The 56,387-nt window shown below is 69.4% G+C and carries 53 protein-coding genes, 1 tRNA gene and 1 pseudogene (1 of these 55 running past the window's edge); 14 read left to right on the top strand and 41 right to left on the bottom strand.

The genetic code is table 11. The annotated features are described in order from the left end of the window. A protein-coding gene (locus V6S85_RS21820) for an SRPBCC family protein (RefSeq protein WP_334350227.1) crosses the window boundary here: on the bottom strand, positions 1-439 show its 5' portion. The gene continues 32 nt to the left of window position 1, outside the view; only the first 439 of its 471 coding nucleotides appear in the window; it begins with the start codon at positions 437-439; the stop codon falls past the left edge of the window. 158 nt (positions 440-597) lie between these two features. Between V6S85_RS21820 and V6S85_RS21815 the strand changes: the two genes are divergently transcribed. After that, the gene (locus V6S85_RS21815) at positions 598-1,362 is read left to right on the top strand and encodes an SDR family oxidoreductase (RefSeq protein ID WP_334350226.1); all 765 of its coding nucleotides are present in this window, start codon (positions 598-600) and stop codon (positions 1,360-1,362) included. 126 nt (positions 1,363-1,488) lie between these two features. Then, a complete protein-coding gene (locus V6S85_RS21810; RefSeq protein ID WP_334350225.1) occupies positions 1,489-4,065 on the top strand; it encodes a hybrid sensor histidine kinase/response regulator in 2,577 nt (858 codons plus the stop codon). A 49-nt stretch (positions 4,066-4,114) separates the two neighbouring features. Here the strand turns inward: V6S85_RS21810 and V6S85_RS21805 are convergent, their stop codons facing one another. Further along, on the bottom strand, positions 4,115-4,558 hold the full coding sequence (locus V6S85_RS21805) for a response regulator transcription factor (protein ID WP_334350224.1): 444 nt from the start codon (positions 4,556-4,558) through the stop codon (positions 4,115-4,117). A gap of 110 nt (positions 4,559-4,668) precedes the next feature. After that, positions 4,669-5,382, bottom strand: a complete 714-nt coding sequence (locus tag V6S85_RS21800; RefSeq protein WP_334350223.1) for an extensin-like domain-containing protein — start codon at positions 5,380-5,382, stop codon at positions 4,669-4,671. A 145-nt stretch (positions 5,383-5,527) separates the two neighbouring features. Here V6S85_RS21800 and V6S85_RS21795 point away from each other — a divergent pair, with 145 nt between their 5' ends. Then, positions 5,528-6,898, top strand: coding sequence for an MFS transporter (locus tag V6S85_RS21795; RefSeq protein ID WP_334350222.1), 1,371 nt, complete (start codon positions 5,528-5,530; stop codon positions 6,896-6,898). Between the two features lie 7 nt (positions 6,899-6,905). Here the strand turns inward: V6S85_RS21795 and V6S85_RS21790 are convergent, their stop codons facing one another. From V6S85_RS21790 to V6S85_RS21770, 5 genes are all read right to left on the bottom strand, one after another. Further along, the gene (locus V6S85_RS21790) at positions 6,906-7,751 is read right to left on the bottom strand and encodes a hypothetical protein (protein WP_334350220.1); all 846 of its coding nucleotides are present in this window, start codon (positions 7,749-7,751) and stop codon (positions 6,906-6,908) included. Positions 7,752-7,782: 31 nt separating this feature from the next. Then, positions 7,783-9,771 (bottom strand): protein meaA, encoded by a 1,989-nt coding sequence (locus V6S85_RS21785; RefSeq protein ID WP_334350219.1) that lies wholly within the window; start codon positions 9,769-9,771, stop codon positions 7,783-7,785. A gap of 258 nt (positions 9,772-10,029) precedes the next feature. Continuing rightward, complete coding sequence (locus tag V6S85_RS21780) at positions 10,030-10,575, bottom strand: VOC family protein (protein WP_334350218.1); 546 nt, start codon at positions 10,573-10,575, stop codon at positions 10,030-10,032. Positions 10,576-10,642: 67 nt separating this feature from the next. Then, positions 10,643-11,473, bottom strand: a complete 831-nt coding sequence (locus V6S85_RS21775; RefSeq protein ID WP_334350217.1) for an oxidoreductase — start codon at positions 11,471-11,473, stop codon at positions 10,643-10,645. Between the two features lie 152 nt (positions 11,474-11,625). Next, positions 11,626-12,486 (bottom strand): TauD/TfdA dioxygenase family protein, encoded by an 861-nt coding sequence (locus V6S85_RS21770; protein ID WP_334350216.1) that lies wholly within the window; start codon positions 12,484-12,486, stop codon positions 11,626-11,628. Between the two features lie 274 nt (positions 12,487-12,760). Between V6S85_RS21770 and V6S85_RS21765 the strand changes: the two genes are divergently transcribed. From V6S85_RS21765 to V6S85_RS21745, 6 genes and pseudogenes are all read left to right on the top strand, one after another. Further along, positions 12,761-13,966, top strand: coding sequence for an aromatic ring-hydroxylating oxygenase subunit alpha (locus tag V6S85_RS21765; protein ID WP_334350215.1), 1,206 nt, complete (start codon positions 12,761-12,763; stop codon positions 13,964-13,966). Between the two features lies 1 nt (position 13,967). After that, a complete protein-coding gene (ygiD, locus tag V6S85_RS21760) occupies positions 13,968-14,774 on the top strand; it encodes a 4,5-DOPA dioxygenase extradiol (protein ID WP_334350214.1) in 807 nt (268 codons plus the stop codon). Positions 14,775-14,788: 14 nt separating this feature from the next. After that, the gene (locus tag V6S85_RS21755; RefSeq protein ID WP_334350213.1) at positions 14,789-15,862 is read left to right on the top strand and encodes an acetamidase/formamidase family protein; all 1,074 of its coding nucleotides are present in this window, start codon (positions 14,789-14,791) and stop codon (positions 15,860-15,862) included. 4 nt (positions 15,863-15,866) lie between these two features. Then, positions 15,867-16,832: a helix-turn-helix domain-containing protein gene (locus tag V6S85_RS21750; RefSeq protein WP_334350212.1), complete on the top strand. Its 966-nt coding sequence runs from the start codon at positions 15,867-15,869 to the stop codon at positions 16,830-16,832. Positions 16,833-16,847: 15 nt separating this feature from the next. Continuing rightward, a pseudogene (locus V6S85_RS26680) lies at positions 16,848-16,986 on the top strand (hypothetical protein); the annotation flags it as partial. An 80-nt stretch (positions 16,987-17,066) separates the two neighbouring features. Further along, positions 17,067-17,855, top strand: a complete 789-nt coding sequence (locus V6S85_RS21745; protein WP_334350210.1) for a polysaccharide deacetylase family protein — start codon at positions 17,067-17,069, stop codon at positions 17,853-17,855. 93 nt (positions 17,856-17,948) lie between these two features. Here the strand turns inward: V6S85_RS21745 and V6S85_RS21740 are convergent, their stop codons facing one another. Next, on the bottom strand, positions 17,949-19,103 hold the full coding sequence (locus V6S85_RS21740; protein WP_334350264.1) for an aminotransferase: 1,155 nt from the start codon (positions 19,101-19,103) through the stop codon (positions 17,949-17,951). Between the two features lie 256 nt (positions 19,104-19,359). On the opposite strand from V6S85_RS21740, the gene V6S85_RS21735 reads away from it, so the two are divergent. The 3 genes from V6S85_RS21735 to V6S85_RS21725 all read left to right on the top strand — a co-directional run bounded on the left by V6S85_RS21735 (position 19,360) and on the right by V6S85_RS21725 (position 24,317). After that, a complete protein-coding gene (locus V6S85_RS21735; RefSeq protein ID WP_101717094.1) occupies positions 19,360-19,611 on the top strand; it encodes a GlsB/YeaQ/YmgE family stress response membrane protein in 252 nt (83 codons plus the stop codon). After that, positions 19,611-20,921 (top strand): PQQ-dependent sugar dehydrogenase, encoded by a 1,311-nt coding sequence (locus V6S85_RS21730; RefSeq protein ID WP_334350209.1) that lies wholly within the window; start codon positions 19,611-19,613, stop codon positions 20,919-20,921. Before V6S85_RS21735 ends, V6S85_RS21730 begins: the two co-directional genes overlap by 1 nt. 408 nt (positions 20,922-21,329) lie before the next feature. Then, a complete protein-coding gene (locus V6S85_RS21725) occupies positions 21,330-24,317 on the top strand; it encodes a TonB-dependent receptor plug domain-containing protein (RefSeq protein ID WP_334350207.1) in 2,988 nt (995 codons plus the stop codon). A gap of 79 nt (positions 24,318-24,396) precedes the next feature. Here the strand turns inward: V6S85_RS21725 and V6S85_RS21720 are convergent, their stop codons facing one another. The 3 genes from V6S85_RS21720 to V6S85_RS21710 form a co-directional block, all read right to left on the bottom strand. Continuing rightward, entirely contained in the window at positions 24,397-24,522 is a 126-nt protein-coding gene (locus V6S85_RS21720; RefSeq protein WP_334350263.1) for a hypothetical protein, read from the bottom strand. A gap of 64 nt (positions 24,523-24,586) precedes the next feature. After that, positions 24,587-26,422, bottom strand: coding sequence for a translational GTPase TypA (typA, locus tag V6S85_RS21715; protein ID WP_116488436.1), 1,836 nt, complete (start codon positions 26,420-26,422; stop codon positions 24,587-24,589). Positions 26,423-26,945: 523 nt separating this feature from the next. Then, complete coding sequence (locus V6S85_RS21710) at positions 26,946-27,881, bottom strand: N-formylglutamate amidohydrolase (RefSeq protein WP_334350206.1); 936 nt, start codon at positions 27,879-27,881, stop codon at positions 26,946-26,948. A 152-nt stretch (positions 27,882-28,033) separates the two neighbouring features. On the opposite strand from V6S85_RS21710, the gene cpdR reads away from it, so the two are divergent. After that, the gene (gene cpdR, locus V6S85_RS21705; RefSeq protein ID WP_116488438.1) at positions 28,034-28,390 is read left to right on the top strand and encodes a cell cycle two-component system response regulator CpdR; all 357 of its coding nucleotides are present in this window, start codon (positions 28,034-28,036) and stop codon (positions 28,388-28,390) included. Positions 28,391-28,522: 132 nt separating this feature from the next. Continuing rightward, a tRNA-Val gene (locus V6S85_RS21700) sits at positions 28,523-28,597 on the top strand. A gap of 169 nt (positions 28,598-28,766) precedes the next feature. Here the strand turns inward: V6S85_RS21700 and V6S85_RS21695 are convergent. The 29 genes from V6S85_RS21695 to V6S85_RS21555 form a co-directional block, all read right to left on the bottom strand. Further along, the gene (locus tag V6S85_RS21695) at positions 28,767-29,321 is read right to left on the bottom strand and encodes a tetratricopeptide repeat protein (RefSeq protein WP_334350205.1); all 555 of its coding nucleotides are present in this window, start codon (positions 29,319-29,321) and stop codon (positions 28,767-28,769) included. Between the two features lie 8 nt (positions 29,322-29,329). Next, positions 29,330-30,061, bottom strand: a complete 732-nt coding sequence (locus V6S85_RS21690; protein ID WP_207780737.1) for a sigma-70 family RNA polymerase sigma factor — start codon at positions 30,059-30,061, stop codon at positions 29,330-29,332. Positions 30,062-30,104: 43 nt separating this feature from the next. Beyond that, positions 30,105-30,902, bottom strand: a complete 798-nt coding sequence (fliP, locus tag V6S85_RS21685; RefSeq protein WP_334350204.1) for a flagellar type III secretion system pore protein FliP — start codon at positions 30,900-30,902, stop codon at positions 30,105-30,107. Then, entirely contained in the window at positions 30,899-31,306 is a 408-nt protein-coding gene (locus V6S85_RS21680; RefSeq protein WP_334350203.1) for a flagellar biosynthetic protein FliO, read from the bottom strand. Before V6S85_RS21680 ends, fliP begins: the two co-directional genes overlap by 4 nt. After that, positions 31,303-31,608 carry a FliM/FliN family flagellar motor switch protein gene (locus tag V6S85_RS21675; RefSeq protein WP_116567144.1) on the bottom strand — a complete coding sequence of 102 codons (306 nt, stop codon included), beginning with the start codon at positions 31,606-31,608 and terminating at the stop codon, positions 31,303-31,305. Before V6S85_RS21675 ends, V6S85_RS21680 begins: the two co-directional genes overlap by 4 nt. Positions 31,609-31,611: 3 nt before the next feature. Beyond that, on the bottom strand, positions 31,612-32,394 hold the full coding sequence (locus tag V6S85_RS21670) for a FliM/FliN family flagellar motor C-terminal domain-containing protein (RefSeq protein ID WP_334350202.1): 783 nt from the start codon (positions 32,392-32,394) through the stop codon (positions 31,612-31,614). After that, positions 32,391-33,581 carry a flagellar hook protein FlgE gene (locus V6S85_RS21665; RefSeq protein ID WP_116567148.1) on the bottom strand — a complete coding sequence of 397 codons (1,191 nt, stop codon included), beginning with the start codon at positions 33,579-33,581 and terminating at the stop codon, positions 32,391-32,393. Before V6S85_RS21665 ends, V6S85_RS21670 begins: the two co-directional genes overlap by 4 nt. 11 nt (positions 33,582-33,592) lie before the next feature. Next, positions 33,593-33,988: a flagellar hook assembly protein FlgD gene (locus V6S85_RS21660; RefSeq protein WP_116567150.1), complete on the bottom strand. Its 396-nt coding sequence runs from the start codon at positions 33,986-33,988 to the stop codon at positions 33,593-33,595. Further along, on the bottom strand, positions 33,969-34,691 hold the full coding sequence (locus V6S85_RS21655) for a hypothetical protein (protein ID WP_334350201.1): 723 nt from the start codon (positions 34,689-34,691) through the stop codon (positions 33,969-33,971). The genes V6S85_RS21660 and V6S85_RS21655 overlap by 20 nt, the downstream gene beginning before the upstream one ends. Then, the gene (locus V6S85_RS21650) at positions 34,688-35,137 is read right to left on the bottom strand and encodes a hypothetical protein (protein WP_334350200.1); all 450 of its coding nucleotides are present in this window, start codon (positions 35,135-35,137) and stop codon (positions 34,688-34,690) included. Before V6S85_RS21650 ends, V6S85_RS21655 begins: the two co-directional genes overlap by 4 nt. After that, complete coding sequence (locus V6S85_RS21645; protein WP_334350199.1) at positions 35,137-36,450, bottom strand: FliI/YscN family ATPase; 1,314 nt, start codon at positions 36,448-36,450, stop codon at positions 35,137-35,139. Before V6S85_RS21645 ends, V6S85_RS21650 begins: the two co-directional genes overlap by 1 nt. Then, the gene (locus V6S85_RS21640; RefSeq protein ID WP_334350198.1) at positions 36,447-37,145 is read right to left on the bottom strand and encodes a FliH/SctL family protein; all 699 of its coding nucleotides are present in this window, start codon (positions 37,143-37,145) and stop codon (positions 36,447-36,449) included. The genes V6S85_RS21645 and V6S85_RS21640 overlap by 4 nt, the downstream gene beginning before the upstream one ends. Further along, positions 37,142-37,540, bottom strand: a complete 399-nt coding sequence (locus V6S85_RS21635) for a hypothetical protein (protein ID WP_334350197.1) — start codon at positions 37,538-37,540, stop codon at positions 37,142-37,144. Before V6S85_RS21635 ends, V6S85_RS21640 begins: the two co-directional genes overlap by 4 nt. Continuing rightward, on the bottom strand, positions 37,521-38,741 hold the full coding sequence (fliF, locus tag V6S85_RS21630) for a flagellar basal-body MS-ring/collar protein FliF (RefSeq protein ID WP_334350196.1): 1,221 nt from the start codon (positions 38,739-38,741) through the stop codon (positions 37,521-37,523). The genes V6S85_RS21635 and fliF overlap by 20 nt, the downstream gene beginning before the upstream one ends. 49 nt (positions 38,742-38,790) lie before the next feature. Then, positions 38,791-39,117: a flagellar hook-basal body complex protein FliE gene (gene fliE, locus V6S85_RS21625; RefSeq protein WP_116567165.1), complete on the bottom strand. Its 327-nt coding sequence runs from the start codon at positions 39,115-39,117 to the stop codon at positions 38,791-38,793. Beyond that, positions 39,117-39,536, bottom strand: coding sequence for a flagellar basal body rod protein FlgC (gene flgC / locus V6S85_RS21620; RefSeq protein WP_334350195.1), 420 nt, complete (start codon positions 39,534-39,536; stop codon positions 39,117-39,119). The genes fliE and flgC overlap by 1 nt, the downstream gene beginning before the upstream one ends. Before the next feature lie 2 nt (positions 39,537-39,538). Continuing rightward, entirely contained in the window at positions 39,539-39,871 is a 333-nt protein-coding gene (locus V6S85_RS21615) for a flagellar basal body rod protein FlgB (protein ID WP_334350194.1), read from the bottom strand. Positions 39,872-39,879: 8 nt separating this feature from the next. Beyond that, the gene (locus V6S85_RS21610; RefSeq protein WP_334350193.1) at positions 39,880-41,016 is read right to left on the bottom strand and encodes a flagellar basal body P-ring protein FlgI; all 1,137 of its coding nucleotides are present in this window, start codon (positions 41,014-41,016) and stop codon (positions 39,880-39,882) included. Next, a complete protein-coding gene (locus V6S85_RS21605; RefSeq protein WP_334350192.1) occupies positions 41,016-41,612 on the bottom strand; it encodes a flagellar basal body L-ring protein FlgH in 597 nt (198 codons plus the stop codon). The genes V6S85_RS21610 and V6S85_RS21605 overlap by 1 nt, the downstream gene beginning before the upstream one ends. After that, entirely contained in the window at positions 41,609-42,298 is a 690-nt protein-coding gene (locus V6S85_RS21600) for a flagella basal body P-ring formation protein FlgA (RefSeq protein WP_334350190.1), read from the bottom strand. The genes V6S85_RS21605 and V6S85_RS21600 overlap by 4 nt, the downstream gene beginning before the upstream one ends. After that, a complete protein-coding gene (locus V6S85_RS21595) occupies positions 42,298-43,044 on the bottom strand; it encodes a flagellar hook-basal body protein (protein WP_334350189.1) in 747 nt (248 codons plus the stop codon). Before V6S85_RS21595 ends, V6S85_RS21600 begins: the two co-directional genes overlap by 1 nt. Positions 43,045-43,047: 3 nt before the next feature. After that, on the bottom strand, positions 43,048-43,737 hold the full coding sequence (locus tag V6S85_RS21590; protein ID WP_334350188.1) for a flagellar hook-basal body protein: 690 nt from the start codon (positions 43,735-43,737) through the stop codon (positions 43,048-43,050). 103 nt (positions 43,738-43,840) lie between these two features. Continuing rightward, complete coding sequence (locus tag V6S85_RS21585) at positions 43,841-45,874, bottom strand: flagellar biosynthesis protein FlhA (protein WP_334350187.1); 2,034 nt, start codon at positions 45,872-45,874, stop codon at positions 43,841-43,843. Positions 45,875-45,878: 4 nt separating this feature from the next. Beyond that, positions 45,879-46,955, bottom strand: a complete 1,077-nt coding sequence (locus tag V6S85_RS21580; protein ID WP_334350186.1) for an EscU/YscU/HrcU family type III secretion system export apparatus switch protein — start codon at positions 46,953-46,955, stop codon at positions 45,879-45,881. Between the two features lies 1 nt (position 46,956). Further along, positions 46,957-47,718, bottom strand: coding sequence for a flagellar biosynthetic protein FliR (locus tag V6S85_RS21575; protein ID WP_334350185.1), 762 nt, complete (start codon positions 47,716-47,718; stop codon positions 46,957-46,959). 4 nt (positions 47,719-47,722) lie between these two features. Beyond that, positions 47,723-47,989: a flagellar biosynthesis protein FliQ gene (fliQ, locus tag V6S85_RS21570; protein ID WP_116491088.1), complete on the bottom strand. Its 267-nt coding sequence runs from the start codon at positions 47,987-47,989 to the stop codon at positions 47,723-47,725. Between the two features lie 104 nt (positions 47,990-48,093). Continuing rightward, positions 48,094-48,441 (bottom strand): hypothetical protein, encoded by a 348-nt coding sequence (locus V6S85_RS21565; protein WP_116567186.1) that lies wholly within the window; start codon positions 48,439-48,441, stop codon positions 48,094-48,096. A gap of 279 nt (positions 48,442-48,720) precedes the next feature. Beyond that, entirely contained in the window at positions 48,721-49,125 is a 405-nt protein-coding gene (locus V6S85_RS21560) for a hypothetical protein (protein ID WP_334350184.1), read from the bottom strand. A gap of 1 nt (position 49,126) precedes the next feature. Continuing rightward, positions 49,127-56,387, bottom strand: a 7,261-nt coding sequence (locus tag V6S85_RS21555; protein ID WP_334350183.1) for a calcium-binding protein, incomplete at its 5' end; no start/stop codon positions are given.

Raw genomic sequence — 56,387 nt, 5'->3', positions numbered from 1 at the left:
CGGCGGCGATCCCCCAGCCTTCGTGGAAGCCCATCTGCTCGTGCATGGCCTTGTCCTCGGCGGTCCAGTGGCGGGCGATGGCGGTGTATCGGGTCTTGCCCCCGCCCAGGTCCTCGAAGCGGACGATGCCGACCATGAACGGCTTGTCGGAGGGGACCCAGGCGCTCGTGAAGGCGTCGGTGAAGACGATCAGCTGGTTCTCGACCACCTCCAGATAGACGCCGCGGTTGGGCATCTCCTCGCCGTTCGGACCGCTCATGACGATCAGGCTGTTTCCGCCGGTGCGCACGTCCATCTGCGCGTGGCTGACGCGCCAGGGCGGCGGGCAGAACCACTCGGGCAGCAGCTCGGGCGTGGTCCAGCACTTGAAGAGCTTCTCGGCCGGCTGGTCGATGATCCGGGTCAGGACCAGTTCGTGGGCGGCGGCGTCGAGAGCCATGGCGTTTCTCCGTATGGTTGGAAGCAGTGTTCGGCCCAAGGACGCGGGAGGTCGACCCGTCCCGACACCGCCCCGCGCATTTTTTCGAAGCCGGTTGACCCGCTTCCTCCCCGGGGCCACTGTGCCGGCAATTCAAACAAACGTTTAGGGAGCGCGCCGTGAGCCTCTTCGACCTTTCCGGCAAGGTGGCCATCATCACCGGTTCCTCGCGTGGCATCGGCAAGGCCATCGCCGAGCGCATGGCCGAGCACGGCGCCAAGGTGGTGATCTCGTCGCGCAAGGCCGGTCCCTGCGAGGAAGTGGCTGCGGCGCTCAACGACAGGCACGGCGCGGGAACCGCGATCGCCGTGCCGGCCAACATCGCCTCGAAGGAGGACCTGCAGCGCCTGGTCGACGAGACCCGCGCCGCCTTCGGGCGCGTCGACGTCTGCGTCTGCAACGCCGCCAGCAATCCCTATTACGGCCCCCTGGCCGGGATCAGCGACGACCAGTTCCGCAAGATCCTCGACAACAACATCATCAGCAATCATTGGCTGATCTCGATGGTCGCGCCGGAGATGCGCGAGCGCAAGGACGGCGCTATCGTCATCGTCAGCTCGATCGGCGGCCTGCGCGGCAACGCCATCATCGGGGCCTACAACATCTCCAAGGCCGCCGACTTCCAGCTGGCCCGCAACCTCGCTCACGAGTTCGGCCCCGACAACGTGCGGGTCAACTGCATCGCGCCGGGCCTGATCAAGACCGATTTCGCCAAGGCCCTGTGGGACGATCCCAAGACCCTCGAGCGGTCGACCGCCGGGGTGCCTCTGCGCCGGATTGGCGAGCCTGACGAGATCGCCGGGGCGGCGGTCTACCTCGCGTCAAGCGCGGGCAGTTTCATGACGGGGCAAGCATTGGTGGTGGACGGCGGGGCGACCATCTGAGGCGGGCTCCACCAGGGCGCGATAACGGCGGTTTTTGGTGCGGCCTAGGGACGCGCCCCGTCGGAAATTAACCGTCAGCATAAGAGGTTGCCGCTAGGAGATACGGGTCAATCGAGGACCCGCCGCTTGAAGCGCTTCCTGCCCCTGCTGCTCGCGCTCGTCGCCCTGGCCGGCGCGTCGCCGGCCCGCGCCGCGTCGCCGGACGTCGGCGGCCAGGCCAGCAAGCTGCAGACGCTCTATCGCGAGATCGGCGTCCAGCGGGCCGGACCCGCGCCGCGCGCCAACGAGGACGTCGAACGGGCGGGCCGCCGGGCCCTGCGCCAGCGCGGCGACACGCGCCTCTACGCCCTGTGGCGGGTGCTGTACGCCTACAAGAGCAACCACGTCGACCAGGCCTTCAAGGACTGGATCGCCACGGTGCGCGCCACGGCCCGCGCCGACGACGACGCCGAACTGACCACCCTGGCCGAGATGATGGAGGCCGCCTACGAACTGGAGACCCGCGGCCCGAGCGGTGTCGACGACGCCCGCTGGGCCCGGTTCCTCGAGGGCTCGGGGCGCGAGATCGGTCTGATGGCCGGCGTCGAGCGCATCCGCCTGCTGGCCCGCAGCGGCCGCTGGACCCAGGCCAGCCAGTTCGCCGGCGAGCTGTTCGAGGACCTGGAGGAGCGCGGCTCCATCGCCCGGCCGCTGCTGGCCGAGGCCCACCAGGTGCATTCCTACACGCTGTCGGAAATCGGCGACAAGGACGGCGCCCTGGACCACATGGCCGAGGCCGCGCGGCTGGACGAGCGCGACGCCTTCTACATGCGCAAGATCGAGCGGCTGTACGACATCGCCTACACCGCCGCCGAGCTGGGCGAGATCCAGGCCGCCGAGCGGTTCGCCGACATGCACCACCGCATGAGCGCGGCCACCGGCGACCAGGATCTGCTGACCTGGGACCAGAACCTGTGCGCGGTGATCGCCGACGCCCGCGACGATCCGCGCGCGGTGCTGCGCTGCCTGGTCGACGCGGGACCGGCCCTGGCCGCGCCACGCGACCGGGTGTCGGTGTCGATGCTGCGCCTGCGGGCCAAGGCCCTGGCCAGGACCGGCTATGCGGCCCGGGCGCGCGCGGATCTGGCCGTGCTCGACCAGGCGCCGCCGCGCGCCGCGCGTCCCGATCCCATCGGCCGCCTGCTGGTCGAGGCCTACATCGCCAACGCCGAGGGGCGCGGCAAGGACGCCTTCGCCCTGTTCGACCGCTGGCGCGCCACCCACGCCCGCGAGGCCAGCGCCACCCAGGCGGCCACCGCCGCCCAGATCTCGTCGGCTCTCGAGGCCGAGCTGCGCGCCAAGCGCAGCGAAAGCCGCCGCCTGACCGCCGAGGTCGAGCTGACCCGGCGCCTCGCCCAGGCCACCGGCGTCATCGCCGCCCTGATGGCCCTGCTGGTGGTCGGCGGGATCGCCTGGGCGCTCTACATGCGCCGGGCCCAGGCCAACCTGAAGGACGCCCGCGGCCGGGCCGAGGCCGCCAGCGACGCCAAGTCCTCGTTCCTGGCGGTGATGAGCCACGAGCTGCGCACGCCGCTGAACGGCATGCTGGGCATGGCCCAGGCCCTGCGCGCCGACGACCTGGGGTCCGGCCAGCGCGAGCAGGTCGACCTGCTGATCGATTCCGGCGAGACCCTGCTGGTGCTGCTGAACGACATCCTCGACCTATCCAAGATCGAGGCCGGCAAGCTCGAGATCGCCCCGACCGCCGGCGACCTGGTCCAGACGGTAAGCCGCCTCGTCAACGGCTTCCAGCCGACCGCGCGCGAGAAGGGCATCGTCCTGTCGTTCAACATCGACGGCGATCCGCCGCCGTGCCTGATGTTCGACGTGGTGCGGGTGCGCCAGTGCGTCGCCAACCTGGTGTCCAACGCCCTGAAGTTCACCAGCGAGGGCCGCGCCGAGGTGACCCTGGCCTGCGCTCTCGAGCCGAACAGCGGCCGCCAATCGGTACGGCTGACGGTCAGCGACACCGGCATCGGCATGAGTTCGGCCACGCTGGACAAGCTGTTCGGCGCATTCACCCAGGCCGACGCCTCCACCACCCGCAACTACGGCGGGTCGGGCCTGGGGCTTAACATCACCCGGCGGCTGGCCGAGCTGATGGGCGGTTCGGTCAATGTGCGCAGCCGCGAGGGCGAGGGCTCGCTGTTCACGCTGAGGTTCATGGCCGACGTGGCCGAGGCCCCGGCCATGGCGGTTCCGGCCGAGGCGCCGACGGCGGTGTTCGAGCTGGACGCCCTGACCTCGCTGGGCGGGCGGCGGGTGCTGGTGGTCGACGACCATCCGGTCAACCGCCGGGTCATCCGCCTGTTCCTCGAGCCGTTCGGCTGCGAGCTGGTCGAGGTCGAGAACGGCCAGGAGGCGCTGGCCGCCGTCGAGGCCGAGGCCTTCGACATCGTGCTGATGGACGTCAACATGCCGGTGATGGACGGCCTGGAGGCCACGCGCCGTCTGCGCGCCGATCCGCGTTGGCGCAACCTGCCGATCGTCGCCCTGACCGCCGACGTCATGAGCACCCAGATCCGCACCTGCCTGGAGGCGGGGATGGACGCCCACGTCGCCAAGCCGATCGACATGCGCAATCTCTTGACCATCCTGGCCCAGGTGGTGGTCGCCGCCCAGGCGCGCACGGCCGCGCGCGCGCGGAAGGTCGCGGCGGGCTGAGGTTTTCGGCCGGGATGACGATCCGCTATGCGGGCCCCGCCCTCGCGTCCTAGTCGATCTCGAAGGTGTCGGGCTGGCGCGGGGCGGCGGGCGCCGGGACCAGGGCGGGCGGCGGCGCGACCTTGGGCTCGTGGCTCAGCAGGGCGTTGACCCGCTTGGACAGGTCGGCGGCGGTGAACGGCTTGACGATGTAGCCGTTGGCGCCTTCGTTCAGGGCCAGCTTGACGGTGTCGATGTCGCCGCGGGCGGTGATCATCATCACCGGGGTGCGCAGCCTGCGGTGCTTGCGCATCAGCCTCAGCACCTCCAGCCCGCTCATGCCGGGCATCTGGATGTCGAGCAGGACGAGGTCGGCCCGAACGTGGCTGAGAGTTTCCAGGCCGATGGTTCCGTTCGGCGCGGCCGAGACGCGGTGGCCCGACTGGCTGAGCACCAGGTCGACGAAGTCGCGGATCAGGGGATCGTCGTCGATCACCAGGACGGAATGCGGCATCGGCGGGGACATCCAGAGTCTGCGCGTCGGGTAGCCGACCAACTATAGCGCGCGTCGTGGACGTGTCGCACCCCCGCGTGCGCGCCAGGGCCGCGCTTATTGTCGCGGGATCAGCGGCACAGGCGGTAGGGACTGAGATCGAGGTGCAGGTGGTCGGCGTGGGCGGCGTTGTAGTCGGGACCCAGCACCGCGCCGAACAGCTCGCAGGCGCCGACCCGGGCGACGCGCAGGAAGCGGCCCTCGGACGTGGCGCTTTGGAAGTCGCTTGCGATGGTCAGCCGGCGTCCATCGGCCAGCCGCACGCCGGAGACGTCGAGGGCCGAGGCCCTGGCATGCTGGCTGGGTCGCTCGCCGGGGCGGCCGTAGATCGTTCGGCAGGCATAGGTCCCCAGGTGCTCGACCCGCGCGAGCTTGCTGTCCAGCAGGTGCTCGGCGGCGGGGGCCAGCACCTGTCGTTCCCAGACCGCGTAGCGCAGGGCCAGGGGGCAGGTCATCACCGGCGCGGCCGGCGCCAGCAAGCTCGGGGCCCGCACCGTGTCGCGCGTCGAGCAGAAGCCCTCCTCGCGAGCGGGCTGGTCGACGGGCGCGATACCGCCGGCGCGCAGGGCGGCGCGGCAGGCGGCCGGGTCGGCGCCGATCCGCGCCAGCTTGGCCTCCGTGGCCAGCCCCAGCGGCTGGTCGATGGAGAACGGTTTCCAGGCCAGGTCCTGCGGCGGCGCGATGCGGTCGACCAGCGCAAGCAGCAGCAGGCCGACGAGGGCGGCGTCGAGCAGCAGGCCGCCGATCTCGGCCAGCGCCAGGGCCTGGGGGGAAGCGGGTTTCACGCAGGCTGCAACGATCCTCCGGAGCGGAGGTTTCGCCATGCGGCGCTTGTCGAAGGGCGAGGACGGCGCGCACGGCCTTGGCGGTCGGCGCCGAACAGGGCATGACCGCCTGCCCGGTCCGAAGGGATCGCACCAGAGACCTTGGATGTCCGCCGACCGCACCGTCCTGCTCGACCGCGCCCTGCTGCCGCGCTTTGGCCTGCTGTGCCTGGGCATCTGGCTGAACGCCGCCGACACCCTGGTCACCGCCACCATCATGCCCAGCGTCGCCCGCGAGATCGGCGGCCACCAGTATTTCGGCTGGTCGGTGGCGGCCTACCTGATCGGCTCGATCGTCGCCGGGGCGTGCAGCGGCAAGTTCTCGCAAGGCCTGGGCCTTCGGCGCGCCACCGCCTTCGCGGGCGTGGTCTACGCGATCGGCTGCGCCATGAGCGCCCTCGCCCCCGACTTCGTCACCTTCATCGCCGGACGCCTGGTGCAGGGCCTGGGCGCGGGGGCGGTGGTGGCGCTGTGCTACGTGGCGATCACGGCCCTCTTTCCCGAAAGCCTGTGGCCGCGCGTCTACGGCGCGGTGGCCGGGGTGTGGGGCGGGGCGACTCTGCTGGGGCCGATGCTGGGCGGGCTGTTCGCCGCCGCCGGCTTCTGGCGCGGGGCGTTCTGGGCCTTCGTGATCCAGGGCGTCGTCTTCGTCGTCGCCGTGCTCGCCATGCTGCCGGGCGAGAAGCGCGAGGCGGGCCGCACCCGCATTCCCAGCCGCCAGCTTCTGCTGCTCGTCATCGGCGTCGGCCTGATCGGCGCGGCCGGGGTGGTGGCCTCGCCAGCTGTGGCGGGCGCCTGCGCCGCCGCTGGCGTCTTGGCCATGGCCGCGATGCTGGCCGTCAACCAGGCCTCGCCCGACCGCCTGCTGCCGCGCTCGGCCGCCGACCTGTCGACCGCCACCGGCCTTGGCCTTCTGACCATGTTCGCCTGCGAGGCCGCAGCGATCGGCTTCACCGTCTATGGCCCCGCCTTCATCCAGGCCCGCCACGGCGCCTCGCCGCTGGTGGCCGGCTATGTCACCGGCGGCATCGCCGCCGGCTGGACCGTCTGCGCCATGCTGGTGGCCCGGCTGAAGGCTGAGCAAGAGCCCCTGGCCATTCGCGCCGGCGCCCTGGTGATCCTGCTCGGGGTGGCGCTGGCCGCCGTGGCGGTGACGCGCGGCGGCCTGTGGAGCACGGGCCTGTCGCTGCTGGCGGTCGGCTGCGGTTTCGGCCTGTGCTGGGCGTTCCTGGCCCGCCGCACCATCGCCGGCGCGCCGGTCGAGGAGCAGGCCCTGGCCTCGTCAGCGGTGCCGACGGTGCAGCTGATCGGCGGGGCGGCCGGCTCGGCCGCCGCCGGGGCCATGGCCAACCTGCTGGGCTTTGGCCACGGCATCGATCCGGCCGCCGCCTTCGTCCACGGCCCCTGGCTGTTCGCCGCCTTCGCGCCGCTGGCCCTGGTGGGCTGCCTCGCGGCCTGGCGGCTGGCGAGGGCCTAGAGCCGCTCTATTCGCTGCCGCCCAGAGTCAGCAGGATGGCCGGGTTCTGGGCGATCAGGATGACCCCCACCGCGCCCAGCGCCGTCTCGTCGCGCTCGTCGGACTCGGTGGCCGCGCCGACGATGGGGGCGACGATCAGGCCGCCGGGCAGGTCGGCCGGCGGCGCGGCCTCCAGGTCGGGGCGGTGCTTGAAGATCTCGGCGCGGACCGTGTCGACGCCCACGGCCATCGGCGCCAGGTCGAGCTCGATGTCGGTCCCCACCGTGCGGTCGGCCAGGTTGAGGTTCGGCAGGTCGCTGGGACCCAGCCGCAGGCCAAGCTTGCCGCGCCGGTCGCGGCTGCGCGGGCGCACCGCCTGGATGGCCGCCCACGGAATGGTCCAGCCCAGGCCGCGATCATAGACGCCGGCCTCGTCGATCCGCAGTTCCACGGCGGCGGGCTCCAGCGGCGGCCGTCGCCAGATCAGCCAGCCGAAGCCCACATTCAGGGCCATGGCGTAGATCACGCCCCAGAGGTCGCCGTACCACCACGACTGGCCGGTCAACAGCAGCGCGATCGCCAGGCCCGCGAAGGGGATGCGACGCTTCCAGCGCGCCTCGAACCGGGCCTTGCGGCTGGTCCGCCAGACGCCGGGCGCGGGCTGGTCGGGCGCATCCTCGCGCCGACCCGTGATCCAGAAGGCCAGGGCCAAAGCGAAGCCCGCGATCCACAGCGGCGGCTGCACCTCCGGCGAGCCGCCCCAGACGCCCAGCGCCAGGCCGCTCCAGATCGCCGTCGGCGCGATCTCCTGGCCAAGCTGGGCGGCGGACATGTGGACGCGGATGCCGTCCGAAACCTTGCGAAGCGGGTTCATGCGCGGAAAGGTAGCGCTTGCCTGGGCGGACTCAAGCCTGCTCCAGCGCGGTCGCTTCGACCAGCCGCACCACGTCGCCCATGATCTGCGTGATCCTGAAATCCTTGGGGGTGTAGATCCGCGCCACGCCCATCTGTTTCAGGATCAGGGCGTCGGCCTCGGGGATGATGCCGCCGGCCACCACGGGCACGTGGTCCAGCCCCTCGGCGCGCATCAGCCGCACGACCTCCTGCACCAGGTCGAGGTGCGAGCCCGACAGGATCGACAGGCCCACCACGTGGGCGCGGCTCTCCTTGGCGCGGCGGACGATCTCTTCCGGCGTCGAGCGGATGCCGTCGTAGACGACCTCCATGCCGCAGGCCCGGGCGCGGGTGGCGATCTGCTCGGCGCCGTTGGAGTGGCCGTCCAGGCCCGGCTTGCCGACGAGGTAGGTCAGGGTGCGGCCCAGCACCTGCGAGACCCGTTCGACCTCGGCCTTCACCGCCTCGACGTCCTCGGCCTCGCCGGTCGAGACGACGATCGCCACGCCGGTCGGGCCGCGATACTCGCCGAACACCTCGCGCAGGGCGCCGGCCCATTCGCCGGTGGTGACCCCGGCCCTGGCGGCGGTGATCGAGGGCTCCATGATGTTCCTGCCGCCGATCGCGGCGGCCTTCAGGTCGGCCAGGGCGGCTTCGACGGCGGCGGGGTCGCGGGCCGCGCGCCAGGCCTGGATGCGGGCGACGACCTCGGCTTCGAGCTTCGGATCCACCGTCTCGATATTGCCCTCGCCGGCCGACAGCGGCGAGGGCTCGCTGTCGGTCCAGCGGTTGACGCCGACCACGGTCAGCTCGCCGGTCTCGACCGCCCGCACGCGCCTGGCGTTCGACCCGACCAGTTCGGCCTTCATGTAGTCGATGGCGTTCTGGGCGCCGCCCATCTCGTCGATCAGGGCCAGCTGCTCCAGCGCGCCCTTCGACAGCTCGGCGACCTTGGCCTCGACCACGTGGGAGCCGGCGAACAGGTCTTCGTACTCCAAGAGGTCGGTCTCGTAGGCCAGGACCTGTTGCAGGCGCAGCGACCACTGCTGGTCCCACGGGCGCGGCAGGCCCAGGGCCTCGTTCCAGGCCGGCAGTTGCAGGGCCCGGCAGCGGGCGTCCTTGCTGAGGGTGACGGCCAGGGCCTCGATCAGGATCCGGTAGACGTTGTTCTCGGGCTGCGGCTCGGTCAGGCCCAGCGAGTTGACCTGCACCCCATAGCGGAAGCGGCGGGCCTTCCTGTCCTGCACGCCGTAGCGCTCGAGCAGGATCTCGTCCCACAGCTTGGTGAAGCTGCGCATCTTGCAGAGCTCGGTGACGAACCGCACCCCGGCGTTGACGAAGAAGCTGATCCGCGAGGCGACGATCTCGAAGTCTTCCTCCGGAACCTGGCCGCCGGCGCGAACGGTGTCGAGCACGCTGATCGCCGTGGCCAGGGCGAAGGCCAGTTCCTGCTCCGGCGTCGCCCCGGCCTCCTGCAGGTGGTAGCTGCAGACGTTCATGGGGTTCCATTTCGGAACCTCGCGATAGCACCAGGCGATCATGTCGCCGATCAGCCGCAGGCTCGGGCCGGGCGGGAAGATGTAGGTGCCGCGGGACAGGTACTCCTTGATCAGGTCGTTCTGGGTGGTGCCCTGCAGGAGCTTGCGGTCGGCTCCCTGCTCGTCGGCCAGCGCCACGTACATCGCCAGCAGCCAGGCGGCCGGGGCGTTGATGGTCATGGAGGTGTTCATCTTCTCCAGCGGGATCTCGCTGAAGAGGGCGCGCATGTCGCCCAGATGGCTGATCGGCACGCCCACCTTGCCGACTTCGCCGCGGGACAGGATGTGGTCGGGGTCGTAGCCGGTCTGGGTGGGCAGGTCGAAGGCGACGGAAAGGCCCGTCTGGCCGCGCGCCAGGTTCGACCTATAGAGCGCGTTGGACTTTTCGGCAGTCGAGTGGCCGGCATAGGTGCGGAAGATCCACGGCGGATCGGGCGCATGCTGATAGGCCTTGTCCGACATCCTCGCGCTCCCGGCGGTCTTTTATGATTATCGCCGAATGATGCGCCCGTGTTGGGTGCGGTGCAATATGAGGCTTCGCAGGTGCGCAACGCGTCCTTCTCCCCTTGCGGGAGAAGGTGTCATCCGAAGGATGACGGATGAGGGGTCTCTCAGACTTTTGACGCGGAGCCCAGCCTGTCCGCCGCCATAGCGGACAGGATTTTCGACCCCTCACCCGACCCGCTTCGCGGGCCACCCTCTCCCGCAAGGGGAGAGGGATTATTCCTTGGTAAAGCTCTCGGGCGCCTGCGGATTCGCCCCCGCCTTGCCCCACAGTACGATCTCGTTCCCCCACGGATCGCGGAAGGCGTGGTTGTAGCCGTTGAACTCGGCCCAGTAGTGGTCGCGCCAGAGCAGGGTCGCGCCCAGGGTCTCGGCGGTTCCCAGGATGCGGTCGGCGCTGTCGTCGTCGCCGATCAGGATCCAGATGCGCGGCTTGCGGCCGTCGTGGGAGAGCGTGCGCGGCTCGACGCCGGCCGGCTCCGGATGCGGGCGGGCGTTGGCGGCGTCGAAGATGCCCAGGTGCAGGTTGCCGATCTGGCTGTCGGAGCCGTCGGGGTTCTTGAACTGACCGCCCGGCACCATGCGGTGATAGATCCCCTGCGGCCGGGCGTCGTTCTGCCAGCCGAACACCTGCGCATAGAACTCGCCGGCCTTGGCGGGGTCGTCGCTGGCCAGGTCGACGAAGATCAGGGTGTTGGTCACGGGCGGGCGTCCTTGGTTGCGGTGGTGATGGCCGCCCTCGTGCTTCGACAGGCTCAGCATGAGGGCTGCTGTTGAAGCAGCATTCCGGACCTCACCCTGAGCTCGTCGAAGGGCGGGGTCCGGTTTCTCAGTCGAAGCCGATCGACAGCGAGGTCTCCCGCCAGGCCTCGATGTCGGCCTTCAGGCCGTCGATGGCGTAGCCGGCGTATTTCAGGGCGTCTTCGCCCAGCAGCAGGTGCAGGGGCGGGTTTTCCGCATCCACGACCGCCAGCACCGCGAGAGCGGCCTTCTTCGGATCGCCGGGCTCGGACCCGGCGTGGTCGGCCATGATCCGCTCGGCGTCGCGGGCGAGGCCGTCGTAGTCGGCGATCTTTTCCGCCACGATGGTCTTGGAGCCCTTGGCGAAGCTGGTGCGCAGGCCGCCGGGGGCGACGTTGACGACCTTGATCCCCAGCTCGGCGACCTCGGCGGCGAGGGACTGGGTCAGGGCCTCCAGCGCCCACTTGCTGGCGCAGTAGACGCCGGTGCCGGCCCAGACGGCCAGGCCCGACACCGAGGTGATGTTGACGATCCGACCCGAGCGCCGCGCCCGCATGGCCGGCAGCACGGCCTTGAGCACGGTCAGCGGTCCAAAGACGTTGGTCTCGAACTGGGCGCGGACCTCGTCGAGCGAGGCCTCTTCCACCGCGCCCACCAGGCCGTAGCCGGCGTTGTTGACCAGCACGTCGATCTGGCCGGTCAGGGCTTGCGCCGTCTTTGCGGCGTTCTCGACGGCGACCGGGTCGGTGACGTCCATCACCAGGCCGTGGGCGCGGCCGGGCGCCAGGGCCTCGAAGGCGGCGACGTCGGCAAGCTTTCGCACCGTGCCGGCGACGACATCGCCCCGCGCCAAGGCGACCGCCGCGATCTCGCGTCCGAGCCCGCCGGACACGCCGGTGATCAGCCAGGTCTGGGTCATGAGGAGGTCCGATCAAGAGGATCCTCCCCCTGTGGGGGAGGTGGCCCGAAGGGCCGGAGGGGGGACGTTATCAGCTGACTAGGTGTTGGCCGCTTTCAGCAGACACTTCCCCCTCAGTCGCTCCGCGACAGCTCCCCCTTCAGGGGGAGCATCTAAAACGGCGCGTCGCCCTTCACCCACAGGCGGTGCATGGTCCGGAAGTATTTCTTGTCGTCGTACAGGGTGCCGGTGTGCAGGGTGCAGCGGTTGTCCCACATCAGGAGGTCGCCGACCTGCCACTTGTGGCGATGGACGAAGCGCTCCTGGGTCATGAAGTCCACCAGCTCGTCGAGCAAAGCCAGGCCTTCGGGACCGGGCTTGCCGATCACCTCGGTCACCGTGCCCGTCGAGGGCCACAGCGCCTTGCGGCCGTCGGCCGGGTGGGTGCGGATCAGCGGGTGCTCGACGTCGGGATTGGCCGCCGCCATCTCCGGCGACAGGATCTGGGCCCCGAACTCGCGGGTGGCCATGAAGTGCTTGTAGCTGTGGTGCAGCCGCAGCGGCAGGAGCTCGGCCTGCCTGTCGGCGCCCAGGGCCTCCCAGGCCGCGCAGCCGTCGGCCAGCAGGGTGTCGCTGCCCTCCTCCGGAGCCTCCACGCAGTAGAGCATGGTCAGCATCACGGGCTCTGGCTTGTAGCTGTAGTCGGTGTGCCAGCCGACGCCGTCGTTGTGAGCCCCGATCGGCTTTCCGTCGACCACGCGGTTGGAGAGGATGAAGATCTTCGGATAGCCGGGCAGGGTAAAGCGCGTCTGGGTGTGGTCCTCCGGATCGCCGAACCGGCCGATGAAGGCCATCAGGTCGTCGGGGGTCATGGCCTGGTCGCGCACCAGCACCGCGCCGTGGGCATGGAAGGCGGTCACCACGCCGTCGAGCTCCGCGTCCGACGCGGTCGGCAGGTCGATATCGAGGATCTCGGCGCCGAAGTCGTCCTTCAGGGGTCTCTTGGCCAGGGCGGGCAGGGCTTGCGCGAGCATGTCGGCGACCTTTGGTGACTGTCTGGCGTCGAGCCTAGGCGGCTGAAAAACCACGGTCTTGCCTCAGCGCGCACCCTCTCTTGCCCGTGTCTCGTGCGCGTACGGTCAAAAGCGTCGCCCTTGCGCAGCGCGTCGACAGCAGCGCCCGTTCGGCGGGCGACCGTGTGGCCGAGCCCTGCCGCTGACCAAGTTTTCGTGCGCGCTGGAGCAAGACCGGGGCGGGAGGCGGCGCCAGCCTTGAGGGGTCTTCCTCCCCAAAAGCGAGCGCCCGGCCGTGACCCTGTTCAGCGACGCCTTCTTCGACGGGCTGTCCAGCTCCACCCACGAGGTGGGGGCAGCCGAGACCCTGCCGCCGGCCTGCTATACCGATGCGGCGTTCTACGATTTCGAGAAGGCCGCGCTGTTCGACCGCGAATGGCTGTGCGTGGGCCGGGTGGATTGGGTGAAGGAGCCCGGCGACTTCTTCACCACCGAGATCGTCGGCGAGCCGATCCTGGTCACCCGCAACCGGGCCGGCGAGATCAAGGCCATGTCGTCGGTGTGCCAGCACCGCGCCATGCTGGTGGCCGAGGGCAAGGGCAACGCCCGCGGCTTCGTTTGCCCCTATCACCACTGGGTCTATTCGCTGAACGGCGACCTGGTGAACGCCCCGGCCATGGACCGCACCTGCGGCTTCGACAAGAAGCAGGTGCGGCTGCCCGCCTTCAAGGTCGAGATCTGGCTGGGCTTCATCTTCGTCAACTTCGATGCTGACGCAGAACCCTTGGCCCCGCGCCTGACGGCCGTCGAGAGCGCCATCGCCAACTTCGACCTGGAGACCGCCGAGGACCTGGAGCCGATGACCGGCCAGTTCGCCTGGAACTGGAAGGTGATGTTCGAGAACAACAACGACGGCTACCACGCCAGCAAGCTGCATCGCGGCGTGCTGCACGACTTCATTCCCAGCGAGCTGGCCAGCTTCCCCGAGGCCGCGCCGGGCGACGCGGGCTTCCTGCGCTACAACGGCGCCCTGCACCCGGACGCCAGCTTCAACCCGACCCAGAAGGCGGTGCTGCCGATCTTCCCCAGGCTGTCGGACGAGGACCGGAGCCGGGCGACCTTCGCCAACATCCCGCCGACTCTCTCGCTGGTGATGACCAGCGACATGGTCATCTACCTGATCCTGCGGCCGACGGGCCCGGAGACCATGGCCCAGGACACCGGCATCCTGGTCGCTCCCGGCGCGCGTGAAAGCTACGGCTTCAAGGAGCGGCTGGAGATGATCATGACCTCGGCGGGCCAGATCATCGCCCAGGACATGCATGTCGACGAACTGGTCCAGAAGGGCCTGCGCTCGCGCTTCGCCATCCGCGGCCGCTACTCCTGGCAGGAGGGCGCGCAGGTGCAGTTCAACCGCTGGCTCGCCCCCCGCTACCAGGCCCAGTGGGGCCGGATGAAGGGGCCCGAAGCCGCGTCCTCGACCCCGGTGGAGGCCGCCTGAGATGACCTCGCGCCTTCCCGTCGTCTTCTTCGGTCACGGCAGCCCGATGATCGCTCTGGAGACCAACGACACCACCAGGACCTGGCGGGCCATGGCGGCCGATATCGAGGCCAGGCACGGCAAGCCCAAGGCCATCCTCTGCGTCTCGGCCCACTGGATCACCAAGGGCGTCGGGGTGACGGCCATGACCAGCCCGCGCACCATCCACGATTTCGGCGCCTCGTTCCCGCGCGCCCTGTTCGAGGTGCAGTACCCCGCGCCGGGCTCGCCGGAGCTGGCGGCGCGGGTGCGCGACCTGCTCTCGCCCGAGATCCCGGTGGTGCTGGACGAGCGCCAGTGGGGCCTGGACCACGGAACCTGGTCGGTGCTGTGCAAGGCGTACCCGGACGCCGACGTCCCGGTGATCCAGCTGTCGATGGACGGCACGAAGCCGCCGGCCTGGCACTACGAGATGGGCAAGCGGCTGGCGACCTTGCGCGACGAGGGCGTGCTGATCATCGGCACCGGCAATATCGTCCACAACCTGCCGGCCATGGACTGGGGCGACCGGCATTGCGCCCCCTATGACTGGTCGCAGCGCTTCAACGAGGCGATCAAGACGGCCATCGCCGCTGACCAGCCGCTGGCCGCCGTCGAGTTCGAGAAACTGGGCGAGGACGCCCGCCTCGCCGTGCCGACGCCCGACCACTACTGGCCGCTGCTTTACGTGCTGGGCGCGCGCCTGCCTGGCGACGCCGCCTGCTTTTCCCCCGACCACATCGAGCACGGCTCGCTGAGCATGACCAGCGTGACGCTGGCTGCCGCTTGAGAGGACACTTCCCGATGCCCTTCATCTGCGAACCCCGCCAGGTCCGCCCCGACGTCGCGCCCGGCGCCCTGCACCATCTCAAGGCCACGCCCGAGACCATCCACTGGGGCTATTTCGATCCGTCGATCAAGCCGGCCCTGCGCATCAAGAGCGGCGACCTGATCCAGGCGGAAGCCATCACCCACCACGCCGGCGACGCCCCCGAGTTGATGATGGACGAGGCGGTCACGCGGATCTTCACGCAGGTCCCCGAGGACGACCGCAATCCCGGCGTCCACATCATGACCGGCCCGATCTACGTCGAAGACGCCAAGCCCGGCGACGTGCTCGAGGTGCGCTACCTGCGCATGGTCCCGCGCAACCGCTACGGCTCCAATCTCGCGGCCAACTGGGGCTATCTCTACAAGGAGTTCGGCGAGAAGGAGCGGGTGACGATCTACGAGCTGGACGCCGACTTCAACACCGCCAGCGCCCTCTATGCCTACGACTTCCCGGGCAAGTACCTGACGCCCGGCACGATCACCAACTGTCCCGAATGCGACCGCCAGAGCGCGCTGCCCGGCGTGCGCATCCCGGCCCGGCCGCACCTGGGCACCGCCGGCGTCGCGCCGGCCGTGGACGGCCGCGTCAGCACCATCCCGCCCGGCCTGCACGGCGGCAACATCGACAACTGGCGCATCGGGGCCGGGGCGACGATGTACTATCCCGTGCAGGTGGAGGGCGGCCTGTTCTCCATCGGAGATCCCCACGTCAGCCAGGGCGATGGCGAACTTTCAGGCACCGCGATCGAAAGTTCGCTCAACGTCCTGATGCAGATCGTCCTTCGCAAGGATTTCGAGACCCCCGGGCCTTTGCTGGAGACCCCCAAGTGGTGGATCGTCCACGGGTTCGACGAGGATCTGAACGTGGCCATGAAGCAAGCCTCCCTCAACATGCTGAGCCTGCTGTCCGATCACGTGGGGCTTTCGAAGAACGACGCCTATTCGCTGATGAGCGTGGCCTCCGACTTCGGCGTCACCCAGGTGGTCGACGGCAAGCAGGGCTGCCACGTGCGCGTGCCGCGCGACATCTTCCCGAAGAGAACCTGAGGTCTTGCGCGCCTGGTCGTTCAGCACCGACAGCTATCCCCGCGCCGAGCGCTCGGACGCCTGGCGCGAGGCGATGTCGCGCCTGGGCCTGCCGGTCGAGGGGCTGTCGGAGCTGGAGCCGGCCTCGACGTCGGTGGTCTGCCTGACCAGCCCCCTGGGCATCGAGTTCGCCTTGGTCAACGCCGGGGCCCAGACCATCTCGGGCCGCCTGACCAACCAGCCGGCGGCGGTGTGGATGGCGGTGCTGCTCGACGGCCAGGCGGCGGTGGTCAGCGACGACCTGGCCGAAGACCTGACGGTGGGCGACATCGCCTTTGGCCCCACCGGCCAGGCGGCGGCCCTGCGCCTTTCCACCCGCTGCCGGCTGATGTTCGTCCGGGCGCCGCGCGTGGCCCTGAACCATCGCCTGGTGGCGCCGCGCGCCCTGCGGGTCGGCCGGCTGCGCGGGGAGGGCGGGGTCAAGCACATCCTGTCGGGCCTGCTGCGCTCGACCGCCGACTCGCTGGAGGACCTGACCGTCGACCAGCTGCGCCCCGTCGAGCTGGCCCTGGCCGAGTTCCTGGGCCTGTGCCTGCTGGAAGCCGGCGAGGAGCGGGGCGCGGCCTGGCCCACCGACGCCCGCAGCGCCCACCTGCAGCGTCTGCGCCAGACCATCGAGACCCTGCTGCCCGATCCGAACCTCACCATCCGCCGGGTGGCCGACGAGGAGGGCGTCTCGCCGCGCTACGTGCAGAAGCTGTTCGAGGGCGTGGAAGAGACCTTCAGCCACTACCTGCGCACCCGGCGGCTGGAGCGCTGCCGCAACGACCTGGCCAGCCCGCAGTTCGCGCGGCTGTCGATCTCGGAGATCTGTTTCCGCTGGGGCTTCAACGGCAGCGCCCACTTCAGCCGGGCCTTCCGCGACCAGTATGGCTGCTCGCCTCGGGATTTCCGCCGAAGCGTCCGCGAAGATGAGCGGGTGGCGGCTTAGGCGTTTCACACCGACCCAACTTCCCGTCATTCCCGCCCTTGTGGCGGGAAACCCTCAATCCGCCGCGAGGGCGGGAGGGGCGGACTGCTAAGCAGTCCGCTTGCGTCTCACGCGTCAGCTGAACCAGGGGTTCCCGCCACAAGGGCGGGAATGACGGGAGAAAAGGGTAGGACCGTTGCCACCGCCGCCGCCCGCCCCTAGCGTCCCGCGCACGAACAAGGGGGAGGGCGGCCGATGAAGGCGCTGCTGGCGATCGTCATGAGTCTGGGCATGGGTCTCCTTGGCGGGATCACCGCCGCCAACGCCACGCAATGGCCGAACGGGGCCAAGGCGGCCGTGGCCCTGACCTATGACGACGCCCTGGTCTCGCAACTCGACAACGCGATCCCGGCGCTCGACGCGGCGGGCCTGAGGGGCAGCTTCTTCCTGTCGGGCGTGAAGGCGGCCGACATTCCGCGCTGGCGGGCCGCCGCCGCGCAGGGCCACGAACTGGCCAACCACACGATCTTCCACGCCTGTCCGGCGGCCAATTTTCCGGCCGATCCGCGCTATGTGGCCGAGGCCTACACGCCCGCCAGCCTGCTCAAGGAGATCGAGCAGCAGAACGTCCTGCTGACCGCCATCGACGGCAAGGCCCGCCACGGCTTCGCCACGCCCTGCGGGGCCAGCAAGGCCGGCGGGGTCGACTATCTGGAGGCGCTGCGGGCCTCGGGCCTGGCCACCTATGCGCGCGGCGTGGTGACGACGCCGGAGGACCTGGCCGGCCGCCGGATCGATCCGATGCACGTGCCCGCGCGCGGCTTTCCCGAAGGCGTCACGGGCGCCCAGCTGATCGACTTCGCCAAGAGCGCTTCGGCCGGCGGCGGCGTGGCGGTGTTCCTGTTCCACGGCGTGAGCGGCGACTACCTCCAGGTCTCCAACCCGGCGCACCAGGAACTGCTGGCCTGGCTGAAGGCCAATCCGGGCCAGGTGTGGGTCGCGCCGCTGCAGGAGGTGATGGACTGGGCCGCGGCGCATCCGTGACGGAGCGTCTCTCTCTCTCTCCGGCGCCCCTCTCTCATTTGCTTCCCTGGGCACAAGGCCCAGGAAGGCGATCCAATTGAAGCCGGGCGGGCTCTACCCGCCCCGCGCCCGCGCCAACCGCTCCACCGCCGCGTCCAGCACGTCATCCCCCTTGGCGAAGCACAGGCGCAGCACGCTGGTGACCGGATCCTGCGCGTAGAAGGCCGAGACGGGGATCGCCGCCACGCCGTGCTCGCGCACCGCCCGCAGGGCGAAGGCGCGGTCGGGCTCGCTGATCCCGGAAGCGGCGAGGTCGATGTTGAGGAAATAGGTGCCGGCGCTGTCGAGCACGGTGAAGCCCGCTTGCCGCAGCCCTGCCGCCAGCCGGTCGCGGGAGCGTTGCAGGCCGGCGGGCATGGCCTCGAACCAGTCGCCGGGCTCCTCCAGCCCGAAGGCGACGGCGGCTTGCAGGTTGGGCGGGGTGGTGAAGGTCAGGAACTGGTGCGCGCCGGCCAGGGCCCTGGCGAGCGGCGGGGCGGCGCACAGGAAGCCGACCTTCCACCCTGTCATACCGAAAAGTTTGCCGGCCGAGCCGATCTTGACCGTGCGCTCGCGCATGCCGGGGAAGGTCATCAGCGGTCGGTGGACCCGGCCGTCGAACACCACGGCCTCCCAGACCTCGTCGCACACCGCAATGGCGTGGTGGCGGACGCAGAACTCGGCGAGCAGGGCCAGGTCCTCGTCGGCCATCACCACGCCGGCCGGATTCAGCGGGCTGTTGAGCACCACGAGCCTGGTCTTCTCGCTGAACGCCGCGTCCAGCATCGCGCGGTCGAACCGCCAGTGCGGCGGCGACAGGCGCACGAGGCGCGGCACGCCGCCGGCCCGCCGCACCATCGGCAGGTAGGCGTCGTACAGCGGCTGGAACAGCACCACCTCGTCGCCGGGCGAGATGAGGGAGAGAAAGGCCGCCGCCAGGGCCTCGGTGGCGCCGGAGGTGACGATGATCTCGCGGTCGGGGTCCAGGTCCAGGCCCTGGGCGGCCCCGTAATGGGCGGCGACGGCCTGGCGCAGCTGCGGCAGGCCGCGCATCGGCGGGTACTGGTTGGAGCCCTCGATCAGCGCCTCCCCGGCCTTTCGCCGCAGGGCAAGCGGCCCCTGGTCGTCGGGAAAGCCCTGGCCCAGGTTGATCGCCCCCAGCTCGCGGGCGAGGCCGCTCATCTCCTCGAACACGGTGACGGGCAGGTCGGCGAAGACGGGGTGGACCATGGGAAGCTCGCGATGCGGGGCGGCGACCATGGCGCGGGCTGGCGTTGGAGCCAAGACTCTAGATCCTCCCCTTCTGGGGGAGGTGGCCCGGAGGGCCGGAGAGGGGACGTTTTCAGCTGCCGAACGGGCTGGCCGACTTCCTCCCACCGATCGCTTCGCGATCGCCTCCCCCACAGGGAGAGGTTCCAGGCCCCAGGCAACCTCTGCCGCGCCCCGCGCATTTCCCTGACGCCAAGGGCTACAGGAGGACTACGGCATGAACGGCGTGGGTTTCATCGGCGCGATCATCATCGGCATCTTCGCCGGCTGGCTGGCCGAGAAGATCATGAAGCGCGACCATGGGCTGCTGACCAACCTGGTCGTGGGCCTCGTCGGTTCGCTGATCGGCGCCTTCCTGGCCAGCATGCTGGGCCTGGGCGCGACCGGCTGGATCGGCAGCCTGGTGGTCTCGACCGTCGGCGCGGTGGTGCTGCTGGCCCTCCTGGGCCTGTTCCGCCGACGCGCCTGATGCGGACGCTTCTGCTGGTCGCCGCTGGAGCGGCGATCCTCGGCGTGGCGGCCTGCGGTGAGCGGGCCGACCTCGACGTGGCCGCGGGCACGGGTCCTGATCCTCAGCTGCCGGCGCCGAAGAAGACGCTGCTGCCGACCGTGAACATCGCGCCGGCCAGGGGCTGGCCATCGGGCGGCGCGCCCAGGGCGGCCGAGGGGCTGGCGGTGAAGGCCTTCGCCGACAAGCTGGACCATCCGCGCTGGATCCACGTCCTGCCCAATGGCGACGTGCTGGTCGCCGAGACCAACGCTCCGCCCAAGCCCGAGGACCAGAAGGGGATCCGGGCGAAGATCCAGGGCATGGTCATGAAGCGGGCCGGGGCGGTGACCAAGAGCGCCAACCGCATCACCCTGCTGCGCGACACCGACGGAGACGGCGTCGCCGACCTGCGCTCGACCTTCCTGTCGGGCCTGAACTCGCCGTTCGGCATGGCCCTGGTCGGCGAGACCTTCTACGTGGCCGACACCGATGCGGTGCTGGCCTTCCCGTACGAGGAGGGACAGACCGCCATCACCGCGCCGCGCCGTCGGGTGACCGACCTGCCGGGCGGGCCGCGCAACCACCACTGGACCAAGGCCCTGATCGCCAGTCCGGATGGCCAGCACCTCTATGCGACGGTCGGTTCCAACAGCAATGTCGCCGAGAACGGCATGGCCGAGGAGGAGGGCAGGGCGGCGATCTGGGAGATCGACGTCGCGACCGGCGCCAAGCGCCTGTTCGCCACCGGCCTGCGCAATCCCAACGGCATGGGCTGGGAGCCGACCTCCGGCGCGCTGTGGACCGTGGTCAACGAGCGCGACGAGATCGGCAGCGACCTGGCGCCCGACTACATGACCTCGGTGAAGGACGGCGGGTTCTACGGCTGGCCCTACAGCTATTACGGCCAGCACGTGGACGACCGGGTGAAGCCGCCGCGCCCCGACCTGGTGGCCCGGGCCATCAAGCCCGACTACGCGCTGGGGCCGCACACCGCCTCGCTGGGCTTCACCTTCGACACCGCGTCGGCGTTCCCTGGGCCGCTGAAGGGCGGGGCGTTCATCGGCCAGCACGGCTCGTGGAACCGCAAGCCCCACAGCGGCTACAAGGTGATCTTCGTGCCCTTCGCCGGCGGCAGGCCGTCGGGGACGCCGCGCGATGTGCTGACGGGGTTCCTCAACGCCGAGGGCGAGGCCCTGGGTCGGCCGGTGGGCGTCGAGTTCGACAAGCGCGGCGCGCTGCTGGTGGCCGACGACGTCGGCAACATCATCTGGCGGGTGACGAAGCGCTGACCCGATTCAGCCGGACCGCGAGCGGCGCCCAAAAGCCGGGCGTTCGCTCGCGCCTCCGGTCGAGCCTCAAGGGCGAGGCGTTGTCATTCACAACTTCAATGATGGAAATAATAACCATCGATATCCGCGTATTTCAAAAGTGAACTGATAAAACTATTAAATAGAATACATGTCTTTCGGTCGAGAGATAACGACCGAACTGTGACGGACTAATGTCCGACCCATGATCTTCGACGGATAACTATTGCTGTCGAAGGCGGCTTTGACGGGAAAACTGGGTGGAAAGTCGATCGGCGAGGCGTGTTCGCGCTTCTTCGGCGGCTTCCGCGTCCTAAAGACCCCGTCAGGGCAGGAGCTTCGCGAGGGGCGAAGTTTCCACGCAAACCTATCCATGGGGGCATATTCTAGATGCTTGATCGCAAGTTGCTGCTGGCCTCGTCGGTGATCGCCGGCCTGGGGCTGGCGCCCGTCGGCGCGTGGGCGCAGACCCAAGCCCAGACCCAGACAAAGTCCGACAAGGCCGCGGCCTCGAACGCCGACGACGCCGTCGATGTCGAGGCCATCGTCGTCACCGGCTCGCGCATCAAGCGCAACGCCTACAACAGCGCCTCGCCGATCCAGGTGATCACCTCGGAACAGAGCGAGCTCGAGGGCCTGGTCAACACCACCGAGATCATCCAGAGCTCGTCGCTGGCCAGCGGCTCGTTCCAGGTGGCCGACGAACTGACGGGCTACAACGTCACCGGCGGTCCGGGCGTCAACACCATCTCGCTGCGCGGCCTGGGCGCCAACCGCACCCTGGTGCTGCTGAACGGCCGTCGCCTGACGCCGTCGGGCGTGCGCGGCACGGTCGGCCCGGTCGACCTCAACACCATCCCCAACGCGATGATCGACCGCGTCGAGATCCTCAAGGACGGCGCCTCGTCGATCTACGGCTCGGACGCCGTGGCCGGGGTCGTCAACTACATCACCAAGACCGACTATGACGGCGGCCGCGTGCGGGTCTACGGCAACGCGCCCTTCGCCAAGGGCGGCGGCGGCCAGGAGTATTCGGCCGAAGCCTCGTGGGGCAAGACCTTCGAGCGCGGCTATCTCAGCGCCTCGGCCAGCTACTACAAGCAGAACGCCCTGCGCCGCGGCGACCGCGACTACACCTCCTGCTCGGCCGACAACTACTACAGCACCACCACGGGCGCCCGCGTCGACCTGACCGACCCGGCCACCGGCGACTACAAGTGCTTCAACCAGATCAACAACGTCGCCTACACCAGCGGCTACGGCGGCTACTTCCAGTACATGCAGCCGGGCACGAGCTACTCGTACACCGGCAACACCGCGCCGAACTTCGTGGCCAGCAACGCCGCCTTCGCCAACCTGGCCCGCGTGGCGCGCGCCAACTATCCGGAGACCTACCGGGTCGCCAACTACGACTCGTCGGTCTGGCAGCGGGCCACGGTCATCAGCCCGGTCGAGCGCGCCAGCTTCTACGTGACCGGCGGCTATGACCTGGGCGCCGGCGTCGAGGCCTATGGCGAGCTGCTCTACAACCGCCGCAATTCCGAACAGAACGGCGTGCGCCAGCTGTTCCCGACCGTCAGCACCACCAATCCGAACAACATCTTCGGCGCGGCCGGCGGCACGGCCTATCCGGTCATCGCGGTGGCCTACGACTCGATCCAGAAGGTCGACTACTATCGCGGGCTGGGCGGCCTGCGCGGCGACTTCAAGTTCCTGGAAGGCTCCAGGCTGGGCTTCCTGAGCGGCTGGGACTGGGACGTCTACGGCCAGTACGGCAAGTCGGACGGGACCTATTCGGTCAGCTCGATCAACAGCGACGCCATCGCCGCCACCACGTCGGCGGGTTCGTACTGCAACCAGTCGCTGGTGACGATCTCGGGCGGGAATTGCTCGACCCTGCCCACCGGCATTCCGTGGTTCAGCTCGCGGGTCCTGGCCGGCCAGTTCACCGACGCCGAAAAGGCCTTCCTGTTCGGCGTGGACGTCGGCCACACCACCTACGAGCAGTCGCTGGTCGAGGCCAGCTTCTCGGGCGAGCTGTTCAGCCTGCCGGCCGGCAAGGTCGGGGCCGCTTTCGGCTTCACCTGGCGCCACGACGACTTCGACGACAGCCCGGGCACGGCGTCGCTGACCAACAACAACTGGAACCTGACCCGCGCCGGCCACACCTTCGGCACGGACACCACGACCGAAGCCTTCGCCGAAATCGACGTGCCGGTCCTGAAGGACCTGTTCCTGGTCAAGAGCCTGGACCTGCAGGTCTCGGGCCGCCACACCGAGGTCGACAGCTACGGCGACAGCGACACCTACAAGATCGGCCTGAACTGGCAGATCACCCCGACCTGGCGCCTGCGCATGAGCGATGGCACCTCGTTCCGCGCCCCGTCGCTGTACGAGCTCTACCTCGCCGACCAGACCGGCTACAGCGTCGCCGACCCCTGCATCCTCTACGGCAGCAGCGGCGCCAGCCAGACCATCGTCACCAACTGCGCCGCCCAGGGCGTGTCGGCCACCCAGGCCAGCTACTCCACCTTGGTCACGGCCGGCGGCGGCAAGGGCATCCTGAAGGCCGAGACCTCGGAGTCGAAGACCATCGGCGTGGTGTTCACCCCGAGCTTCATCAACCTGAAGGTCGCGGTCGACTACGCCGACATCGACATCAGCAACGAGATCACCCAGTTCGGCGCGGCCAAGATCGCCTCGCGCTGCTACGAGTCGGTGGGCCTCTCCAGCCCGTTCTGCCAGCTGGTGACGCGGGATCCGACCACGCACCTCCTGACCCTGGTCAAGAACGACTACGTCAACGTCGCCTCGCAGAAGAGCCGCGCGATCGACCTGACCACCGACTACCGCCACGACTTCGACAACGGCGGGCAGCTCTATTTCAACAGCCAGTTCAGCTGGCAGCTGCAGGACACCTCGAACCTGTTCGGCGAGACCGAGGAGGACGACTACAACGGCACGACCTACATCTACGACGGCCCGGACTTCTCGGGTAAGGCCAGCCTGTCGTACCGCAAGGGGCCGTGGACCTACACCTGGTCGTCGACCATCACGGGCAAGGCTTCGGACGCCGAACTGCTGGGCGACACCGTAGGCAGCGCCAAGTACGCCACCTCGACCAGCTACGACTACATGGTCGGCTCGACGTACTACAAGTACGTCCACGTGAAGTACCACACCGAGTTCATGGCCTATCACAACGTCTCGGCCCGCAAGGTGATCGACGACAAGACGACCATGACCTTCGGCGTGCAGAACCTGTTCGACGAGGCCCCGCCCTCGATCTCGAGCAGCTATCGCGTCGGCAACTCGGAGATCTGGGGCTACGAGCTGCGGGGCCGCCGCGGCTTCCTCAGCATCGAGCGCAGCTGGTAAGCGGCGTCCAAGCCTGAAAGCCGGAAAGGCCGTCGCCCTCGCGGGCGGCGGCCTTTTCTTTGCAAGTTCCTCCCTCGCTTTAGCGGGGGAGGTGGCGCGCTGCGGATACGCAGCGTGACGGAGGGGGCGAGTGACGGAGCGCTGAGCCCAGTCTCGTCCCCTCCACCGCTTCGCGGTCCCCCTCCCCCGCAGGCGGGGGAGGCAGGTAAGAAAAAGGCCGCCGACCCGGAGGTCGGCGGCCCGTTTCAGATCCCGAAGGATGCGAAGAACTAGTCTTCCTTCACGCGCTTCTTGCGGAAGGAGGGGTTCAGCGTCTGCTTGCGCAGGCGGATGTTCTTCGGGGTCACTTCGACCAGCTCGTCTTCCTCGATGTAGGCGATGGCCTGCTCGAGGGTCATCTTGCGCGGCGGGGTCAGGCGGATCGACTCGTCCTTGCCCGAGGCGCGGACGTTGGTCAGCTGCTTGGCCTTCATCGGGTTGACGTCCATGTCATCCTGGCGGCTGTTCTCGCCGATGATCATGCCCTGATAGGTCTTCTCGCCGGCGCCGACGAACATCGTGCCGCGCTCTTCCAGGTTCCACAGCGCGTAGGCGGCGGTTTCCCCGTCAGAGTTCGAGATCAGCACGCCCTTGCGCTGCTGGTCGATGGCGCCCTTGTAGGCTTCGTAGTGGCTGAACACGCGGTTCAGCACGCCCGAACCGCGCGTGTCGGTCAGGAACTCGCCCTGGTAGCCGATCAGCGAGCGCGACGGGGCGGTCAGCTGGATGCGGGTCTTGCCCGCGCCCGACGGACCCATGTCGCGCAGTTCGGCCTTACGCAGCGACAGCTTCTCGATGACGATGCCCGAGAACTCGTCGTCGACGTCGATCATGACGTCTTCCATCGGCTCCAGGCGCTTGCCGGTCTCCGGATCGGCCTGGAACACGACGCGCGGACGCGAGATCGAGACCTCGAAGCCTTCGCGGCGCATGTTCTCGATCAGGACGCCCAGTTGCAGTTCGCCGCGGCCCGACACTTCATAGGCGTCGCCTTCGGTGCTCTCGGTCACCCGGATGGCGACGTTGCTCTCGGCTTCCTTCAGCAGGCGGTCGCGGATCACGCGCGACTGAACCTTGTCGCCTTCGCGGCCGGCCAGCGGGCTGTCGTTGACCGAGACGGTCATCGAGATGGTCGGCGGGTCGATCGGCTGGGCCGGCAGGGCCTCGGTCACTTCCATGGCGCACAGGGTGTCGGCCACGGTCGCCTTGGACATGCCCGCGATGGCGACGATGTCGCCGGCTTCGGCGCCCTCGTCGATCGGCTGGCGCTTCAGGCCGCGGAAGGCCAGCACCTTGGTGATGCGGCCGCGCTCGATTTCCTTGCCGTTGCGGTCCAGGGCGTGGATGGCCATGCCGGGGACGGCGCGGCCGCTCTCGATACGGCCGGTCAGCAGGCGGCCCAGGAACGGGTCGCTTTCGATCAGCACGTTCAGGATCTGGAACGGCTCGTCCTTCTTGGCGATCTGCTTGGGTTCCGGCACGTGGCGGACGATCAGGTCGAACAGCGGGGCGAGGTTGTCGCTGGGCACGTTCATGTCCAGCGTGGCCCAGCCCGAACGGCCCGAAGCGTAGATGTGCGGGAAGTCCAGCTGCTCGTCCGTGGCGCCGATGGCGGCGAACAGGTCGAAGGCGGCGTTGTGGACGCGGTCCGGATCGGCGTGGGCGCGGTCGACCTTATTGATGCAGAGGATCGGGCGCAGGCCCATCTTCAGCGCCTTGGTCAGCACGAACTTGGTCTGCGGCATGACGCCTTCCTCGGCGTCGATCAGCAGGACGCAGCCGTCCACCATGCCCAGGATCCGCTCCACCTCGCCGCCGAAGTCGGCGTGTCCGGGGGTGTCGATGATGTTGATGCGGGTTTCGCCCGCTTCACCGTTCCACAGGACGCTGGTGCACTTGGCCAGGATGGTGATGCCGCGTTCGCGCTCCTGGTCGTTGGAGTCCATGGCGCGTTCGGTCGTCGCCTCGTTGGCGCGGAACACGCCCGACTGGGCCAGCAGCTGGTCGACGAGGGTGGTCTTGCCATGATCGACGTGCGCGATGATGGCGATATTTCGCATGGACATGGGAGGACGGCGGGCTTTCGGAGAAAATCGGATGAGACGCTGCGCGCGTCAGGCGCGCGGCTTTTACGCGACTGCGCTGCGTTTATCCACCCCGTGCGTAAGGCGCCTTATGTCGCGGTTACCGGTGTCATCTCGCAAACCCTTATTCCTACCGGGTTTGAGGTGGTTTCTGACGGTTGTCGTTTCTTGGGCAACTAATGCTGCGGCGCAGCAATGCCTATTTTATGGTCAAGCTTGAAGATCGGCGTTCTCCGATCCTTGCTGTGCAAAGGGTTGCTTCATGTTGACGCAGAAAATTCGACAACGTTGTCCAACTTTCCGCTTGCTCGATTTCGCAGCGCACCCTATAAGCAAGGGGTGAGGCGGCGCTGCCGCCTCTGCCCTTCCTGGGCGTTTCCTCCCTAATGAACTAGCCCGGCCTTACCGCCGGGCTTTTTTTTTGGCCCGAGCCCGGCCGGCCGCGAGTTTGCAGGCCTTTGCGGCTGTTTGCGGGCGTATTGGGGCGCTCGGCCCGCCTTTTCCCCTACTTCAGCGCCGCCCAGTCCGCCTTCGTCAGCACGGCTGTCAGCTGCTCCACGTGCGCGGTCAGCGTCGAGAGGCCCTCGGTCGGCTCGCGGGTCGTCTCGTTCATATAGAGGGCGCGGTTGATCTCGACCTGCAGCGCGTGGGTGCGGCGGGCGGGGCGGCCGTAGTGCTCGGTGGTGTAGCCGCCGGCATAGGGGCTGTTGCGGGCCACGCGATAGCCCATGCCCTCCAGCGCTTCCTCGACCAGCCTGGTCAGGCCCGGCGCGCAGGCCGCGCCGAAGCGGTCGCCCAGCACGATGTCGCACGGGCCGCCGACCCTGGCCCGCGTGCCGCGCGTGGCCGCCGCCGGCATCGAGTGCCAGTCGATCAGCACGGCCAGGCCGTGGGCGGCCCGGGCCTGGGCCAGCAGGCGGTCGAGCATGTCGTGATAGGGGCGGTGGCCGTACTCGACCCGGGCCTTGGCCTCCTCGAAGGTCAGCTTGCGCACATAGATCGGCCGACCGTCGGCGACGCGGGCGATGGCCCCCAGGCCGGCGGCGACGCGGGCGGTGCGGCCGCGGGCGAACTCCGGCAGGGCGTCGTCCTCGAACATCGCCGGATCCAGCTCCCACGGATCGCGGTTGAGGTCGATGTAGGACCGGGCCAGGCGCGAACGGATCGTCGCCGCGCCCAGCATCGGGGCGCCGGCGATCAGCCGGTCGACGAAGGCGTCCTCCGAGCCCTTCAGCACCGCCTCGGGCAGGCGCGAGGCCGCCATCATCTCCGGCGGGTACAGCGCCCCCGAATGGGGCGAGGCGAACACCAGGGGGGTCGGCGGCGGCGAGCCGTCCGGCGCGGCCCGCACGGCCTCGAACGCCGGCTCGCGGCCGGGCGCGGCGCTGGCGCTGCTCGAGGCGGAGGCCGTCGTCGGCGTGATCGGGTCCCATGCGTTCATGCGTCACATAGTCGAGGGCGCCGGGCTTGCGGTCAAATGGCCTCGCGCCCTGTCGTATCTGTGGACGGTCCGCGCCGGTTCACCGGCGATTTACCGTCCTGGACATAAGATTCGGCCTTCCAGAGACGAGCTCCAACGGACACGTAAGCGACATGGCCCGCATCCTCCTCGCCGAAGACGACGACTCGCTGCGGGGCTTTCTCGCCCGGGCGTTGGAACGGGCCGGCTTCGAAGTCACCGCCTGCGCCGACGGCGAAGAGGCCGTCAGCCACCTCGAGCATCCGTGGGACCTGCTGCTGACCGACATCGTCATGCCCGGCATGGACGGCATCGAGGTCGCCCGCCAGGCCGCCGCCCGCGACCCGTCCCTGCGCATCATGTTCATCACCGGCTTCGCCGCCGTCGCCCTTTCGGCCCAGGACCGCGCGCCGGCCGGCGCCAAGGTCCTGTCCAAGCCCGTCCACCTGCGCGACCTCGTCTCCGAGGTCGAAAAGATGATGGCGGCGTAAGGGCTCCACAGGTTCGAGAAAAACTTCTCGGAAAAGTTTGCGAGGCGGCTTGCGCCCCGGCCAAGCCGCCGCTATACCCCCACACCTTCCCGGCCGGGACGCCTTCACCAGGGCGCTTCGGATCGCTTCGGCGGACGCGTAGCTCAGCGGGAGAGCACTACGTTGACATCGTAGGGGTCACAGGTTCAATCCCTGTCGCGTCCACCATTCCTTCCCCTTCTGGCTTGGAAGTTTGCGCCTGCATCGCGGGCGTGACGTGCGCCTCGCTTGGGGTTTCTCCCGATATTTTCCCGAATGCCGCGCCTTGGGCGTTTGCCGGCGTGTGTTCGCGCGCCCGGAAGGACGACCGGCGAGGCGCCGGCCGTCGTCTCCGTAGCTAGTGCTTGACCCCCGCGCCGTCGAAGCGCTGGAGCAGGAGCTGGGTCGACGACAGGGGCTCGTCCTGGGCGTTCGCCAGTTGCTGGCGGATCGTGTTGATCAGCAGGCGCATGTCGCCGTTCATCGGCGGATTTTCGTGATTGAGGGCCATGCCCTGTTCGAGGGTGGCGATGCCGGCCTCGATCTCGTCGCGCGCCAGCTGGACCAGGCCCTGGGCGAACAGGCGCGGCGGCGCCGTCTCGGGCAGGCCCGCCAGGGGACGCCAGACCTGCTCGGCCGTCTGGGGGTCTCCGGACGTGTAGTGCAGAAAGCCCAGCTGGAATCGGGCGGCCGCGAAGTCGGGGTCGAGTTCCACGGCCTTGCCGATGGCCGCGATCGCGGCCTCGTAGCGCTTCAACCCGGCCAGGATCGATCCGCGCAGGAAGTGCAGCCGCGCGTCGGCGCCGTAGTCGAGCAGCAGCGCGTCCAGGCGTTCAAGGCCGCGCTGGTCGTCTTCGTCGAGCGCCTCCAGGAGGCCGTTCAGCAGGTCGGGAGGGCATGCCTCGGATGTCATGGGGCTTCCTATCGTCTGAGCCTGAAGTCCTGGGAGTTCAATAGTCGCTTCCTGAGCAGCAGGAGCGCCGCCCGGTGCAGCTGGGATATTCGACCCTTGCTCAGTCCCAGCGCCTCGGCGATCTGCTCGAAGGCCATGCCGTCAAGATAGTGCCGGGCGATGATGAACTGTTCGCGCGGGGGCAGCATCGAGATTTCGGCGCGGGCGCGCTGCTGGGTCTCGCGCCAGACCAGGCTGTCATAGGCGTTGGGGGCATGGTCGGGCTCCTCCTCGGCGACATAGAGCGAGGTGCCTTCCAGCATGAAGCCCAGCGCCAGGCCAAGGGCCGCGTCGATCAGCTCGTCGAGCACCTCGGTCGTGCTCAGGGCGTCGACCTCGGCGCTGACCATCGAGCGCGCCCGCTCGTAGCGCACGCGATGGCGAAACGAGAGCTGTTCGCGCAGCTCGCTCATCTTGGCGACGCCGTCGCGGATGCTGCCGGTCACCCGGCGCGAGGCATATCCCGCGAACGGAACGCCCCGCTCGGGATCGAAGCGGTCGATGGACTCCAGCAGGCCTGCATAGGCCAGTTGGAGCAGGTCGCCGAACTCGATGTCCCCGGACCCGCGGCCCAGCGCATGCCGGCGCGCCAGACGGCGGGCGAAGGGCGTGTAGGCGGTGAACAGGGCCTCGCGCGCGGCGGTCGATCCCGTGCCGCGAAACGCCGCCCAGAGCGTCGCCTCCTCGTCCTCGGACGGCATGTCCGTGCGTTGGGCTCGCGGCCCCCCGGTCACCGAAGGCTTCTCACCGAAAGCTTCCGACCACGTTCTCGAGCACGAGCGACCAGCCGTCGATCAGCACGAACATCAGAACCTTGATCGGGAGCGACAGCGTCGAGGGCGGCACCATCAGCATGCCCAGGGCCAGCAGGATGCTGGACACCACCAGGTCGATCAGCAGGAACGGCAGCAGGATGACGAAGCCGATCTTGAAGGCGACGCGGAGCTCGTTGAGCATGAACGCCGAGGTCAACTCCATCAGCCCGACGTCGGCGGCGCGTTCCGGCAGGGGCTTCTTGGCCATCCGGTAGACCGCGGCGATGTCCTGGTCGTGAACCTGCCGCAGCATGAACTGGCGCATGGGCTCGGCGCCGCGATCCATCGCCTGCTGGACCGAGATCGAGCCGTCCATGAAGGGCTTGAACGCCACGTCGTTCACGGTCGTCAGGGTCGGCATCATCGTGAACGCGGTCAGGAACAGGGCGAGGCTGACCAGGACCTGGTTGGGCGGCGTCTCGGGCATGCCGAAGGCGTGGCGGATCATCGACAGCACGACGACGATCCGCACGAACGGGGTCATGCAGATCACGATCGCCGGGATCAGGGCCGCGACGGTCAGCAGCAGGGCGGTGCGCAGGACCTCCGACGTCCGGGCCTTGTCGAGCTGGACGGACTGGCCGGCCGTCTTGGCGCGCGGTGTCGCGACCGCCGCGGCGGGCGCGGATGACGATTGCGCCCAGGCCGCGCCGGCGGGGATCGCCAGGCTCGCGGTGAGCGTCAGGACCAGCGTCAGGATCCAGGGCAGGAACGCCAGCCGGTTCATGCCGTCGCCTCCGGCTCGGGCGGGGCCCCATGGTCGAGGGGCTTCGACAGCAGGACCACGCCGTGGGCCGTCGCGGCGACCACGAAGTCGGCGCCGTCGCAGCGCATCAGGCAGATGTCGGTCTGGTGGCTGAGGCGCACGGTCTCGACCAGCTTCAGGCGGCGGTCGGCCGACGAGAAGGCCTTGGCCAGCGACGGCGCGCCCGATCCCCGAAGGCGATGACGCAGGGCGTAGGCTCCGGCCACGGCCAGGGTCAGGCACAGGACCAGGGCGCCCAGCACCCGCCAGATCGACACCTCGCCGGTGCTGGTCGCCTGGCCGAGCTTCTGGGCGATCGCCGGGCCGCCGGCGGCCCACAGGAGCGCCGTCGTCGAGCCGAGCGACAGGTATCGCCCCAGCCTCATGTGGCCTTCGCGATCTCGGTGATGCGGACGCCGAAATGATCGTCGACGGCGACGATCTCACCGCGCGCGACGACGGCCTGGTTGAGCCGCAGCTCGACGAGGTCGTTGAGCTTGGCGTCCAGTTCGAGCACCGCGCCGGGCCGCAGGCCCATCAGGGTGGCGATCGACAGGGTGACCTGGCCGAGCTTGGCTTCCAGGTCGACCTGGACGTCCTTGAAGATGGCCGCGTCCAGTCCCGCGAGGGGCGGTCCGTCGGTCCCCGGTTCCGTTTGCGCATCCGCGGGCTTGGATCGGGTTGTCATGACTCAAACACGCTCTTTTACGATGGACTGCAGGGTGAGGGCGCGTCGACCTTCGTGCTCGACGAGCCGGGTCGCGGCGACGGCGCCGCTGGGGGCGGCCAGCAGGATTTCGCCGGCCAGCGGCGTGGCCAGGACGAGGACGTCTCCGGCCGCCAGATTGCGCACGTCGGCCAGCCCGGCGCGGGCCCGGCCCAGCACCACGTCCAGCCTGATCTCGGCGTCGGCCGCTGCGGTCAGGATCGGGACCAGGGGCGCGCGTCGCGGGGCGGGGGCGCCGGCCAGGGCCTTGCGCAGCGCCACGAAGGCCCAAAGCGGCGCCGTCAACGACAGCAGTTTCACGCCGTTGGCGTCGGCCAGGTCGAGGCTCTGCCGTTCGCCCCCGTCGTCGGCGCCCCCGTCGTCGGCGGCCTTGCCGGCGGCGCCCAGCATGTCGTCAAGCGCGGCCGCCAGGTCGTCCAGCGCCTTGCCGAGGAAGGCGTCGAGGACCTTGAGGTCGGCGTCGTTCGGCGGGTCGCGCTCGAAGCTGACGTCCAGGGCCCATTCCAGCAGGCGGGTCTTGCCGCGTGCGGGGCAGTGGACGGCGACGACGCCGCGGGAGGCGCGCCAGTCGCCGTCCTGCGGCGCGGCGCGGTCGGAGACGGCCGCGGTCCGCCAGCCGGAAGCGACCAGGCGGCGCCGGCCAAGCCAGCGCGCCGCCCAGGCGTCGACGGCCTCGCGCGTCCGGGTGACGATACGCGGATCCGACGCGGCGCCCGGAGGCGCCCAGGGGCGGGGCTTGGAACTCACCCCTGGCCCCGGACGCCGAACAGCTGCTGGATCATGTCGTTGGAGATGCTGACCACCTGCGAGGCCGCCTGGAAGCCGCGCTGGATCAGGATCAGCTCGCCGAACTCGGCCGACAGGTCGACGTTGGAGGCTTCCAGCTGTTTGGACACCAGCTTGCCGACGCCGGCGGCGCCGCTGCTGGTCACATAGGGCGCGTTGGAGCCGGCGTATTCGAACAGGCCGTCGCCGATCTGCTTGAGCTTGTCGGGATCACGGAAGTCGACCATGGCGACCGCGCCCAGCAGCTTGGTCTCGCCGTTGTCGTAGGTCAGCTTGATCTTGCCGTCGGCGTCCACGCCGACCTCGCTCAAGGCCCCGGCGGCCGAGCCGTCCACCGAGTCCACCCGCAGCGAGGAGACCGTGCCGGAGGAATAGGACGTAACGCCCTTGGAGAAATCGAGCACGACCGAAAGGGGATCGGCCCCCGTCGGCGCGTCGGTGATCGTCATGGTGGCGCTGGTCGAGTCGATGACGCCGCCGATGAACTTGATCGTGGAGGTGCCCATCGTCTTGCCGGCCTGGTTCGTCACCGTCGCCGTCCATTGGCCCGTGGCGGAGGTCACGGGCGTCAGCTTGACCTGCCACACCTGCTTGGCGCCGGTGGAGTCGTAGACGTTGATGCTGGAAACGCTGGCCTCGGTCGCGGTCGAGGAGATGTTGCCGGAGAAGACGATCCTGGTGGACGCGGCCGGCGGGTCGACGCGGTCGCCGTCGATGTCGAGCGCGGCGGGCTTGCCGTCGGCGCCGATCACGGCCAGCCGGCGCTCGCTGTCGGATAGGGTGATGTAGCCGGTGTCGCCGACCACGAACCGGCCGGTGCGCGTGTAGTAGGTCTGCGATCCTTCGAGCAGCATCAGGAAGCCGCCGCCGTCGATCGCCAGGTCGAGCTGGCCGGTCGAGGCGCGCAGTTCGCCCTGCTTGAAGTCGATCTGGGGCGCGCCGACGCGGACGCCCGTGCCGCCTTGCCCGTAGGCCAGGCCGCTGGCCGAGCCCAGCCAGCCGCCGCCGCTATTGAACGAGTCGGTGAAGCTGGCCCGGGTGGTCTTGAAGCCGAGCGTGTTCATGTTGGCGACGTTGTTGCTGATGGTCTGAAGGCCTCTGGAGAAGGCGTTCATGCCGCTCAGTCCGACGTAGATGGATCCAAGCATTGGTCGGGCTCCTAACGGACCTGGGTGATGTCGGCGATCGAGATGTTGGAGACGATCACGCCTTCGGCGGTCTTGATCGTCGCCATGGGCTGGCCGCTGCTGAACGCGACCGACTGGACGACGCCAGACTGGGTCGACACGCCGTTGAGGACGTCGACCGTGCGGCCCAGCAGGCTGACCGCCTGGTTGGCCGCCTGGGCCGACAGCAGGCTGGTGATCTGGTCGTTGAGCGTCTGGCTCTGCTGGAGCTGCGAAAACTGCGCCAGCTGGGAGACGAACTGGAAGTTGTCCACCGGCTTCAGGGGGTCCTGGTAGGTCAGCTGGGTCAGGATGATCTTCAGCAGGGACTGGAAATCGAGGCCGTAGGCGGCCGACGAGTTCACGGAACTAACGGCCTCGGTCGCCATCAACGTCTCCAAGGGTCAGGGGAAAGGAGGAGGTCAGGGCCTCGCCGTTCAGCGAGATCTCCGACAGGGCAAGGCCCAGTTCGCTGGCCAGTTCGATGATCCTGCGTCGCAGGCGGTCCTGCGCCGACGGCGGCAGGGACAGGCCGCCGATGGCCACGCGCAGCCCGTCCGCCTGGCCGGCGACGATCAGGCTGAGGCCGGACCCGGTCGTTTGCCGGGTCTCGGGCGTGGGGGGCTCGGTCGACGCCTGGACGGCTTCGGCGCTTTCGTCGAGGGCGGCCGGCTGCTGGGTGAAGACCTCGGCCGGGCCGTCGGCATGCACGGTCAGCATGATCGGTCCCCGCGTCGGCGCGAGGGGGGGCTGCCCGGCTTCGGCCATAACGATCCCGGCCAGGCCTTGGGCCAGGCGGGCGACCGGCTGCACGGGGCCGGCCTGCGCTATCGGCGGGGTCGCCGCGGCGAGGATGGCCTCGACCTCGCTGGCGGGGGCGACCGGATCGGCCGGGGCTTCGACGCTGGGCGCCGCCCCGGGGGGCGCCTCGACCTCTGGACGGCGACCGAACATGCCCAGGTCGGCGAAGCCGCGGGGTTGGTCGTCGCCGCGCAACAGGGCCTCGAACGCGCCCGTGGGCATGTCGGCGCGCGGCGTGGCCGGGAGCCTGGGCGGCGGCGGCGGCGGAGGGGGGACGGCGGCGACCTTCATCGGCCCACGGCCTTCTGCGCCGTCCGGTCGGCGACCTCGGCCAGTTGGGCCTCCTCGCGGGCGCGCCGGGCCCGGCGCGCGGCCGAGCGTTCGACCTGCTCGGCCTGGCGTTCCCGCGCCTGGGCCAGGCGCAGGGCCTTCGCCCGGCCGTCGGCCAGGTCGCCGACGTCGGCAAGTCGCGTCTCCAGGACGCCCAGTTCGGCGCGCGCGGCGTCGATGGAGACGCTCCAGGCGCTGACGACTTCGAGCGCCATCGACGGCTCGGCCAGGGCGGCGGCCCAACGTTCGTGGTTCTGGGCCAGGCGCTCGTCGCCGCGGTCGCGGCGGACGCGGGCCTCCTCCAGGTCGGCGGCGGCGCGGGCGGCGGCGGCCTGCGCGACCTGGCTCTGCAGGGCGCGCACGCGGTTGATCTGGCGGAGGCGTTCGAGGTGATCGCTACGGGCCATCAGGTCCTCGCGCCGATCAGGGAGGCCAGCCGTTCGCAGGCGACCGGATAGGGCGTGCGCTCGTCCTCGGCCTGCCGCAGATAGTCGAGCAGGGCCGGTCGCAGTTCGAGCGCCCGGTCGATGTCGGCGTTGGCTCCGCGGACATACATGCCGGTCTCGATCAGGGTGCGCGAGGACTCGTAGGTGCTGAGCGCCTCGACGGCCTTCATCGCCGCGGCGCGGGCGGCGGGCTCGGCCACGGCGCCGGCCAGGCGGCTGATGCTGCGCGGCACGTCGATCGCGGGATAGCGGCCCTGTTCGGCCAGGTCGCGCGACAGCAGGATGTGGCCGTCGAGCAGCGACTTCATCATCTCGGCGATCGGGTCGTCGATGTCGTTGGTCTCGCTGAGCACCGTCATGATCGCGGTGATCGAGCCGCCGCCGGCCACGGCGCCGCAGCGCTCTACGATCCTGGGAAGGGCGGCGAACACGCTGGGCGTATAGGCGCGGATGGTCGGCGGTTCGCCCGCGGCCAGCCCGATCTCGCGCAGCGCCATGGCCAGGCGCGTCGCCGAGTCGATGAACAGCAGGACGTCGTGTCCCTGGGCGCGCCAGTGCTCGGCCAGGGCCAGGGCATAGCGGCCGGCGCGGGCCCGCATGGCGGCGCTTTGATCCGAGGTCGCGGCCACCAGGGTCGAGCGCGCCCTGGCCTGGGCGGGCAGGCCGCGCCAGAACGCCTCGACCTCGCGGCCGCGCTCGCCGACCAGGCAGATGACGCAGCGATCGACGCCGACCTGTCGCGCGATCTGGGTCATCAGGGTGGTCTTGCCGACGCCAGCGGCGGCGAAGATGCCGACCCGCTGGCCCCGGGCCAGGGTCAGGAGGCCGTCGATGGCGCGCACGCCGGTTTCGAACACCCGCTTGGGCGAGGTCCGCTGCATCGGCGCGGCGACCTCGCCGTCGAGGGAGCCGCGCGCGGTGGCGACCACGGGCGAGCCGCCGTCGATGGGGCGGGCCAGCGCGTCGACCGCCCGGCCGAGGAACGCGTCGCCCACCGGCGCGCCGTCGGACTGGGCCAGGGCCGTCACCCGTGCGCCCGAAAAGGTGGCCGCGGCCCCGTCGAAGGGGGCCAGGACGATGCTGTCCTCGTTGACGCCGACCACCTCGGCCAGGCTGGCGCGGCCTTTGGCCGTGGTCTCGATCTCGCACAGCCCGCCCATCGGCAGGTTGGGCCCGTCCGCCTCGATATAGGTGGAGCGAATACGGCGCACGCGCCCGGTGCGGGTCACCAGGTCGACCGCCCGAACCGCATCGAGGAAGGCGTGCTGCATCATTCGGCGGCGCTCCGCGCGCCCAGATCGGCGAACAGGGCGTCCAGGCGCTCCCACTGGCGCGCGACGCCGATCTCCAGGGCCCCGAGCTTGAGGCGCAGCTGGCAGTCGCCCGAGGCCAGGTCGGGAGAGGCGACCAGCCTCAGTTCCGAGCGGTCGACGCCGGCGGCCAGACGCGCGAGCGCCTCGGGGTCGGCGAAGTCGTCGCGGGAAACCGCCACCTCGATCACCGTTCCGCCGACGATCGCATCGACATGGTGGCGGATCGTCCGCTCCAGCAGGTCGCGATGGACCTCGGGGTCGCCGATCATCCTGCGCAGGCCCTCGGCGGCGAGGGTCAGGGCCAGGCGCTCCATGTCGTCGGTCTCGACGGCGAAGCGGTTCAGGGCGGCCTCGAGGGATTTGTCCAGTCGGGCCAGCCGGCCGGCGGCGTCGTCCTCGGCCTCCCGCAGTCCCGCCTGGCGGCCCTCGGCGCGGGCCTGCTCGACCGCTTCGGCCAGCGCCTTTTCCAGGTTCGAGATCCGGGCGTCGCGATCGGCCAGCTCGGCGGCGAGAGCGGCCGTCTCGGCGCGGGCCTGGTCGGCCGCCTCGGACAGGCTCGCCAGCCGGGGATCGACCGGCGTCGCCGGCCGGGGCGCGGACAGCGGGCGGACAGCCCGCGCGACCTGCTCGGATTGCGAGGACTTGATGATGCTCATCGCCGCCCCCGAAGGCGAGCCAGCAGGGTGTCGACACCGTTGGCGCGGGCGGGCGTCGGCGCGGACGCGCGCGCGAGGGGCTGGACGCCGGGCGTCGGAACGCACTCGCGCAGGGCCGCCGTCGCGGTGGGGGTCATGGAAAAGGCGAGGTCGCCGCCGACGCTCCTGGCCCGCGCCGCCAGCCAGGGCGACAGGCCCGCGGATGCGGCCGGCTCGACGACCTGCGGACGGACGGCCTGCACGGGGGCGCCGTCATAGGCTGCGAGCAGGGCGCTGACTTCGTCGCGATGGGCCGGCGGCAGCTGGTCCAGCACGCCCAGCACGTCCTCGGGCGCGGCCTGGGCCAGCTCGGCCACCAGCTTGCGCAAGGCGCGGTCAGACACGGGGGCTGGCAACGGCGTCCCTTTCGTCCAGCAGGGCCTTGAGGCGACGGGCGTAGGCTTCCTTTTCGCGCGCGTTCAGGCGGCGGCCGGGGCGACGGGCCTGCAGCAGGAAGGCCACGGCCAGCAGGGCGACCAGCAGCACGCCGGCATAGACCGGCGCGACGCCGCCGAACGGCGTCTCCGACCGCGGCGGCGCGGGAGCCGGCGCCGGCGCGGGGATGGCGGGGGCGATGGCCGGCGTCGTCGGTTCGGCCGCGACCGGCGCCAGCGGCTGGTCCGAGGTCGTGACGGTCACCAGGTCGCCCGCCGCCGGATCGGCGCCGATCGCCGCCTCGGCCAGGGCCTTGGCGCGTTGCTGGAGCTCGGGGCTGGCCGGGGCTTCCAGCGTGACGTCGACGCGGATTCCGGAGCGTGCTCCGGGCACGGTCTGGGCGTCTGGAACAATGGTCCTGCCGGCCAGGACCAGCACCTGGAAGCGGCCGTCGGGCAGCAGGTTCGACAGGGCGCCCCGCACGCGGGCCGTGAGGTCGGCCTCCGGGCCCGTCGATCCGGCGTCGAGGCGGGCGGAGGGTTCGGGGCTGACGATCTGGCCCTCGCCGTCCAGAACGACGACGTCGGCGGCCTTGAGATCGGAGACGGCGGCGGCGACCAGGCGCTGGACGCCGCGCACCGTGGCCGGCGACAGGACCTGGCCGGTCCTCGGGGCCAGGGTCACCGAGGCCTTGGCCGGCTGGCGGTCGCCGCGGAAGATCGTCTGCTCGGCCAGCGACAGGTGGACGCGCGCGGTCTCGATCCCTTCCAGGGTCATGATCGTGCGGGCCAGTTCGCCCTGCAAAGCCCGCTGGTAATTGATCTTCTGGGCGAACTCGGTCAGCCCCATGTCGGACTTGTTGAACAGCTCGAAGCCGACCATGCCCTTCAGCGGCAGGTCCTGGCTCATCACGTCCAGGCGCACGCCGTCGACCTGGTCCTGCGGCACCAGGATCGTGGCCCCGTGATCGGCCAGCTTGTAGGGGACCTTCTTCTTGTCGAGCTCGCCGACGATGGTGGCGGCGTCCATGTCGCGTAGGTTGGTGAACAGCACGCCATAGGGCTTGCGGAGCGCCAGCCAGTAGACGGCGAAGAAGATGGCGCACAGCACCACGACGCCGGTCGCGACGATGGCGATCTGGCGGGACGGGGAAGCGGTGCGGAACTGTTCGAGCGGCGTCATGCTAGGACGAAGTCCGGGGAAGAAAGAGAGCGGCGCGCGTCATCGCGGTCTAGAGCTGCATTCTCGAGAGTTCCTGGTAGGCCTCCACCAGCCGCGCGCGGACCTGCAGGGCCAGCTCGAACGACAGCCGGGCCTCTTCCAGCGCATAGGTGACCTGGTGCAGCGGCACGCTGTCGTCGAGGGCGAAGGCCGTGGCCATGTCCTCGGCGGCGATCAGCTTGTCGTTGACGCCGTCGACGCCCTCGGCCAGCAGGCGGCTGAAAGAGGCTTCGGGCGCGCGCGAGGCGGCCGTCGGGATCGTCGTCGGCTGGACGGCGCGGGCGAGCGCGGGATCGACCGCGGCGGCGTCCAGGGCCTGGATCGGCAGGATGCTCATCAGCGACGTCCCAGTTCCATGGCCTTGGCGTACATCTGCCGCGCCGCGCCCAGCGCGACGAGGTTGGCCTCGTAGGCCCTCGAGGTCTTCAGCAGCAGCGTCATCTCGCCGGCGTGGTCATAGCCGGGATAGGAGACGAAGCCGTCCGTGTCGGCCTGCGGATTGGCGGGCTCGTAGACCCGGCGCGGCGGGGCGTTGATCGGCTCGACGCCGTAGACCATGACGCCCCCGCCGGCGGCCTCGCCGGTCTTCAGCATGTCGGCGAAGCCCTGCCGGGGCCCCGAGACCAGGCGCATCGCCCGATAGGGCTCGCCGGTCGCCGTGCGGGCGGTGTTGGCGTTGGCCAGGTTCTCGGCGATGACCTCGAGGCGTCGCCACTCGACGTCCAGCCCGGTGCGGCTGATTTCCATCGACTGCATGGTCAGAGGCTCCCCTTGATCGACAGGGCGCGCAGCTGGGCCTGCCGGTTCAGCACCTCGATCAGCGCCGCGTAGCGCAGCTGGGTGCTGCTGGCGGTCGACATTTCGAGGTCCAGTCGGACCTGGAGGTCGTTCGAGGCCTGGATGTACGGCTCGACGGCGGCCACGGCCCGCGCGCCCTGGCCGGCGGCGGTGGCCAGGGCCTGCTCGAAGCTCACCCGCCGGGGGCGATAGTTGGCAGTCCCGGCGTTGGCGATGTTCTCGGCGGTGACGACCGAGCGGCTGGTCAGCCCGTCCAGGGCCTTCAGTGCGACGATGCTGGAAAAGGAACTCATGGGGGGCCTTACTGGACCAGGATATCGGCGTGCAGGGCTCCGGCCGCCTTGATGGCCTGGAGAATGGCGATGGTGGAGCGGGTATCGACGTGGGCGCGGGTCAGGCCCTGCACCAGGTCGGCGACCGTGGTGTCGGGGAACTGCACGACGGCGTCCTTGGACTCGGTCACCTCGAGCTTGGTGTTGGTGACGATCAGGCTGCGGACCCCGCCCTCCTCGTTGCCGCCGACGCCGCCGTAGGCGTAGCCGTAGATCGGCTGGGAGGCCTGGTTCTCGGCGGTCACCGAGACCCGCACGTCGCCTTGCGAGATCACCACGCTGGAGATCCGCACCCCGCCGCCGGCCACCACCGTGCCCGACCGCTCATTGATCACCACCCGGGCCTGGGCGTCGGGATTGACCCTGACGTTCTCGATCCGCGCGATCAGCCGGTAGAGGCGGGCGCGGTCGGCCTGCGCCGCGATCGACACGGCGTCGGCGTCGCGCACCGAGGCCACGCCGCCCCCCAGGGCCAGGTTGATCGCGTCGGCGACGCGCTCGGCGGTCGTGAAGTCCGGATCCTTGAGGATGAAGGTCAGCGCGCCGTCCGGGCCCAGCAGGTGGGCGTCGACGGCGGCCTCGACGGTGGCGCCCCCGGGCATGACCCCCGAGGTCGGATAATTCTTCTGCTGGCGGTTGAGGTCGGCGTCGAAGCGGTAGCCGCCGATGACCAGCTGTCCCTGGGCCAGGGCGTAGTGGCGCTGGTCGGGCCCCACGAGCGGGGTCATCAGCAGGGTGCCGCCCACCAGGCTGCGGGCGTCGCCGATCGACGAGACGGTGACGTCGATGCGGTCGCCGACATTGGCCGACGGCGGCAGGGTGGCGGTCACCATCACGGCGGCGACGTTGCGGCTCTGCACCTGGTCGGGCGACACGTTGACGCCCAGGCGGCCCAGCACGTTCTTCAGGGCCTGGCGGGTGACTTCGCTGCGCGGCGAGTCCCCCGAGCCCGACAGCCCGATCACCACGCCGTAGCCGACCAGGGCGTTGTCGCGCCAGCCCTGGAAACGGCCGATGTCCTTGACGCGGACCTCGTCGGCGAGGGCGGGCGCGGCGACCGCCGCCAGGGCGAGGACGGCGGCGACGAGGGCGAGCGGACGACGCATCACAGCAGGCCCAGCCAGTTGAAGATGCGCGCGGCCGCGCCGGGCTCGCCGCTGCGGGCCACGAAGCCCGAGCCGTCATAGTCGATCATCACGTCGGCCAGGCGCGACGAGACGATCGCGTTGTCGCGCGAGATGTCGTTGCGCCGCGCGCGGCCCTTCAGGCGGATGAAGGTGCGGTCGCCGTTGATGTTGAGCACCTGCTCGCCGGCGACATGCAGGTCGCCGTTGGGCAGGACGGCGTCGACGGTGATGCTGATCTGGGCCAGCAGCTTGCCCGAGCGGCCGGTCTGGCCCGAGCCCTCGTACTCGCCGCCCAGGTTCAGCTGGGCGCTCTTGCCGCCGGCGCTTCCGGACCGGGCGTCGCCGGACACGCGGTGGTTCTTGCGCGAGCCGGTCTGGGCGCTGTTGGTCGCGCTGGAGCTCTCGTAGATCACCACGGTGAGGGTGTCGCCGACCTGTTCGGCCTGGCGGTCGGAGGCCATGGCCGACCAGTTGCTCGGCTTGTAGAGATCGGAGGCGAGCGCCGGGCCGATCGGCGTGATCGCCACGGCCAGCGCCGCGACGGCGGCGCATGTCGCGTTCGGGACGACGCTCATTGGTCCTGCTCCACGGCGGGGACGGCGAAGATCCGGCCGCCCGCCTTGACGAAGAGCGGCTGGCCGGCCCGCGCGGGCTGCACCGCCTCGGCGGCGCGCTCGATCGTGACGGCGCCGACGCGGGCGGTGACGCGGACGTTCTGGCCAGGACGTACGGCGGCCAGCATGGTCGCGGGCGGCGCCGAAAGAACGTCGGTGATCGCCAGGGCGCGATCGGCGCGCAGGGCCTTGGCCGCGCGATCATAGCGCCAGGCCGCCCGCGGCGCGGAAACGGTTCCGCAGTCGACGTCGGCGAAGTCTTCGCCAGTGAGCACCTGGTCGGGATCGATCGCCCGGCGCGGCCGCACGCACGCGACCGGCGTCGAGGCGACAGCCGGCGTCGGCGCCGCCCGGCGCACCACGACCTTGGTGGTTTCGCCCGGCCGCCACTGGGCCAGCAGGGGCATGCGCCTGCGCCCGTAGGCGCCGATCTGTTCGGGGGTCAGCGTCGCCATCGCCCCGGGACGCAGGGCCAGGATCGGCGTAGCGGCGGCCCGCGCGCGAAGATCGGGGCGAAGGTCCGACAGGTCGGCCACGTCGCTCAGCCTTACGATCGAGTCCGTTATCTCCACCTGGCGCGGCGCGGGGGCGGGCGTACCCAGCGCCGGCGGCGTCGCCGCGGCGAGAAGGCTCCAGGCGAGGGACACTAGCGTTTCAGGCCGTTGGCGATCGCCATCAGCTGGTCGCCGGCCTGCACGACCTGCGCGTTGGCCGCATAGGCCCGCTGGGTCAGCAGCAGCGTCACCATCTCGTCGGAGATCTGCACGTTGGAGGCTTCGACCGAGCCCTGGACCAGAAGGCCCGCGCCGTCCTCGCCGGCGGCGAGCGTGGTCGCCCGGGCGCCGTCGGTCAGCTCGTAGAGCCCCTCGCCGATGGCCGAAAGGGCCGCGGAGTCGCGCACCATGGTCAGGTCGATGCGGCCGATCTCGTTACGGGTCTGGTCGTCGAAGATAGCGCTTACCCGGCCGTCCGCGCTGATCAGCAGGTCCTGCGCGCCGGTCGGAACCGCGATCATCCCGCGCAGCGACATGCCGTTGGCGGCGGAGAGAAAGCCGTCCTCGCCGACCTTCAGGGCGCCCCCGCGCCAGAGCACGCTGCGACCGGAAGGAGCCATCAGTTCGATGAAGCCGTCGCCGCGGATCGCCAGGTCCATGGACCCGCCGGTCTCGCGAAGGTCGCCTTGCGTGAAGACGCGCTCGGCGCCGCTGGAGGCCACGCCCGAAGGCTGGACGCCCTCGACCGTCGCCTGGCCCGAAGCGACCATTTCGGAGAACCGCACGGACGCGCGCTTGAACCCGGAGGTGTTCAGGTTGGCGATGTTGTTGGCGGTGACGTCGAGCGCGCCCTGCTGGGCCCGAAGCCCGGTGGCGGCGATGTAGAATGCACCGTTCATGCTCTAGACCTGCCCAAATGTGGTGATCGCCCGGCCCATCAGATCGTCGTAGACATTGGCCAGCCTCTGGCCGCTTTCGGCGCGGCGCAGCGCCTCCATGAGGGCCACCATCTCGTCGCCGCTGCTGACGTTGGACGACTCGAGCACGCCCTGGCGCACGACCGGGTTCTCCACCTCGGCGAGGGTCTCGGTCGGCGCGGAAAACAGGCCGGCCTCGGCGCGGGCGAACTTCGAGCGATCGGGGCTGTCGACGATCGCCAGGCGGCCGACGGGCTGGCCGTCGTCGAGGACGACGCCGTCGGCCGTGATCTTCACGGAGGCGCTTTGCACGACCACGTCGCCGCCGCCCTGAAGTTGCAGGGCGTGGCCCTGGACGGTCAGCAGCCGGCCGTCCTCGGTGCGCTTGAACTGGCCCTGCCGGGTGTAGAGCACCGCGTCGTCCTTGCGGACCGCGAAGAAGCCCTCGGCGCCCAGGCTCAGGTCGTAGGGGTTTTCCGTCATCACCGGCTTGCCGGTCGAAAAATCCGTTCCGGTCAGCGTCTGCAGGCGCGCCTGCGGCCCCACCAGGGCGGCGAAATCGATGCGTCGCTTATAGCCGGGGGTGGTCAGGTTCGCGAGATTCTGGGCGGCCAGTTCGGCCCTACGCTCCGACTGCCCAAGTATGCTCGACACATAATCGATGTACTGCCCCATAGGTCATGGCTAGCAAAAGGCCTCAACCTGAGGAAGCTTCAATCGTAGATTTTATTGCGAAATTTTTCACTCAACTGTCGATTTTGTAGAAAAGCTGAAAACGTCACTCAAGGTTAACGACATCGAATGACCGCAGGTCGATCGTATGCGGTATCTCGTTGACCGATACGATCGACAGCCGGGGCGCGGCGCGGCGGGTGAACGTGCGCAGATGGCGACGAACTTCGTGGCCGCACAGCAGCACGGGCGCCAGGTTCTGCTGCATCATCGCGTCGACCATCGGCACCAGTTTGCGCATGAGCTGTTCGGCCAGCCGGGGCTCGATCACCAGGCCGCTCTTGCCGTCGCTGCGGCGCACGCTCTCGGCGATCTGGGCCTCGACGCGGGGGCTGAGGCTGAGCACCGCGAGCTGCTCGTGGGCGCCGCGCAGGTCATGGCAGATGCCGTGGCTCAGCTTCTGGCGCACCAGCTCGGTGAGCTCGGCATGGTCCTTGGTGGCGCGGGCCACGTCGACCAGGGCTTCGGCGATCAGGTCGACATTGCGGATCGAGACGCTTTCGGCCAGCAGGTTCTGCAGGATCCGCTGGATGTCCGAGACGGTCATCAGGGCCGGGACCAGTTCCTCGACGAGGCCGGGCTGGCGGTTACGGACCCCTTCAAGCATCTGGACGACTTCGGCGCGCGTCAGCAGCGACGGGGCCTCCACCCGCATCACCTCGCCCAGGTGGGTCATCAGCACCGTGACGGGGTCGACCAGGGTGTAGCCGGAGTCCTGGGCGTGGTCGCGCTGGTCGGAATCGATCCAGACGCCGGGCAGGCCGAAGGCCGGATCCCGCGTCTCCAGCCCGGTAAGGGGCGGCTTGGCCGGTCCCGTTCCGATCGCCAGGGTCTGCTGGGGATAGAGCTTGCCGTGCGCGTGGCGAGAACCCGAGAGCACGATCTCGTAGGCGTTGGGATCCAGGTGCGCGCCGTCCTGGAAGAGCACGGCGGGGAACGCAAAGCCGGTCGCCTTCTCCTGCTGGCGGCGCAGCGTGGTGATCCGGTCGCTGAGCAGGGGCTTCATGGCCTGCCACTGCTGGCCCAGTTCGCGGCCGAGCAGGACCTCGACCGGCGGGGGCGCGCGATTTTCACCGGCGCCGGCCTCGTCGGCCGGAGCGTCGATGCTGGCGCCCATCAGGTCGTCGTCCTGGGGCTTCTTGCGCGTGGCGAACCAGACGGCGCCGAGCACGGCGATCAGGATCAGGATCGGCCACTTGGGCATGCCGGGCAGGGCCAGCAGGACCAGCAGGGCGCCCAGGACGATCAGCGGGATCTTGGGGATCGACGAGAGCTGGTTGAACACCTCGCCGCTCAACTGTCCGTCGGCGGAGGAGCGCGTGACGATGATGCCGGTGGCGACCGAGATGATCAGGGCCGGCACCTGGGTGACGATGCCGTCGCCGATCGTCAGCAGGGTGAAGGTCTTCAGGGCCTCGGACCAGTCCATGCCCATCTGCGCCACGCCGATGAACCACCCGGCGAAGATGTTGATCAGCAGGATGATCACGCCGGCGACGGCGTCGCCTTTGACGAACTTGCTGGCCCCGTCCATGGCGCCGTAGAAGGCGGCTTCCTTCTCCAGCTCCTTGCGGCGGCGCTTGGCCTCATGCTGGTCGATCAGGCCCATGTTGAGGTCGGCGTCGATGCTCATCTGCTGGCCGGGCACGGAGTCGAGCACGAAGCGCGCGGCGACCTCCGAGACACGCTGGGCGCCGGACGTCACCACCACGTACTGGACGACGACCAGGATGAAGAACACCACCAGGCCGACGACGTAGCTGCCCTGAACGGCGAAGGAGCCGACCGCGTCGATCACCTGGCCGGCATGGCCCTGGGTCAGGATCAGCCGCGTGGCGGCGACATTGAGCGCCAGTCGGTAGAGCGTCGCCACCAGCAGCAGGGACGGAAAGGTCGAGAACGACACCGGCTTGGCGACATAGAAGGTCAGCAGCAGGATCGTCAGGCCGAGCGAGAAGTTGGTGATGATGAACAGGTCCAGCAGCGCCGCCGGAATGGGCGTGAACAGGATGAGCAGGATCGCCACCACCCCGCCGACCAGGTAGAGGTCCTTGTTCTTGCTGATGAGACGCTGGATCATGGCACTATGGTTCCCTGGCGGGGTGTTCACGCCGGCGCTCGCGCAGCGTCATGTAGATCCTGGAGACGGGGCCGTAGTAGTCGGGCGGCACCGCCTGCCGTAGCTGGCAGCTGCGGTAGAGGGCGCGGGCGAGCGGCGGATCGGGCACGATCGGCACGCCGTAGCTGAAGGCCACCGCCTTGAGGCGCTGGGCGAACTGGTGGGCGCCCAGCGAGACGACGATCGGCGCCTCCATGCTGCGCGGGTCGTAGCGCAGCGCCACGGCGAAGTGGGTCGGATTGGTCAGCAGCACGTCGGCGCCGCGCATGTTGCGCAGGCTCTGGCTCATCTTGACGAATTCGCCGTGCAACTGCCTGCGCCGCTGCTTGATGCGCGGCTCTCCCTCGCGGTCGCGGGACTCGCGGCGCAGTTCGCGTCGGCTCATCCGCATCTGCTTGAGGAACTCGCGGCGGACCAGCCATTGATCCAGGAGGGCGAAGACCAGGGCCCCGCCGACGAAGAACATCAGCAGCCGGAAGCTCGTCCCCCCCATCGCCTGGGCCAGGCGGGCGGCGTCGGTCGCGGCGGGGCCGTCCACGGCCCAGGCGGCCTGCACGATCACGGTGGCGAGCGTGGCGTAGGCGCCGAACTTCAGGATGGTCTTGGCCGTCTCGATCAGGGTGCGCACCGAGAACACCCGCTTGAAACCCTTGGCGGGACTGAGGCGCGAGAAATCCGGCTTCAGGGGTTGGGTGGAGAAGACCAGGCCGGTCTGCACCACCTCGAACACGCCCACGACCAGGAAGATGGTCGCGCACAGAAGCGTCAGCGGGCGGAACATCGAGGTCAGGGCGCCGGCGGTGACGATCAGGATCTCGTGGCGGCTGGCCGAGACGTTCGGCGCGGCGACCAGGGCCTGCGCGGCCGCCCGCGTGAGCTGGGACCACACCGCGTCGCCGCTGATCCACAGATAGGCCAGCAGGGCGAACGAGCCGGTCAGGAAGCTGAGATCCATGCTCCGCGCGACGCTTCCCTTTTCCCGCGCCTTCTTCAGCTTGAAGGGGGTGGGCTTCTCCGAGCGGTTCTGTTCGGTGTTCTCCATCCTAGAGCAGGCCCGGAATGGCTTCGAGCGTCACGATCGCCAGCCGCGCGAGCAGGGCGCCCACCGAACCGATCATGATCGGCAGCACCAGCAGCAGAAGCAGGGTCTTGACCTGCAGGCCCAGGATCAGGACGTTCATCTGCGGCATGGTCCGGGCCATCAGGGCGATGGCGACATCGGCGATGAACAGGGTCAGGACCGCCGTGGCGACCACGCCGAAGCTGGTCATGAACACCACGGACATGAAGGCGGTCAGCGGCCGCAGGCTCTGGGGCGCGTGGCCCGTTCCCAGGGGGATCGCCTCGACGGAGGCCCGCAGCAGGCGCAGCAGTTCGGCATGGCCGTCCATGGCGAAGAACACCGCGCCGGCGGCGTAGGCCAGCAGCGTGCCGACCAGCGGCGTCTGCCCCCGGGTGGTGGGGTCGATCAGCATCGCCAGGCCGAAGCCCGCCTGGATGTCCACGGTTCGGCCGGCCAGGTAGAGGCCCGCGAACATCACCTGGAACGCCAGGACGAAGATCGCGCCGAGCAGCAGTTCGCGCGCCGCGGTCGCCAGCAGGTCGCCGGCCCCGAAGGCCGCAGCCCATTGTTCCTGGGGCAGGGACGAGGTCAGGAGGCCGGCCAGGCCAAGACCCAGGAACACGCGGAAGACCGGCGGGGTGCGCGTGAGGGTGAACGGCGGCGCCATGGCGAAGACGGGGCCGATCCGCAGGCTCAGGAGCAGGCTGGTCACCACCCACGAGGTCATGGTCTCGAACGCCATGGCCTCAGACGAGCGAGGGGATCATCTGGATCAGATGGGTGGCGAAGCTGGTGATGCGGCTCATCATCCAGCCGCCCAGCGCCATCAGCACCAGCACCGAGACGATCAGCTTGGGCACGTAGCTGAGCGTGGCTTCCTGAAGCTGGGTGGCCACCTGCAGCACGCTGACGACGAGGCCGACCAGCAGGGCCGCGATCAGGACCGGGGCGGAAACCACGGCGCTGTTCCAGAACAGCAGCTTCATCAATTCCAGAGCCTGATCGGCGCTCATCGTACTCACCCGCCCGCGAGCCTGACCTCCCACAAGCGGACGTTACGAACAAGAGGCGATCGCAACGAATGGACGAGTTAGTTGAGGTCGGTTTGCAACCGAGGCTAGCGCGCGCCGGATCGCAGGTCCTGGACCGCCCTTTTCAGCAGCGCGGCGGAATTGGGCTCGCCCTGAAGGGTCTCGACCACGCGCTCGACCACCTGCTGGAACTTGGCCTCGTTGAGAAGCTCGCTTCCGAAGCCTTCGGCCAGCACGGCCTCGATCAGCGCGCGGCTCAGTTGCCGGTCATCGACGTCGCGCACGGCCGCCAGGGCGTAGACGCCCTCGATCGTGGCGGCGTCCCGCGTGGTGGCCCGCGTCGTCCGCGCCTTGCCCGTCGTTCCGGCCGACCGCGCCTGCAGTCGTCGGCGCAGCAGGGCCACGAGGCCGTCGATGTTGGAGATGGGATCCACGAGCGCTTGGCGTCCAGGGCGGGTGATGCCTAGCCAGCCTTAGCGGAGTTGGGGCCGGGCGCAAACCCGCCGTCCGGATCTGCGACAACTGCGGGACCGGCTGGCCTGGCCGGGGCGCCGTCCGGTCCCTTGATCGCGCGTCCCCGCTTTCAGCGGGCCTTTGGTCCAGCTCGGTCTCGCTTTCCGCGTGGACGGGTCTTGTTCCTGCGTGTTCTCCGGCGCTGTTGACTGGGTCGTGGCGCGCTTTTTCGAGGAAGCGTCGGCCCGAGGCGTCGCTTGCTAGAGGGGGGAGAGCTGGCTTAGCGCAGTGCGGATGAAATCGGGGAAGTTGGAAGGGCGTGCGGCCTTGAGCGCCCCGTAGGCGTCGATCTCGACGACGCTCCCCGTCCTGGTGTCAAACCCAAACAAAACGCCACTCATGTTGTCGCCGAAAAGGGCGACGTGGTTCGACCATTCGGGTTCGAAATCGAATATTTCTCTGGGGTCCACGAGTCCGTCGTATAGCTTTAGCGCATCGTCTCCGATGGTGCCGTGGCCGATATTTGTTATGAAATCCACGTAGGACTGCGGGATGATTTCTTTACCTGGCTTATATTCATCGATCCCGATTACCGGGCCGGTCGTCAATTGATCGATCGGCGAACCATTGCCTTTTGCAGACATCAGGTCATCGAACTCGCTCATCTTATTGACCTCCGAATAGACTGCGAGCAGGGCCACCAGCCCGGTGGATACCCCCTTGATGCTGTTTGGGGAACGCGGCCGGGTGGAGATTCCACCATGAATTCGGTCCGCCGTTCGACAGCTCGATTATGTGGTGCGCATCATACCGATCTCCGGCCTTCCGCAGGAGGCCGCCGCGGGAAGAGATTACGTTTTCCTGGTAGGTTGGCCAAGTTTGACCGGTATTTTTCTCCCATTGGGAAATTAGACCGGAACGGCTTTTGCTGAACTCGGCGCGACTGACCGCCAGGGCGTCATCCGTCAATTTCGCGGAGTAGTCATTGGCCCTCAGGGCGTCAGCGAGTTCGCTTCGCTGACCAGGACCAATCGCGCGACCGGTCTGGACCTCGATGTCACGAATGTATGTTCGCGCGGAGGCGCCCAGGGGCGTCCAACCGCTCCGCGCTCCGGCCGCCGCGCTTTCCGCGGCCAAGGCCTCGGCCGTCGCAACTCGTCCGCCGAGGGTCAGGGCCCGCATTCCCTGCACGCCCTTGACCGCGGCGCCCGCCATCGGGACGACATTGACGCCATAGTCGACGATCTTGTCGCCGGCGGCGTAGCTCCCGGCGGCCACGCGGTTCAGGTCGTTGCTGGCGAGGTCGGCGCCGATGGTGCGCATCTGGCCGATCTCGGCGCCGACGGCGGACTTGACGTCGGCCACCAGGTCACGTCGGCCCGAGAGGTAGTCGCCGGCCCGTTGCGCGATCGGATCGGTGAGCGTGCGGATGTTGGGGCCGGGCAGGCTCAGGCCGGTGGCGTCCTGCAGCATCCCGTTGGCGAGGCCTATCGGACTGGCGTTGACCCCCACGACGGCCGCGGTCTTGACCGTGCCGGTCACCAGGTCGACCGCCGAGCCGGCGGCGCCGAGGGCCAGGTTGGGGGTCATCACGGCCTGTTTCTTCAGCGCCGCGCCGAAGCCGGGCAGGCCGGCCCGCTCGAAGCCGTTCCCGGCGCTGTAGAGGGCGTAGCTCGGAAGCGCCGTGGCCAGGAAGACCTTGGACTGGACGTCTGATTTGACCTTGGCGGAGGCCAGGTCGAAGACGTTGTTGGCGAACGCCACCGAGCCCGAATAGCCGTCGGAGAACTGCTGGTAGAGCCTCTTGCCGATGACGATCACCTCGTCGACGAGGGTCGGGTCGTCGACGCCGGCGGATGCCGAAGCGGCCGGCGGACGGTAGTCCGGGCTCGTGCGCACGGACTTGGCGGCGTAGTCGACGGCCCGGCTGATGCTCCCCAGCGGGTCCTTCAGGAAGCCGCCGACGGCGCTCCAGGCGCGATCCCACAGGCTGGGCCGGGTAGGCGAGACGCCGCCCACCGGCTCGCCGGGCGCGACGAGGTAGCGGACCCCCATGGGGGCCTCGAAGAAGTTGCCATCTCCATCGTGGTACAGTCCGGGGAAGCCCCACGTCTCGCCGCCGCCACCGGCTTGCGGAGCCGCGGGGCTGTCGTCGCTCGCCGCTTGCCCGGAGGCGGACCCGCCGCCGCCGATCCTGTCGGTCAGGGCCCGGCCGATCGTGCTGCCGACCACGCTGGGGAGCAGGGCGTTGATGTTGTCGCCGAAGTCCGAGCCGTCGATCAGGCTGCGCGCTCCGGCCCCGGCGATCGCCGCGGCCGTGCCGGTCAGGGCTGGCTTGAGGAGCTTGGGCGCGGGCACCCAGTTGGCCTTGCCCAACGCCTGGCCGACCACGCCGTCGGCGCCGGCCATCACCGCGCTGACCGCCACGTCGGTCCAGCTGAACTTGTCCTGCAGGCCGGTGGCCACCGCCACGCCCTGGCTGACCACGTTGGACGCCGCGGCCTTGAGCATCTGCTCCAGGATGGTGCCCTTCGGGTCGCCGGCGACCATGGCGGTGAGGGCGGCCTTGCCGACCGCCTTCCAGCTGAACTTGTCCTGGACGCCCGTGGCCATCGCCGTCAGCTGTCCCGCGGCGCTGCCGATGGCGGCGCTGCCGGCCAGGGCGGCGGCCGTGGCCGCGCCGGCCTTCATCCCGAGCGCCGCCGAACCCGCCTGCAGGATGGGGTAGGTCACGATCGTCACCACGATGGCCACGACCGCGGCCAGGATGCTGCCGATCACTCCGCAGCCCTTGCCCTTGCGGGTCGGCGCCACCTGGTCGGGCGCGACCGAGCCGAGCGCCCGGGTCGGGTCGTAGGCCTGGAAGGTGTCGCTGCTGTGGTGGACGTTGGTGACCTGGGCCGGCAGTTGCAGCCGCGCGCCCTGGACCAGGGTGTCGGCGCCGGTCAGGCCGTTGAAGTTGGCGATCAGGTACCACAGGCTGGCGTCGCCCCAGACGCTGGCGGCGATCGATTGCAGCGTGTCGCCCTGGACGACCGTGTAGGTCGGCGCGCCTTCGGCCTCGGCCAGGGAGTTGGCGTTCAGCGCGTCGTACTGCTGGTCCATGTCGGCGTAGGAAGTCGCCGCGCCGCCCTGGAAGGCCGTGCTCTGGGCCCCTGACGAGCGCTGGGCGATCGAGGCGGCGTAGTTGGTCTTTCCGTTGGGGCCGTCGTTGCCGATGTTGGCCCGCTGGATGTTGTTGAAGCGGTAGTAGTACTCGACCGGATTAGCCGACGCGGCGCTGGCCTCCTTGCGCGAGATGACCTGGCCGGCGGCGTTGGTGACGTAATTCACCGTGCGCGGGCGGCCGTCCTGGATGGCCACCGAGACCACGTTGCCGCTGGTGTCGTAGGTGAAGGTCGAGACGTTGACCGTCGACTTGGTGATGTCGGGCCGGATGGTGATGGTGTTCTGCTGGGGCCCGTCCCACCAGACATAGGTGTTGACGGTCTCGCTGGTCGGCTGGGCCGTCGTCTGGCCCGACTTGATCTGGCTGGAGGTCGTGCGGGTGTGCACCACCATCCCGCCCAGATAGGCGCCCGTATAGACGCCGCCGCCGACATCGGCCTTGTAGTCGTAGGTGGTGTTGGCGGTGATGATCGCGCCGTCGGACTGCAGGGTCGAGGTCTGGGAGAGGATCACCTGCGAGCCGGCGTCGTAGGTCGACTCCTCGCTGTAGGCGATCTTGCCGTCCGCGCCGTATTCGGTGTGCATGGTCAGCCGGCCCATGCTGTCGCGGACGTTGCGCACGCGAAGCGCGCCGTTGATGAAGACGGTAGAGAGATAGCCGCTGGCTGTGTAGGCGTAGGTCTCGTTGTTGCCGGTCGAGACGGCCGACTTGCGCCGGCCCGCGGCGTCGTAGGTCAGGTCGACGCCGTTGGCGCCGCGGCCGATGGTGTTGCCGGCCGCCCCGCGGGTCTGGGCGGCCTGGCCCTGGGCGTCGAGCAGGACGCCGCCGGTGGTCACGAAGCGGTTCATGCTGTCGTAGCGGAACCACTGTTCCTTGCTGGTCAGCGCGCCGGACACCAGGTCGCGATAGGTCGAGGCGATCAGGCGGACGTTGTTGTTGGCGTCGTACTCGTAGTTGATGTCGACCGGGTTTGCGGCGTCCTCGCCGCTGTCGACGAAGCGGGTGACCCGGCCGAGCGCGTCATAGGTGACCGATGCGTCCTGCAGCGACCGCGTCCACTGATAGGCCAGGCCCTCCTCGTCATAGCCGGTGTAGGTGACCAGGGTGGTCTCGTGGGTGCGCCGGCCGGCCAGGTCGTAGCTGTAGGACTGCGACGACTGCGATCCGCCGACGCCGAAGTTCAGGTTGATCTCGGAGGCCAGGGCGCCGGTGTTGAAGTAGGTGTAGCGCAGGTCCTGGCCGACATTGTTGGTCTTCTGGACCAGGCGGCCGGCCAGGTCGTAGGTCAGGTTCGTGACGTGGCCGCCGAAGTCCGTCGCCCCTGCCGAGCGTCCGAAATAGTCGGTGCTGGCGCTGGAGGTCAGGCCCGCGGCGTTGGTGGTTGTCTGGATCCAGCCGCCGAACACGCCCAGGCCCGTCGTGGCCAGCGTGGCGTCGTAGGCATAGGCGTAGGTGGTCGCATAGCCGTTGAAGTCGATCTGCGACACCACTCGGCCGTTCAGGTCGTAGTCGGTGCGCTCGGCCAGGGCCGTGGTGCCCAGCTGCGAGTTGGCGTGTCGGATGCGCTGGCCCAGGCCGTCATAGGTGTAGCTGTCGACGAGGCTCTGGGCCGAGCCCGACAGGCCGATGAACTGCTGGCGGTTCAGGATGCTGCCGTCGGCGAAGCGGATCTCGCTGACCCCGTACTGCGTGCCCATGAGCTGGTTCGTCAGCAGGATGCGGTCGCCGATTCCGAAGGCGATGATCAGGTTGCTGCCGCTGCCGGTGAAGTAGAGGTCGGCGGCGGTGATGCCGGGCCCCAGCTGCAGGATCGCGGTGCTGGCGCCCGAGCCCTGGTCGGCCCGGATCTCCACCGCGCCGTAGCCGGCGTTGAAGACATAGGTGTCGGCGCCGCCCCGGCCCGCGACGAAATGGGCCAGGCCGTGGGTGTCGAGGGTCTCGGCGGCGGCGGTGCCATAGATGCGCCGGTTGGCCCACGAACCGCTGGCGACCAGGTCGATCATCTGCTGGCGGTTCAGCGTCGAGCCGTCGTCGAACTCGACCAGATCGACGCCGTAGTAGGTACCGCTCAGGAACTGGTTGGTGATCTGCACCCGATCGCCGTTGGGACCGGTGATGACCAGCGCGGTGTCGGCGGCGGAGAAGATCAGGTTGGCGAGCGAGAAGCCGGGACCCATTCTCAGGACCGAACCCGGGCCGGAGGACTGCTGGATCTCGAGCGGCCCGTAGCCGGCCTCGTAGACGAAGGTGTCGGCGCCGCCGCGGCCGTTCACGTAATGGGCCAGGCCGTGGGTGTCGAAGGTCTGGGCGGCCGAAGATCCGTGGAGGTTGCGGTTGGCGGCCGAGCCCGTGATCACCCGGTCGAGGAGCTGCTGGCGGTTCAGCGTGCTGCCGTCGGCGAACTGTAGCGTTCCGACGCCGTAGTAGTCGGCGCTGGTGAACTGGTTGATGAGCCGGATCTCGTCGCCGCCGGCGGCGGTGATGGTCAGCATGCCGTTGCTGTCGGCCGAGAAGGTCAGGTTGGAGGCCGAGAACCCGGCGCCCATCAGCAGCACCGAATTGGTTCCGCCGGACTGGTTTATCTCCACGGCGCCGTAGCCGACGTTGTAGATGAAGGTGTCGGTTCCGCCGCGGCCGTTGGCGAAGCCGGCCAGGCCGTGGGTGTCGATGATCTCGTTGCCGGACGAGCCGTAGATGTTGCTGTTCGCGGCCGAGCCGCTGACCACCCGGTCGAGCATCTGCTGGCGGTTCAGCGTGGACCCGTCGGCGAACAGGATGGTTCCGACGCCGTAATAGGTCCCGCTGGTGAACTGGTTGATGAGCTGGATCCGGTCGCCCGCCGCGCCGGCGATGGTCAGGCCGCCGTTGCTGTCGGCGGTGAAGACCAGGCCGGCCAGGGTGATGCCGGCGCCCAGTTGCAGCACCGAGTTGGAGCCGTTCGACTGGTTGATCTCCAGCGCGCCATAGCCGGCGTTGTAGATGTAGGTGTCGGTTCCGCCGCCGCCGGTGATGCGGCTGTAGACGCCCGCGCTGTCCAGCGTTTCGGAGGCGGCCGTGCCCGAGAGGGTTCCGCCGCTCGGCGTGGCGGGCGTGATGGCCGCCGTGATCTGCTCGCGGCTGAGGACCGTGCCGTCGGCGAACTCGATCGAGCCGATGCCGTAGCTGGTGCTGGCGTACTGGTAGTCGACGACGATCCGGTCGCCCGCCTGGCCAGTGATGATCAGGTCGCTGCTGGTCTTGGTGAAGCGCAGGCTCGAGAGGGTGATGCCGGCGCCGAACCGCAGGACGGATGCGGTTCCGGAATATTGGGTGATGGTCAGGGCGCCGTAGCCGGCGTTGTAGAGGAAGGTGTCGGCGCCGCCGTTGCCCCGGATGTAGTGGGCCTGGCCGTGGGTGTCGAAGGTGTCGGCGCCCGAGGTGCCGTACAGATTGCGATTGGCGGCCGTGCCGCTGGTCGCGATGTCGATCATCTGCTGGCGATCGAGCGTCGTGCCGTCGGCGAACTGCAGCAGGCCGACGCCGTAGTTGGAGCCGTAGAACTGGTTGCTGATCTTGACCCGGTCGCCGTTGGCGCCGGTGATGATCAGGTTGCCGCTCGAGTCGCCGGCGAACGACAGGCCGACGATCGTGATGCCGGCCCCGAACTGCACGATGGAGTTGGAGCCGAAGATCTGGCTGATCTCCAGCGCGCCGTAGCCGGCGTTGTAGATGAAGGTGTCCTGGCCGCCGCCGCCCTGAGCGTAATAGGCCAGGCCGTGGCTGTCGAAGGTGTCGGCGCCGGACGTTCCGTAGAGGCGGGGGGTGTTGGCCGTGCCGGTGGTCGCCAGGTTGATCAGCTGCTGGCGGTTCAGCGTCGTTCCGTCGGCGAACTGGACCAGCCCTATGCCCCAGCTGGATCCGCCGAACTGGTTGTCGACCTGGATGCGTTCGCCGTTGGGGCCGGTGATGACCAGGTTGCTCAGGTAGTCGCTGGAGAACACCAGGTTGCTCAGGTCCAGGCCCGCGCCCAATTGCAGGACCGAGTCCGTTCCGTAGACCTGCTGGATCTCCAGGTCGCCGTAGCCGGCGTTGTAGACGAAGACGTCGGCGCCGCCCTCGCCTCGGATGTAGTAGGCCTCCCCGCGGCTGTCGAAGGTGTCGGCGCCCGAGGTGCCGTAGAAGGCGCGGTTGCCGGCCGAACCGGTGAACGCCAGCTGGGCGATCTGCTGGCGGTCCAGCGTGGTTCCGTCACCGAACTTGATCAGGCCGACTCCGTAGACCCGGCCGAACTGGCCGGTGACCTGGATGCGGTCGCCCGCGGCGTTGACGATGATCAGGTTGCCGCTGGAGTCGCTGGTGAGCAGCACGCTGGAGAGCGTGACGCCCGGCTCGAACTCCAGAATGCCGACAGGGGTGGTCAGGCCGGTCCAGGCGTTGATCACCACCGATCCCACGCCGGTGCGCACCAGGAAGGTGTCGGCGCCGCCATTGCCGTTGATGATCGACGGGCCGCGGATGTCGAAGGTTTCCGCGCCTGTGGCGCCGTTGAAGGTCAGGGGCGTGGAGGTCGAGGCGTGCGCCAGGCTTACCAGGCGTCCCATGCCGTCATAGGTGCGCGTCTCCACCGCGCCGATCTCGTTGATGCTGGTCCGGGCGTCGCGGAAGACGTCGTAGCCGGTCTGGACCACGCCGCCGTCGGCGTGCCGCTCGGAGATCGCCAGCGCCTGGTCGTCGCCGTAGCCGCTGCCGGCGAGGAGTTGCCTTGTGGTGAGGGCGCCG

This window comes from Caulobacter sp. CCNWLW153, assembly GCF_036889365.1.
Lineage (GTDB): Bacteria > Pseudomonadota > Alphaproteobacteria > Caulobacterales > Caulobacteraceae > Caulobacter > Caulobacter radicis.
The sequence above is the reverse complement of the archived record's forward strand: the minus strand, read 5'-3'. Positions and strand labels throughout refer to the sequence as shown.

Excerpts from the sequence above, each read along its gene's own strand:
- V6S85_RS21805 (WP_334350224.1), bottom strand. The coding sequence starts at position 4,558 with ATGCCGCATTCCGTCCTGGTGATCGACGACGATCCCCTGATCCGCGAC.
- V6S85_RS21795 (WP_334350222.1), top strand. The coding sequence starts at position 5,528 with ATGTCCGCCGACCGCACCGTCCTGCTCGACCGCGCCCTGCTGCCGCGC.
- V6S85_RS21790 (WP_334350220.1), bottom strand. The coding sequence starts at position 7,751 with ATGAACCCGCTTCGCAAGGTTTCGGACGGCATCCGCGTCCACATGTCC.
- V6S85_RS21785 (WP_334350219.1), bottom strand. The coding sequence starts at position 9,771 with ATGTCGGACAAGGCCTATCAGCATGCGCCCGATCCGCCGTGGATCTTC.
- V6S85_RS21780 (WP_334350218.1), bottom strand. The coding sequence starts at position 10,575 with ATGCTGAGCCTGTCGAAGCACGAGGGCGGCCATCACCACCGCAACCAA.
- V6S85_RS21775 (WP_334350217.1), bottom strand. The coding sequence starts at position 11,473 with ATGACCCAGACCTGGCTGATCACCGGCGTGTCCGGCGGGCTCGGACGC.
- V6S85_RS21770 (WP_334350216.1), bottom strand. The coding sequence starts at position 12,486 with ATGCTCGCGCAAGCCCTGCCCGCCCTGGCCAAGAGACCCCTGAAGGAC.
- ygiD (WP_334350214.1), top strand. The coding sequence starts at position 13,968 with ATGACCTCGCGCCTTCCCGTCGTCTTCTTCGGTCACGGCAGCCCGATG.
- V6S85_RS21755 (WP_334350213.1), top strand. The coding sequence starts at position 14,789 with ATGCCCTTCATCTGCGAACCCCGCCAGGTCCGCCCCGACGTCGCGCCC.
- V6S85_RS21745 (WP_334350210.1), top strand. The coding sequence starts at position 17,067 with ATGAAGGCGCTGCTGGCGATCGTCATGAGTCTGGGCATGGGTCTCCTT.
- V6S85_RS21740 (WP_334350264.1), bottom strand. The coding sequence starts at position 19,103 with ATGGTCCACCCCGTCTTCGCCGACCTGCCCGTCACCGTGTTCGAGGAG.
- V6S85_RS21735 (WP_101717094.1), top strand. The coding sequence starts at position 19,360 with ATGAACGGCGTGGGTTTCATCGGCGCGATCATCATCGGCATCTTCGCC.
- V6S85_RS21730 (WP_334350209.1), top strand. The coding sequence starts at position 19,611 with ATGCGGACGCTTCTGCTGGTCGCCGCTGGAGCGGCGATCCTCGGCGTG.
- V6S85_RS21725 (WP_334350207.1), top strand. The coding sequence starts at position 21,330 with ATGCTTGATCGCAAGTTGCTGCTGGCCTCGTCGGTGATCGCCGGCCTG.
- typA (WP_116488436.1), bottom strand. The coding sequence starts at position 26,422 with ATGTCCATGCGAAATATCGCCATCATCGCGCACGTCGATCATGGCAAG.
- V6S85_RS21710 (WP_334350206.1), bottom strand. The coding sequence starts at position 27,881 with ATGAACGCATGGGACCCGATCACGCCGACGACGGCCTCCGCCTCGAGC.
- cpdR (WP_116488438.1), top strand. The coding sequence starts at position 28,034 with ATGGCCCGCATCCTCCTCGCCGAAGACGACGACTCGCTGCGGGGCTTT.
- V6S85_RS21695 (WP_334350205.1), bottom strand. The coding sequence starts at position 29,321 with ATGACATCCGAGGCATGCCCTCCCGACCTGCTGAACGGCCTCCTGGAG.
- V6S85_RS21690 (WP_207780737.1), bottom strand. The coding sequence starts at position 30,061 with ATGCCGTCCGAGGACGAGGAGGCGACGCTCTGGGCGGCGTTTCGCGGC.
- fliP (WP_334350204.1), bottom strand. The coding sequence starts at position 30,902 with ATGAACCGGCTGGCGTTCCTGCCCTGGATCCTGACGCTGGTCCTGACG.
- V6S85_RS21680 (WP_334350203.1), bottom strand. The coding sequence starts at position 31,306 with ATGAGGCTGGGGCGATACCTGTCGCTCGGCTCGACGACGGCGCTCCTG.
- V6S85_RS21675 (WP_116567144.1), bottom strand. The coding sequence starts at position 31,608 with ATGACAACCCGATCCAAGCCCGCGGATGCGCAAACGGAACCGGGGACC.
- V6S85_RS21665 (WP_116567148.1), bottom strand. The coding sequence starts at position 33,581 with ATGCTTGGATCCATCTACGTCGGACTGAGCGGCATGAACGCCTTCTCC.
- V6S85_RS21660 (WP_116567150.1), bottom strand. The coding sequence starts at position 33,988 with ATGGCGACCGAGGCCGTTAGTTCCGTGAACTCGTCGGCCGCCTACGGC.
- V6S85_RS21655 (WP_334350201.1), bottom strand. The coding sequence starts at position 34,691 with ATGAAGGTCGCCGCCGTCCCCCCTCCGCCGCCGCCGCCGCCCAGGCTC.
- V6S85_RS21650 (WP_334350200.1), bottom strand. The coding sequence starts at position 35,137 with ATGGCCCGTAGCGATCACCTCGAACGCCTCCGCCAGATCAACCGCGTG.
- V6S85_RS21645 (WP_334350199.1), bottom strand. The coding sequence starts at position 36,450 with ATGATGCAGCACGCCTTCCTCGATGCGGTTCGGGCGGTCGACCTGGTG.
- V6S85_RS21640 (WP_334350198.1), bottom strand. The coding sequence starts at position 37,145 with ATGAGCATCATCAAGTCCTCGCAATCCGAGCAGGTCGCGCGGGCTGTC.
- fliF (WP_334350196.1), bottom strand. The coding sequence starts at position 38,741 with ATGACGCCGCTCGAACAGTTCCGCACCGCTTCCCCGTCCCGCCAGATC.
- fliE (WP_116567165.1), bottom strand. The coding sequence starts at position 39,117 with ATGAGCATCCTGCCGATCCAGGCCCTGGACGCCGCCGCGGTCGATCCC.
- flgC (WP_334350195.1), bottom strand. The coding sequence starts at position 39,536 with ATGCAGTCGATGGAAATCAGCCGCACCGGGCTGGACGTCGAGTGGCGA.
- V6S85_RS21615 (WP_334350194.1), bottom strand. The coding sequence starts at position 39,871 with ATGAGTTCCTTTTCCAGCATCGTCGCACTGAAGGCCCTGGACGGGCTG.
- V6S85_RS21610 (WP_334350193.1), bottom strand. The coding sequence starts at position 41,016 with ATGCGTCGTCCGCTCGCCCTCGTCGCCGCCGTCCTCGCCCTGGCGGCG.
- V6S85_RS21605 (WP_334350192.1), bottom strand. The coding sequence starts at position 41,612 with ATGAGCGTCGTCCCGAACGCGACATGCGCCGCCGTCGCGGCGCTGGCC.
- V6S85_RS21595 (WP_334350189.1), bottom strand. The coding sequence starts at position 43,044 with ATGAACGGTGCATTCTACATCGCCGCCACCGGGCTTCGGGCCCAGCAG.
- V6S85_RS21590 (WP_334350188.1), bottom strand. The coding sequence starts at position 43,737 with ATGGGGCAGTACATCGATTATGTGTCGAGCATACTTGGGCAGTCGGAG.
- V6S85_RS21585 (WP_334350187.1), bottom strand. The coding sequence starts at position 45,874 with ATGATCCAGCGTCTCATCAGCAAGAACAAGGACCTCTACCTGGTCGGC.
- V6S85_RS21580 (WP_334350186.1), bottom strand. The coding sequence starts at position 46,955 with ATGGAGAACACCGAACAGAACCGCTCGGAGAAGCCCACCCCCTTCAAG.
- V6S85_RS21575 (WP_334350185.1), bottom strand. The coding sequence starts at position 47,718 with ATGGCGTTCGAGACCATGACCTCGTGGGTGGTGACCAGCCTGCTCCTG.
- fliQ (WP_116491088.1), bottom strand. The coding sequence starts at position 47,989 with ATGAGCGCCGATCAGGCTCTGGAATTGATGAAGCTGCTGTTCTGGAAC.
- V6S85_RS21560 (WP_334350184.1), bottom strand. The coding sequence starts at position 49,125 with ATGAGCGAGTTCGATGACCTGATGTCTGCAAAAGGCAATGGTTCGCCG.